The following is a 57671-nucleotide window of genomic DNA, read 5'->3' as shown; positions in this document are numbered from 1 at the left end:
GTAGGCGTGCCGCGGGAGGACGACGACGCCGCCCGCCGGGACGAACGAGAAGACCGCGGCGATCGCGGCCATGCCCGACGAGAAGGCGACCGCGGGACGGCCGGCACCCTCGAGCGCGGCGAGCGTCTCCTCGAACGGGTGCCAGGTCTCGGTGTCCATGCGCGCGTACAGCATCTCGCCCTGCTGCTGCACGCCCTGCGAGACGTAGGTCGACGAGAGCACGACGGGAGGGTTGACGGGTGCACCCTGCACCCTTTCCGGACGCCCCGCCGCGACGACCACGGTCGCGGGGGAGAGGCCCGTGTCGTGTGGGACGGGCGGGACGGCGTCGGGCTGGTCGTGCGAGGTCATGGCGGCAGGCTACGCCGCGTCCGGCACCGCGTGCCTCGGGCGACCGTTCGGTGAGCCATCGCTTCTCGGCCCCGTCGTCCCGGGCCGTCGACCACCTGGCCGCGTCAGCCGAGGGGTCCCAGCAGCGACTGGGCGACCGTCGAGTGGGCGGACTCGTCGTCGGACGGGTGGAACAGCCCGGCGAGCACGTCGCGGTAGAGGCGACCCAGCTCGTTGCCCGAGAAGTAGCTCGACCCGCCGGAGACCCGCACCGCCTGCTCGACCACCTGCTTCGCCGTCTCCGTCGCGCGCACCTTGAGGCCCGCCGTCGCGCGGAACCAGCCCGCGCCGCGGTCGACGAGGGCGTCGAGCTCGCCCGCGACCGTGTCGATCTGCGGCCACACGCCGTCGAGGGCGAGGGCCGCGTCGGCCAGGCGCCACCGGATGTCCGGGTCCTGCGCGAGCGGGGCGCCGTCGTTCTTCATCGACGTCCGGCGCCGGGACGCGGCGACGGCGAGCTCGAGCGCGCGGTCCGCGATCCCCGTGTAGACGGCGGCGAGCAGGGTCTCGAACGTCGTGAAGATCCCCACGACGAGCGGGTCGAGCGTCGGGCCGGGCGCGAGGCGCCGCACGACGCGCGCGGCGGGCGCGTGCGCGCCGTCGAGCACCGTCGAGCGCGACTGCGACGCGCGCATGCCCATCGTGTCCCAGTCGTCGAGGATCTCGAACCCGCCGGCGTCCCGGTCGAGGAACGCGTGCACGAGGTGCGGGCCGTCGTCGGACACCGAGTCGAGGCCCAGGACGCCGAGGCGTGTCCAGCCGGGGGAGTTGGACGTGAAGATCTTTCGCCCGTGGAACGTGTAGCCGCCCGCGCCGTCGGGCCGGGCCTCCGTGCGCGACCCGAGCAGGACGAGGTCGTTGCCCGCCTCGGAGTACCCGAAGCCGAACACCTCGCCGCGCCCGGCCTCCTCGAGCAGCCAGTCGAGCGACGCGTCCCCGCGGTCGTGGAGGTACCGGGCGACGCCCGTCCACACGTGGTGCATGTTCACCGCGAGGGCCGTCGCGGGAGCCGCGCCCGCGAGCCGCGCCTGCTCTCGCGCCGTCTCGCGCAGGCCGAGCCCCGCGCCGCCGAACGACTCGGGGACGAGGGCGCGCAGGTAGCCCGAGGAGACCAGGTCCACCATGTCGTCGGCGAAGTACGCGTTGTCGCGGTCGTACCCGGCGGCGCGGGAGCGGACCGCCTCGAGGAGGTCGTCGTCGAGCAGGCGGCGGGCGGGTGCGAACGGGACGGGGCTCGGCATCGTGGTCCTCGGGTCGGTAGGACGGCGGTGGGCGCGGCCGGGGATGACCCGGCCACGCCCACCGTACGTCGGCCCGCCGTCAGGCCGCCGTGCTCACCCGTTCGCCGACGCCGCGCGCTCGCCCGGACGTCCGCCGAGGTAGAGCTCGGAGAGCTGGGGATCGGCGAGGAGCTCGGGCGCCGGGCCCGTGATGTGGACGCGCCCCAGGTCGAGGACGCACCCGATGTCGGCGGTCTCGAGCGCCCGCCGCGCGTTCTGCTCCACGAGCAGCACGGCGACGCCGGCGTCGCGCATCCGCACTACCTGCTCGAACACCGTGGCCGTCGTCTTGGGGTCGAGGCCCATCGACGGCTCGTCGAGCAGCACGACCCGCGGGCTCACCATGAGCGAGCGCGCGAACTCGACCTGCTTCTGCTGGCCTCCGGAGAGCAGGCCGGCGAGCTGCTTCCACCGCTCGCCGACGATCGGGAAGAGGTTCTGCACGAACGCCACCCGCTCCGCGACCTGCTGCTTGTCGCGCAGCGTGTAGGCGCCGAGCAGCACGTTCTCCGCCACCGTCATCTCGCGGAACACGCTGTGCCCCTGGAGCACGTGCGCGAGCCCGGACGAGAGCATCTCCTGCGGCCCTTGTCCGGTGACGTCCTCCCCACCCACGAGGATGCGGCCCGACCGGGGCTTGAGCAGCCCGCTCGCGACCTTGAGCACGGTCGACTTCCCGGCCCCGTTCGGGCCGACCAGGCACACGACCGTCGACGCCGGGACCTTGATGGTCAGCCCGCGCAGGACCATCGCCGCGCGGCCGTAGCCGGCCTGGATGTCGTCCAGCTCGAGGAGGTACTCCTGCTGCGCCCCCGCTGCGGGGGTCGGCTCAGACACCAAGGTAGGCCTCCAGGACTCGCGGGTCGGACTGCACGACGGCGGGAGTGCCCTCGGCGATGGGCCGGCCCCGGTCGAACACGATGACGTGGTGGGACAGGCTCATGACCATGTCCATGTTGTGCTCGACGACGAGGAACGTCCTGCCCTCGGCGTTGAGCTCCTGCACGAGCGTCCCGATCCGCCCGATGAGCGCCGGGTTCACGCCGCCGGCGGGCTCGTCGAGCATGATCGTGTCGGGGTCGCCCATGAGGACGCCCGCGAGCTCGAGCAGCTTCTGCTGCCCGTAGGACAGGTTGCGCGCCTCGGCGTTCTCCAGGTGGTCGATGCCGACGCGCACGAGCAGCGCGCGCGCCTTGTCGATCTCCTCCGCGTTGCGCGCGCCCGCGAGGAGCTCGCGCACGCGCGTCCGGCGGACCGCGACGAGCATGTTCTCGAGCACCGTCATGCGCGGGAAGATCCGGCACAGCTGGAAGCTGCGCCCGATCCCCGCCCGCGCGATCTTGTGCGGTGCCTTGCGCGTGATGTCCTCACCGCGGAACGTGACCGTGCCGGAGTCCGGCTTGATCATGCCCGTCACGCAGTTGAAGAACGTCGTCTTCCCCGAGCCGTTCGGGCCGATCAGCGCGTTGATCTTCCCGTGCTGGAACGTCACCGTCGCGTCGCGCACGGCGTGGACTCCGCCGAACGACTTGGTGAGCCCGACGGTCTCCAGGTTCCGGACCTCGGGTGGCGCTGTCGTGGTGGTCATCGGTCGTCCTCCTCGTCACCTGTGGCGGGCGGGGTGGTCGCGTCCGGGCCCGTCCGAGGACGAGGGGCCGCGTCTACCATCCGCTCGCTCGTGCCTCGCTCGCTCCCGCCAGACCCACCACGACGCGGCCCCTCGTCCTCTCCCGGGCCCTCGGTGGGCGCGGCACCTTCCGCGTGCCGGGGCTGGTGCCCGACGGCGTCCGGTGCGTCTACGGCGTCCGGTGCGTCTACGGAAGCGGTCGCTGCGGCCGCGCGGTTGTGCTCGAGGAGGTCGGCCGCGGTCATCTCGCGGATCGAGGAGTCCTGGGGGCCGAGGCGCTTGAGGAGCGCCTGGGCCGCCGGGATGATCCCGTCCGGCATGAACAGGACGACGATGCCGAGGAGCAGGGCGGTGGCGACGAGGTGGAACTGGGTGTCGCCGAACTCGAGCTTGAAGTACTCGAGGCCGAACCCGACGACGACCGCGCCGAGCAGGGGGCCGTAGAGGTGCCGGACCCCGCCGAAGAGCGCCATGAGTACCATGTAGGACCCGAGCATGATGGAGAACTGGAAGATCGGGTCGAGGTCGCCGAACCACAGCGCGTACATGCCGCCGGCGAGGCCGGTGAAGGTGGCCGAGACGACGTATGCGACGAGCTTGTAGTTGCGCGTCGGGACGCCGAGGGCCTGCGCCTTGTCCTCGTCCTCGCGCACCGCCTTGAGGCCGGTGCCGAAGCGCGAGCGGTCGATCGCCCACCAGCAGACCAGCATGACCGCGAGGAGCCCGGCGAACAGGAAGAAGAACACGCGGTGGTGCTCGGGCCGGAGCAGGTCGGGGAAGGGGCGCGGGACGACGAGGCCGTCCGAGCCGCCCGTGAACGACCCCCAGGCCTGGAAGACGAGCAGCAGGATGAGCACGAACGAGATCGACACGATGACGAACGACGCGCCGCGCACCCGCAGGGCGGCGATGCCGAGCGGGATCGTGATGAGCAGGACGATCACGCCCGCGAGGAGCCAGGCCACGAAGCTCGGCAGCCCCAGGTCGCGGATCAGGATGCCCGTGCCGTACGCGCCGAGCCCGAAGAACGCGGCGTGGCCGAGCGAGACGTAGCCCGTGAAGCCGCCCATGAAGTTCCAGGCGGTCGCCGTGCAGGCGTAGCACGCCACGACGATGCCGGCCGAGAGGATGTACGCGTTGGGCGCCATCGTCGGGAAGGCGAGGACGAGCGCGACGCCCACGGCGAGGACGGCGAGGCGGACGACGCGACCCCACGGTCGCCGCGCCGTCGGCGGGGCGGCAGCGGTGGCCGGGCCGGCGCCGTCGGGCAGCGGGCCGCGCGCGCCGGGGGCGGACGGGCTCGCGGGACGGGTGTCAGAAGCGTTGCGCAAGGCGACCTCCGAAGAATCCCTGGGGCCGCAGCATCAGCGTCGCGAAGAGCGCGACGTAGAAGATGGTCTGCGCCCACGTCGTGCCGAGGGGCACCTGGAGCAGGCTCTGGCCGATGCCGAGGACCATCGCGGCGACGGCGGCCCCCGGGATCGAGCCCAGGCCGCCGACGACGATGATCGCCATGAGCGGTCCGATCCAGTGCCAGTGGAGCGACGGGTAGATGGTCGCGTCGAGCGACAGCGCGGTCCCGCCGATCGCCGCGGTGGCGAGGCCGAGACCGAAGCCGAAGCCCGCGACGCGGTCCGTCTTGATGCCGACGAGCTGCGCGGCCTCGCGGTGCTGGATCGTGGCGCGCAGCGCCTGGCCGAACCGGCTGTGCTTCATGAGGACGTACAGCAGGGCGAGCGAGAGGGCGGCCAGGGCGAAAGCGACGAGCTTCACGACGGCGATCCGCGCGCCGAAGAACTCGATGCTCGCCCCGGAGTAGGGGAGCTGGATGCGTCGCTGGGTGCCGCTCCAGACGAACCCGATCATGCCCTCGATGAACAGCGCGACGGCGAACGTCAGGAGGACCGACATCATCGTGAGCGTCGCGGGCCGCAGCCGGGTGATGAGCAGGCGCTGCATGCCCACGCCCATGAGGAAGAAGAGCGGGACCGTGACGACCAGGGACAGGAGGGGGTCCATCCCCGTCTGCTGGTTGAAGAACCAGGCGAGGTAGGCGGCGAGGATGAGGAACGCCGAGTGGGCGATCATCACGACGCGCATCACGCCGAAGTAGAGGGTCAGGCCCGCTGCCAGGAGGGCGTAGAGCCCTCCCAGCAGCACGCCGAGCACGAGGCTCTGGAAGAGGAGTGTGAGCGTCACGAGGGGATCACCAGGCCGGCTTCGGGTAGATGAAGTCGGCCTCCTTGGTGTCCTCGGGGAGGACGATCTGGATCTCGCCGTCGACGTACTGCTGGATGAGGTGGGCGCCCTGCGGCTTGCCGGTCTCGTCCCAGGTGAGCGGTCCGACGACGGTCTCGACCTCGTTGTCCCGCAGCCAGTCGATCAGCTCCTGCTGGCAGTCGCCCTGCTCGGCGCAGCCGACGGCCTCGACCGCCGCGGCGACGACCTGGCCGGTCGTGTAGGCGTTGGCCTCGTCCTCACCGGGCGGGTTGCCGTGCAGCTCCGTGTACCGCTCGACGAAGTCGACGTTGGAGGGCCAGCTCGCCGTCTCGGTGTACCCCGTGGGCGAGAGGATGCCCTCCGTCTTGGACCCGATGGCGGAGGCGAACTCGGGGTTCGTGGGGGCCGTCGAGAACGCCGCGAGGTCGGGCTGGTAGCCGAGCTGCTGCAGCGCCACGATGAGGTTGACCGCGTCCTGGTACTGCGTGCCGCCGATGACCATGTCCGCGTCGGAGTCGCTGATCTTCGCGGCGATGGAGGAGAAGTCGGTCGTGTTCGGCGGGTAGACCTCGTCGACCACGACGTCGAGGCCCGCGTCGGCGAGCTTGTCGCGCAGGCCGTACGCGGTGCCCTGGGCGAACGGGTCGTCCATGGCGGCGACGGCGACGGTCTGCGGGCGCTCGTCCTCGGGCATGGCGAGGATGTGGTCCGCGAGGTAGTTGTAGTGGTCGTCGGCGATGGCCGGGGCGGCGTAGAACAGGTTCTCGAAGCCCTGCTCGAACACCTCGTTGGCCGCGCCCGCCGGCTCGACGAAGAGCATCCCGTACTCCTCGGCGACGCGGGCGCTCGGCACCACGAGCCGCGTGGAGAACGGGCCGAAGACGAGGTCGACCTCGTCCTGGGCGATGAGCGCCTCGTAGTCCTGCACGACGCGGTCGGCGTTCGACTGGTCGTCGAGGATCTTCAGCTCGACCTGGCGACCGAGCAGCCCGCCGTCCTCGTTGACGAACTCGGCCCAGGCCTCGTACCCGCGCTGCACGCCCTTGCCCGGTTCGGAGAAGTCACCGGTGAGCGGGAGCGAGATGCCGACGACGATGGGGTCGTCCTCCGGCCCACCGCCTCCGTCTCCGCCGCCGCCGCCGGAGCAGGCGGTCAGGACCAGGGCCGTGGTGGACAGGCCGGCGGCGACGGCGATCGCGCGGCGGCGGGCGGTGCGTGAGGGCAACCGTGAAGACATGGACTGGATCTCCCTACCTCGTCGTAGTGAGGAACTCACCCGTACCTCTGTGTACGGAAGCGCTTTCGTAAGCGCTTTCGTCACAGTACGCTGTCGGCAGCGCTTGTGGCAAGCGTCACAACGAGGTGTCGGCCGCAGCGGGTCGGGCGGTCGGCCCACGAACGATCGGAGTGGCTGTGCGGGGAGAGGGTCGTCCGGTCCGGGACCGGAGCGCGCCGCGGCTCGTCGACGTGGCGCAGCGCGCCGGCGTCTCCCTGGCGACCGCGTCGCGCTCGCTCTCGGGCAGCGTGGGCGTGTCGGAGGAGGTCGCGGCGCACGTCCGCACCGTCGCGACGCAGCTCGGCTACGTCGCGAACCTCCACGCGCGCACGCTCGCCGGCGGCAGGACGTCGGTCGCGGGCCTCATCGTGTACGAGATCGGCGACCCGTACTTCGCCGAGATCGCCAGCGGCGTCGTGGGCGTCGCGGCCGAGCACGGGTGGAGCGTGCAGATCAGCCACACGGAGCGCGAGCCCGCCGCCGAGGTGGCGCAGATCCGCCTCCTGCGCGCGCACCGGGTCGGGGCCATCGTCCTCGCCGGGTCCGGCTACGTGGACCCGACGATGGAGGACGAGTCCGGCCGCGAGCTCGCCGCGTTCGAGGAGTCGGGCGGTCGCGTCGTGGTCGTCGGGCGGCACCGCCTGCGCTGCGACGCCGTGCTCCCCGACAACGAGGCCGCCGGGGAGAGCATCGCGGAGCACGTCCTCGGGCTCGGGCACCGCCGGCTCGCGGTCGCGGCCGGCCCGGCCCACCTCACCACGATGGCCGATCGGCTCGCGGGCATCCGGACGGCCGTCGCGCGCCGCGGTCTGGACCCCGACGCGCTCGCCGTCGCGCACGCCCCGTTCACCCGCGAGGGCGGCCGCGACGCGACGCGGCGGCTCCTCGACGAGCATCCCGGCACCACGGCGATCCTCGCGCTCAACGACGCGATGGCGACGGGGGTGCTCTCGGTCCTGCGCGAACGAGGGACCGCCGTGCCGCGCGAGATGTCCGTGACGGGCTTCGACGACATCCAGGTGGCCCAGGACCTCGCACCCGCGCTCACCACGGTGCGCCTGCCCATGAGCGAGATCGGCGCGGCCGCTCTCGAGCTGGCGCTGCGACCGCCGTCGGCCCGGCCCCGGCGCCGGTCGACCGGTCACGCGCTCGTCGTGCGCGACTCGACGGCGCCCCCGGCCGACCGCGGCTGACCGTCCCCGAATGGGTTGCCGGCATCGGCTTCGTGCCCGGCGACATGTTCGCTGACGGTCGGCCTGTTCGGCGGTGACCTCGCCTGGCCGGGTGCAGCCGTTTGTGAGTCCAGGCCGGGCTCGCCCTGATCGTCGTGGCGCTGGGCACCTTGGGGACGTGGCCCTCGCGCGCAAGAGCGCTCGCCGTACCCGCGTCGACCGCGCGGCCACCTACATGGGCCGTGGCCGCGATGTCGAAGGGCTCTCGCGCAAGCACGCGAGCCGTACGGCGCAGCGCCTCGGGGTGCAGGCCGCACCCGGTCTGCCGATCGGGGTGACCGTGTCCACGGGGCAGCGCCTGCTCAGCTCGTGGGAGGACATGCGGATGACGATCGCCGGTCCGCGCACCGGCAAGACGACGTCGATGGTCGTGCCGGAGATCCTGGACGCACCCGGCTCGGTCCAGTCGACGTCGAACAAGCGCGACGTCGTCGACCAGACGCGCGGTCCGCGCGCGGTCATCGGGCCGGTGTGGGTGTTCGACCCGCAGGGGATCGCCGGCGAGGAACCCACCTGGTGGTGGAACCCGCTGAGCTACGTCACCGACGAGGTGCGCGCCGCCAAGCTGGCCGAACACTTCGCGTCCGGCTCGCGCGACCCCGGCGCCCGCACGGACGCCTACTTCGACCCGGCCGGCCAGGACCTGCTCGGTGGTCTCCTGCTCGCCGCGGCGCTCGACGCCCGCCCGATCACCGACGTCTACAGCTGGCTCACGCGCCCCACGAACCAGACCCCGGTCACGATCCTCACCGAGCACGGCTACACGCTGACCGCCGACCAGGTCGCCGGCGTCATCGCCGCACCCGAGAAGCAGCGCGGCGGCGTGTACGGCACCGCGCAGCAGATGGCGTCCTGCCTCACCAACCGGCAGGTCGCGGCCTGGATCACCCCGCAGGGCCCCGCCGACACCCGGCCCCAGTTCAGCCCGGAGGAGTTCGTGCGCGCCGGGCTGCCGTCCGCGGCAGCGGGGCAGGCGCCGACCAAGCCCGGCACCCTGTACTCGCTGTCCAAGGAAGGACGCGGCACGGCCGGCCCGCTCGTCACCGCGCTCACCGTCGCCGTCGTCGAGGCGGCCGAGGAGCTGGCCGCACATTCCGCCGGCGGGCGCCTGGCGACCCCGCTCGTCGGCGTGCTCGACGAGGCCGCGAACGTGTGCCGCTGGCGCGAGCTGCCAAACCTCTACTCGCACTACGGCTCACGCGGGATCGTCCTGGACACCGTGCTGCAGAGCTGGTCCCAGGGCGAGGAGGTCTGGGGCGAGTCCGGCATGAAGAAGCTGTGGAGCGCGTCCAACGTCACGGTCTACGGCGGGGGAGTGAGCGAGGCGAACTTCCTCGAGGACCTCTCGCGCATGATCGGCGACTACGACCGGCTCTCCTCCTCGACATCGACCGGCCGCGGGCAGCGCACGGTCTCCCAGCAGACCCACCGCGAACGCATCCTCGACGTGGCCGACCTCGCGGCGCTGCCCAAGAGCCGCGCCGTCGTCCTGGCCTCCGGGGCCCGCCCGACCCTCATCCGCACCGTCCCGTGGATGGTCGGCCCCCACCGCGAAGCCGTCGAGGCGTCCATCGCCGCGAACGACCCGCAGGCAAAGCACACCCTGCGCGAATCCCGTGACGAGATGGCGACCGTCGCGGCCGCCGCACCGCTCGAGGAGGCACCGTGAGCGACTGGGGCACCGACGACTACGAGCCGGCGATCGAGGCCCAGCCCGTCGACGTCGACGACGCACCGGCCGTCACCGGCCCGGCGGACGCCGAGCCGCCCGAGGTCACCGAGGCACGGGCCACGCTCGAGGACGCGCTGGCAGCGCACGCACGCGCGACGAGCCAGCTCGACGACGCGCGCGACACCCTCGCGGACGCCAAGGGCCCCCTGCGCGTCGCCGAGGCCAAGGTCACCGACTACGAAGACGACGACACCAAGGCCACCTGGCAGCGCGTCGCCGCGGCCGAGGACGTCGAGAAGGCCCGCCGGGTCCTCGCCCGGCGCACCGCCGCGGTCAGCGCCCGGGAGCGCGCGCTCGAGGACGCGGCAGCCGTCGTCCACCAAGCCGACCAAGACCTCGCCGACGCCATCGACCAGGCGCAGCGCCTCGCCGTCGAGCAGGCGGCCGATGACAGCACGCCGGCGCTCTACTACGGGTCAGTCGACGAGTTCGTGCGCGAATACCTGCGCAACGTCTACCGGCGCCACATCGCCGGCCGCGGGGAACACCGAGTCTGGGCAGCCGAGTGGTGGAAGTACGACGAGGCCGTGATCCGCCTCGAAGCACTCTGGCGCGCATGGGAACACCTACGCCAAGACCCCGCCACCGGCATGAGCATCTGGTGGCGCGACCACGCCGACCACCACATGGCCGTCCTGCTCGACCCCCAAAACGGCCCCTTCGGGCCCGCCGACGGCGAACACGACCGCAACACCCCCGGCGCCCCCCTGCCGTACCTCGCGCCGCCGGAGGGCATGTTCCCCAACGTGAGGTAACCCGTTCCGTCGCAATCGTGGCCGATGACGCAACCTTGCAAAACCGCGCCGACATCGTTACCTTTCATCCACCACCGCTGGCTGCAGGTTCGCTGAATGCAGCGCTGGGGTCGAGCCCAAAGGGGGCGTTCGGCTTCGGATGTCGCACGACGCTGTAGTCGAGCGCCCTGGCTTGTAGGAGCGGTGGCCTGTGGCTGCTCGTCGTTTGCCTGCCCACATTGTTCGGCGCGTCGGAGCGGTGACATCCGTCGCCCTGATCGCGTCGACGACACTAGGCGGCATTGTCGCTGCCGCGGAAGAGCCCGTCGAAGTCCCGGCCTCGCTCTCGTGCGTTGGCGAAGCAGCGAGCGCGCAGGACGCGGCAACCATGGCGGTCTCCTGCGACCAGGATGTCGAGGTGGTCGCGGAGCGTACGGAGTGGGACACGGTGTACGCGACCCCTGCGGGGTTGACACGGGTGGATACTTCGGCGACCGCGGTGCGCACTGCTGTGAACGGGCTCTGGGAGCCGATCGACACGTCAGTGGTCGAGACCGATGGTGGGCTGTCGGTGGCCGCGCCAGCGATGAAAATGACGTTCGCCGGAGGGCCTGGTGATCAGCCGTTGGCACGGATCGTCAGGGACGGTCACGAGCTGACCTTCGACGTACCGTTCGAGCTCACCGAGCCTGTGGTCGAGGGCTCGCGCGTGACCTACCCACAGATCCTCGAGGGTGTGGACCTCGTGCTGTCAGTGCACGAGGACGGGACCGGGTTCTCCGAGGTCCTGCGAGTTGAGTCGCCGGAGGCTGCGGCGAATCCTGTGCTCGCCGAGCTGTCGTTTCCCGTGACGACCTCGGACGACCTGTCGGTGGTGGCTGACAAGGGTGGCTTTGGGGCCGTGGACGAGGCAGGGGAGCGGGTGTTCACGTCGCCGACCCCGCTGATGTGGGACTCGTCGGCACCAACGCTGGACGACCCTGTCCCCGCGCGTTCGTCTCGATCGGTCGCCTCTGGGCCGTCGGTGCCAGAGCACAAACTCGTCTCCGGTGGGGCTACGTCAGAGGACCGGGTGCAGGGCCCGCTCGGTGCGGATGCTGTCTCGATGATGCCTGCCACGGTCGACGAGGGATCGGTGACGATCGAGCCCGACCTTGCGATGTTGGAGAATCCCGAGACGCAGTGGCCGGTGTTCATTGATCCGAGCGTGAGCGGGAGCCGCAACGCGTGGACGCTCATCCGTTCCGCGGTCCCCGACACGGTCGCTGGATTCAACTTCGATGGCGACGCCGGCCTGGGCCTGTGCGACCCGGGAGCCACCTCCGCGTGCACCCGCTCGAACGACAAGCATCGCCTGATCTGGCACTTCACCGGGCTCAACGCGGTCGGATCGATGACGGGCGCAGACGTCGTCTCAGCAACCTTCGCTGCGGTCGGGACACACTCCTGGTCATGCACAGCGAGCGGCGTCGAGGCCTGGGCCGTCGCCGGAATCGGCGGTTGGACCACGTGGAACTCCAACGCCGGTTCATGGACCCTGCACCAGCAGTCGGTGTCAGTCGCGCACAAGGCCTCGTGTGGGAACGTGCGGTGGATCGAGTTCAACGTGACCGGCGGTGCGAAGCACATCGCAGACCACAACTCCTCGACGCTCACGATCGGGTTGAAGGCCTCGGACGAGGGCTCGATGGCGGGCGGATGGAAGAGGTATCGCAATGACGCGACCTTGTCGGTGACGTACAACCGGGCTCCGGCGGAACCGACGGGTCTGCGCACCGACCCCGCCACGACGTGTACCCAGGCGGCATATATTCGTGATGCGACGCCGACGTTGTACGCGACGTTCGCGGACCCCGATGGCGGCAACGTCTCGGCGAGCTTCGATGTCCACACCGCTGGTGCCCGCGTGTGGAACACCCCCTTCGACTCAGCGAGCATGTCGGGGTCGGAGCACTGGGCAACTACGCCGGCTCTGACCGACGGCAAGACCTACACGTGGTACACCCGCGGCAAGGATCCGCAGGGCAGACTCGGACCGGTCGCCGAAGCCTGCAGCTTCACGGTGGACATCACTCGCCCGAACAAGTTGCCGGGGGTCGCACCGGTCGCGGGGCATGATGGGGTTTACCCCGAGGACGCGGTTTCTGGTGGGGTGGGCAAGAACGGGGAGTTCCAGTTCTCCAACGGTGGCGTGAGCGACGTCGTGTCGTACAACTACTCGTTCAATGGTGACGGGCTTGGGTCGTCGAAGACGGTGGCCGCGGGTGGAAGGGTGCCGTTCACGGCGTCTGCGCCAGGTTCGCAGCGGTTGTACGTGCAGTCGGTGGATCGTGCGGGCAACACCTCGGACGTGCGGCTGTACCGGTTCAGCGTGGACTTCCCTGAGCTGGACGGGTTCTGGCGGATGGACGAGGGCGCCGGGACCTCGGCGGGAAGCGCGGCCGGGACCGCCGGTTCGCTTGCAGTGTCGGGCTCCGCGCAGTGGGTGGACGGTCCGTTGGCGGAGTTCGGTTCGGACCCCTCGGACCGCGCCCTGAGGTTTGACTCGAGTGCTGACGCTGCGCAGAGCGCCGGTCCGGTGTTGGACACCGCCGGGAGCTACACGGTCTCCGCCATGGTCAAGCTCGAGCGGGCGGACGAGCGGGTCGCAGCGGTTTCTCAGGACGGTCAGTTCGTCTCTGGGTTCAAGCTCGGTCATCGCGTCGACCCGGCGTGCCCGACGGGAACAGGCACGTGCTGGGCTCTCTGGGCGCCTCCCGTCGACACGGCGTCGCCGACCGCGACGTCGTCGCTGAGCCCGGTGCCGGTGAAGGTGAACGAGTGGGTGCACCTGACCGGGGTGCGTGACGCGAACGCAGGAACGTTGACGTTGTGGGTGTGCGAGTGGGGAAGCCCGGACAACCCGGGCTTGGCGGAGCCGGTTCGGGCGGCGCAGGTGCCGTTTGCTGCTGCCGGCGGCTGGTCTGCGGGGGGCCCACTGCAGGTGGGACGGGCGCAGACCAATGGAGCGCCTGCCGATCACTGGCCCGGGGCGATCGACGACGTGCGCGTCTACAACGGTGTCGCACTCGGAACAAACGAGATCCGAGACCTGTGCCTGAAGCAGGCCGCATGAACACCTACCCCACATCCCCACGATTCTCGCGACACTTGATGAAGGGCACATCGATGATGAGCGGTGGTCGTTCGGTCCGGTTCGGCATCTCCGGTGTGGTCGCGACGTCGTTGATTGCGACGCTGCTGGTCGCTCCGCCTGCGGCCGGTAGTGACGAGATATCTCTTGCAGAGCGCGCGGGGTGGACGGCGGAGGAACGTGCCGCGCACGGACAGTCCCTATGGCCCGAACGCGAGCCCGAGGACGTCATCGGTTCGACGCCTGCGCGGCCGGACGACCGGATCGCGCCGCCAGCTCCTGCCGCCTCTACCGACACGGACGCCACGCAGTGGCCCGCCGCGGAGGAAACGCTCCTGGAGGTCGATGCCACCGGCGAGGGCAGCGAAACGGTCGCCGGCTCGCTGCCGGTGACCCTGACACCGGTCCAGAGCGACCTCGACGTGGTGGCTCGGACCGCCGACGAATCCGACAGGTCCACATTCTCGGTAGAGGTGGGTGACGCGGGAGCCGCGCACGACGCGGGCGTGGACGGAGTCCTGCTGAGCGTGGAGCCGCACGACGGTGCCGAGCTGGGGATCGCGCCGGTCGAGATCACGGTGGACTATTCAGGGTTCGCGGACGCGCGGGGAGGGGACTGGGCGTCGCGTTTGCGCCTGGTCGCGCTCCCCGGGTGTGACGTGCAGGACCCGAGCGTGGGCTGCGCGGACCAGGCGCTCGAGCTCGACTCGGCGAACGATGCGCAGTCCTCGACGGTGCGCGCGGTGGTGGGCCCGGAGCAGCTCGGAACGTTGGCCCTGACGGCGCAGGCGGCGGGTTCGGCCGGTGACTGGTCCGCGACGTCGCTCGCGGCGTCGGCGGCATGGCAGGTGTCGGAGCAGACCGGTGACTTCGCCTGGTCCTACCCGATGCGGGTACCGCCTGCAGCGGGCGGGTTGGAGCCTGAGGTGGGGCTGAACTACTCCTCCGGTTCAGTCGACGGGCGTGTCGCCTCGACGAACAACCAGTCCTCTTGGGTGGGCGACGGGTGGGACCTGTCCTCGGGATACGTGGAGCGCAAGTACGTCGCGTGCGCCGATGACACCGAAGGGTCAGCGAACAACGCGACCCGCAAGACCGGTGACCTGTGCTGGAAGTCGGACAACGCGACTCTGGTGTTCAACGGGTCCGCGACCGAGCTCGTCAAAGACGCGACCACAGGCGCCTGGACGCCGAAGGCTGACGACGGCACCAAGGTCGAGAAGCTCACCGGTGCGTGGAACACGGGCCAGTCGGGGGAGCACTGGAAGGTCACCACGACCGATGGAACCCAGTACTTCTTCGGCCGGGACAAGCGCTCGGCAACAGACACGCTCGCGTTGAACTCGGCCTGGACGGTGCCCGTGTTCGGCAACCACCCGGGCGAGCCCTGCTACAACGCGGCGTTCGCGAGCGCGTCGTGCAACCAGGTCTGGCGGTGGAACCTCGACTACGTCATCGACCCGTCCGGCAACTCGCTGACCTACGTGTATGCGAAGGAGACCAACAACTACGGGCGCAACCTCGGCACCGCCGTGTCGTCCTATGTGCGCGGGGGGCACCTCGCGCGGATCGACTACGGTCAGCGTGCCGGCGCAGAGGCAGCCAACGCGCCCGCACGGGTGGAGTTCACCGTCGCCGAGCGGTGCCTGCCGTCCGGGGCAATCACATGCGCCCCCGCTCAGCTGACGTCGGCGAACGCTGCAAAGTGGCCCGACGTGCCGTTCGACTTGATCTGCGCCTCGTCGACGTCGTGCCCGAACCAGTTCTCCCCGGCGTTTTTCACCCGCAAGCGCCTCACCACGGTCACGACGAAGGTCCTGAGCGGCGCCGCGTACCGCAACGTGGACTCCTGGACCCTGGACCAGCAGTTCCCCGACCCCGGCGACGGGACCGATCCCGTGCTGTGGCTCGCATCGATCGAGCACAAGGGCCTGGCCGCCTCGACCGCGATCACTCTGCCCAAGACCACGTTCATCGGTACCCAGATGGCCAACCGAGTGGACACAATCGGTGACCTGGGGCCGGCGATGAACCGGTACCGCATCACCGGCATCAACACCGAGTCCGGTGGCAGCACCTCGGTCAACTACACACCCGTCGACTGCAGCACCTCGAGTCTTCCGGGCGCCCCGGAGTCGAACACGCGGCGCTGCTTCCCGGTGTACTGGGACCCAGAAGGGTCGATCGGGCTCACCCAGGAGTACTTCCACAAGTACCTGGTGGCTAAGGTCGTCGACTCCGGTCGCGACAGCAAGTCCAAGCCGGTAGCGACGAACTACTTCTACGCGGGTGACGCTGCATGGCACTACGACGACAACGAGCTCGTCGCGCCCAAGTACCGCACCTGGGGGCAGTTCCGTGGTTACGCCACCGTCGACGTGATCACAGGTCAGAGCGGTCAACCCGACCAGCCGCAGCTCAAGACCCGGTACCGGTTCTTCCGCGGCATGCACGGCGACCGCGCCACCCCGGCCGGTGGCACCAAGACCGTCAGCGTGGACGGGATCAGCGACCACGACTACTTCAACGGGTTCACCCGCGAGGAGATCACCTACAACGGTGCTGCCGAGGTCGCGGGCACACTGACCACCCCGTGGGCATCGAGCCCGACCGCTACCGCAGCGAACGGGACCACGGCCCGTCACACCGGCGTCGGCGCCACCGAATCCCGCACCACCGCTCCAGCACTGCCGGGCGGCAAGCGCACTACCCGCACCATTACCACGTACAGCGACTACGGGATGCCGACCCAAGTCGAGGACCTTGGTGACGTGGCCACTGCCGCCGACGACCGGTGCACCCGCATCCAGTACGCGCGCAACACCACCAAGCACATCCTGGGCACCGTGTCACGCACGGAGACCGTCTCGAAGGCCTGCGCCACCACGCCTTCACGGCCAGCCGACGTGATCAGCGACGAGCGGCTGGCCTATGACGGCGCAGCAGTTGGTGGGGCACCGACCCGGGGCCTGGTCACCCAGACCCAGGAGCTGAAGTCCTATTCCGGACCGACGGCGCAGTACGTGACCACCGCCACCAACACCTACGACGCGCTCGGTCGCATCACCACCGTCACGGACGTGCTCGGGCGGACGACCAGCACTGCCTACACCCCGGCGGGAGCCGGGCCGGTCACCAAGACGGTGCTCACCGGGCCAGACCCCGACGGGACGGGCCCGCTGACCGCGCACGTCACCACCACCGACCTCGACCCCGCCTGGCAAGCTCCGACCAAGACCACGGATCCGAACGGGAAGGTCACCAGCGGCTCCTATGACGCCCTCGGGCGCATGACAGCCGTGTGGAAGCCGGGACGGGTGCAAGGCACCGACACCGCCCATACCACGTACGCATACACCATCTCCGAGACCGGGCAGAACGCCGTCACCACCAAGAGCCTCATCCACGACGGCACCTACAAGACCACGACGACCCTGTACGACGGGCTGTTGCGTCAACGCCAAACCCAGGCACCCACCGGCGACCGCAACACCGCCGGGCGGATCGTGACCGACCAGATCTACGACTCACGCGGGCTGCTCACTGAAACCAACCAGCCCTGGTACACCACCGGCAATCCCGCCACCACACCTGTCGTGCCGACCACAGCCGTCCCCGCGAGCACTCTGACGTCCTACGACGGGGCTGGACGCGCGGTCGCAGAGATACTCCTGGTCGCAGACACCGAGCGTTGGCGAACCACCACCACCTACGGCGGCGACCGGGTCAGCGTCGATCCGCCCACCGGTGGCACCCCGACCACGACCATCACCGACGCGCGCGGGCAGACCACCCAGCTGCGGCAATACACCGGTCCCGCACCCACCGGCGCCCACCAGACCAGCACCTACATCTGGGACAAGGCCGGACGTCTCGCGTCCATGACCGATCCTGCCGGGAACCAGTGGTCCTACACCTACGACCAGCGCGGCCGTCAGATCGCAGCCACGGACCCCGACAAGGGTGCCAGCACCTCGAGCTACGACGACGCCGGCCAGCTCCTCACGACTACAGACGCGCGCGGCCTCACCCTTGCCACTGTCTATGACGGGCTCGGCCGCAAGATCCAGCTCCGAGAGAACAGCCCGACGGGAACACTGCGTGCCTCGTGGAACTACGACACGCTCGCAAAGGGCCAGCTCACGTCGTCAACCCGCCACGACGCTGGCGCCGCCTACGTCACCGCCATCACCGGATACGACGACGGCTACCGGCCCCTAGGGACGGCTGTGACGCTGCCCTCAGCGGCTGGCACTCTTGCGGGCACATACACCACGGGCTACACATACACCCTCGACGGACAGCTCCGGCAGACGAAGTATCCCGCAGGTGGCGGCATGGGGGCCGAGACCGTCACCACCTTCTACGACAACCGTTCCATCCCCGAGTGGATGAACGGGGGACCCACCTGGGGCTCCTACGTCTCCGGTACCGAGTACTCCGTGTACGGCCAACCCCTCGTTCTCGATCTGGGCTCGGGTTACTCCCAGATGCTCAACCACTCCTACGAGCACGGCACCCGCCGCCCCGACAAGACCTGGCTGCAGCGTGAAGGACAAACCTCCTACGACCTCGACGTCCAATACACCTACGACGACGCCGGGAACATCACCTCCATCGCAGATACCCCCGGCACTCGCGACGCCGACATCCAGTGCTTCACCTACGACGGTCTACGCCGTCTGACCGAAGCCTGGACCCCAGCGAGCACCGACTGCGCCACCACAGGGCGCACCACCACAGGGCTCGACGGCGCCGCCCCGTATTGGACCAGCTACACCTTCGACACCGTCGGCAACCGCACCAGCACCACCCAGCACGCCACCAGCGGGAACACGACTAGCACGTACACCTACCCCGGTGCAGGAACAGCACGCCCCCACGCTGTCACCCAGATCGTCTCCACCGGCGCCACCGCCGGCACTAACACCTACACCTACGACGCCGCAGGGAACACCACCGAACGCAATATCACCGGTGGGCCCACACAGATTCTGACGTGGGACGCCGAAGGCAAGCTCGACGCCCTCTCCGAGGCCGACACCCTCACCGGCGACTACGTTTACAGCGCCGACGGCGACCGGCTGCTCCGTAAAGAAGGCAGCACCACCACCGCCTACCTCCCGGGCTTCGAGCTCACCACCAACGGCACAATCACCACCGCGACCCGGTACTACGCCTTCGGTGGCAAGACCATCGCCACCCGCACTAACACCGGCGCCTCCGGAGTCAACACCCTGATTAGCGACCACCACGGCACAGCCGAAATCGCCATCAACAACGGCGCCAACCAAGCGATCCGCCGCTATCACGACCCCTACGGCACCCCCCGCGGAACAGGCGCCCCCTGGATCGATGACAAGGGCTTCCTTGGTAAACCCACCGACACGACCGGGCTTACCCATATCGGGGCCCGCTACTACGATCCCCAGATCGGCCGATTTATCACCGTCGACCCCATCATGGACCTTGCCGATCCCCAACAGTGGGACGGGTACAGCTATGCAAAGAACACCCCCGTCACGTTGTCGGATCCCACAGGGCTGATCCCCTACATGCGCGACGGAAGACCCGGCAAGAGCGCGCCCCCAGTTCGGCCACCTGCGCGCAGCGCCTCCACTAGTGGGTATGCGGGCGGATTCGGAGCGTCCAGTTCGAGCGCTGGAAGCCAGCGAGGCTACGGTGGCGCGTCGAGCAGCTCGACCGTACGAAACCCGAAAACGAACGCAGGGGGATACCCCGCTTGCTCGCAGTGCGGCCCGCCGCCGACCGCGTATCAGAGGACCGTCTCGATGGTGTCAAGCGCTGTCCTGATCGCCGCAATGGCCGCTATTGTCAGCTACGCCCTCCTGCCAACTTTTGGCGCGGGTGCAACTGGCGCTAGTGCCGGTGGCGCGGCCGCCGGTGCTGGGCGCGCGGGACTTGGTGCTGGTGTAGTTTCAGGTGCGGGGACAGCTGCGGGAGTTAGATCGCAGGCGTCGAGTGGCACGGCCACACCGCAAGCGTCAAGTTTTATCGGTATTGATCGCGCCATGATCAATGCAAGGATCAGCTTCCAGCGTCAGGGCCGACACGTTATAGACGCCCCACAGTACGAGGGAGCCAGCTATTTTCGCACACATCGCGACGCACAAAGGGTACTTGATGACTTCCATAGTGGCTCTGCGGAGGTGCTCGGCATGAAGGGGAAAGATATCGTTATCCGCGACCCAAACGTCATAGGCTTTAACCATAACCCTGGAGCAGGTTTTCCCCATCAACCAACCAACGTGTTCTTCATCAAAGGCAGTGCAAAACCTAGCATCGTTCCATATAACCCGAGTTGGACCCCGTGAACTGGCCTAGCCCGACCGACCCTAAGAAGGCCCCGGTCTGGGACAACTACATTGTTGCGCAACTAGCACAGGCCTGCCTAGGGTTGCTGCCCGAGCATGCAGTGGCCGTTGGCGTGGTGGTGCATGGGCCCGGAGTAATGGTCATTTTCCAGATGACGGAAATCGAGGCGAATGACCAGGAGGACATCCAAGACATCATCGAAGCGCTTGAAACGCTTGTCGGTCCTGACGTCAAGATCACAACTAAGTGTGAGGTGCTGGCCCTGCCGGACCTCTCGCGATATCGCGATGCGCGATGGACCTACAAGCGCCGAGGGTAAATCTATCGGGACCCTACGCGCGCTCGATGAAGCAAATACCCTGCATCACACCGACGGTGCGACAAAGACATACTGCTAGCAGTCCTTACCCGCGAAGAATGTTGAGCGTCCAGCAAAGCCATCAGAGACTACAAGGGAGGGAAGGACTAGCATCGTGGTGTCGGCCCTGGCTGGCCGCATGTAGCCAAGTCATCGATCGAAGCCCGTCCGTTGTACTTCGGCTGGGCGACCGCGGCTTTTGCGGACCTTAGTGGTCCGGCCAACGCCCTTCGCGGCGACAGCCTCCGTGGGGGGCCGGGCCTGGCTGACGTCGGCGCGCATCCGGGTGTCGACGACGTCGCGGTCGATGCCCTTGGCGCGTAGCTCGCTGGCGGTGGCGTCGCGGCGTTCGGCGCTGTCGTAGGTGGCACGACCGTCCTCGCGGGCCTGGACTCCGAGGGCGTCACGCTGGGCTGCCACGGCGGCCGCCCGCGCGCGCTCGTCGGGGTCCGGTTCGTGCTCGGCCGCGCTGCGCGCCTCGTCCGCCAACCTGTCCTCGCGGTCAGCCTGCTGCATGAGTCGCTGCGCCTCGGCGTACTCCGCGGCGGCGCGGTGACGCTCCTTCTCGGCGGCCGCGACGGCCACGAGCTCGGCCTGGCTCATCAGGTGCGGGAACTTCGACGCGATCGCGAGGTCGACGTCGACGTCCTTGCCCTTCCAGGCCTGCACGTCGCGCAGCCCGCCGCGCCCGATCGGTCCCAGCTCGGCGTCCGCCGGCAGGCGGTCGATCATCGCGAGTGCGTCGTCCTTCGTGAGCGTCCGGACCGGCTGTGAGCCGTCGAGCTCGTCGCGGGCCTCGAACCGTGGGCCAGGAGTGCGCGCGTCACGCTCGTCCTGCGCGCGGGCGGCGAGCCCGTCGGGGTCCAGTCCGTACCGGGTGCGCATCTCGGTGCGCATGTGCTCCTCGGCGCGCACCGCGTCGGGGTCCTCACGTGTCCACGTGCGAGCGACCTGGTACGTCTGGGCGACCTGCTCCGCAGGCGCCCGGTCCCACCAGTCCGAGCGGTACACGTTGCCGAGCTCGACGCGGGCGGCGCGCCGATCGGCCTCGAACCGGGATTGCATCTCGCGGGCCTGCTGCTCGCTGCGTGCCTGCGCGCGTCGCAGCGCCTGCTCGCGCATCCGTGCGAGACGTTCGCCGACCTGCCCGGCGGCGGTGACCATCACGCGTAGCTGGCCCTCGAACGCTTCCTCGATGCCGTCGCTCTCCTCAGCCATGACCTGCCCCCTCCTATCGCTCCGGGCCGCGCTGCGCGCCCGGCTGGACCGTGTGCCGCCTGCGTGCCGCCTCGAGGTCTGCCGGCAGCGGTGACGCCGTCGTGCTCGCGTCCGTGTGTCCGGCGCCCAGCCGGTCGAGCACGGCCTGCGCCTGCGGGTCGAGCACCGTCGTCGTCGGCGCCGGCGCGGTGACCGTCGCCGTGCTGCCGCCGCTCGGCGCCAGGCTCGGCAGGGCCTCGCGCACGCGCACGAGCCGTGCCCGGGTGTCCTCGGCGAGCAGGCGCGCATGACGCTCCTGCTTCGCCGCGATCGCCGCGCCGTGTACGGCCTGGGTGAGCCGGAGCAGCTGACGGATCATCGCGGCCTGCGCGACGGTCCCGCGCCCGCCGCGGGCCGCGCTCGCCAGGAGCATCGCCGCCCCCGAGATGGCGATCGTCCCGGCCTTGTCCGGGCGCACGGTGCGTCGGTGCGTCTGGGCCGATCGGGAGAGCGCGTCGGCGGCCGCGGCGAGGTCGCCGGGAGTCTCCTCGGTCGCATTCGACCATGCGGCGAACGCGCCCGCGGTCTGCCGTGCGACGGTCGCCCACGTGTCCCGGTCCTCGACCGGGACCGACCGCAACCGGTCCACCAGTGCGCGCAGCTCGTCGTGCTGCGTGGCCCACATCTCGGGGTCCGGCTCGGTCGTCTCGCGTCCCGCGGACACGACGCGCCTGCCGCGCTTGGCGGCGTTCCACTCGGCCGCCGCGTCGCTGGCGCCGGTGGGCGTGTCGGGCCACCCGTCGCGCAGGCGGGGCAGGGACAGGTCGCGGGCGAGGTGGCCGCCGCCGTACCAGATCGGTCGCTCGCCGGCCTGTGGCCGCTCGGCCACCGAGTAGCCCGTGACGACGTCCGTGCGCCCGTCCGCGAACCGGGCACGGACCAGCAGTCCGGCCCGGCGCATGCGCCGCACGAACTCGGCCTCGTCCTCGCTCGCGCTCGCGCACCCGCGCACCTTGAGCGCGAGCAGGTACCGGGGCTGGTCGGTGCGCAGCTCGGCCGCGACGCGCGCCTGTCGGTCCGACCCCGGCAGCGCCGCCCAGGCCGGTACGCGCCCGCCCTCAAGGCGACTCGCGCGCTCGTACTTAGCCTGCGCCCGTGCACGCGCCTGAACCTCGCGCTCGGCGGGGTCGTAGCCACGCGTCGAGCGCTCCGCCCGCACCGCTCCAGCTGCTCCAGGCCGTGCTTCACCTCGAGCGCGCGCACCGCGGTCTGGGCGCGCCGGAAGTCGTTGTGCACCGACGCCTTCGTGCCGTCCTCGCGCACCAGGTTCACGGCAAGGTGGATGTGGTCGTTGCCGTTCGTCGAGACACCGTGACGCACCGCGACCCACCGGCACGGCGCCTTCGTGCCCTCGTTGTCGTCGAACCCCATCGCGCGCACGAAATCGTTCGCGATCGCGTTCCACTGCTCGTCGGTCAGCGTGCCCTCATCGGCACGCAGCGACAGAGAGCAGTGCCACACGTGACCGCCGCTCACCTGCACGTAGGCCGTCCGCGGCTGGTCCAGATGGTGCGCGATCCGCAGAGCCGCGCCGCGCCCGAGCTCGTCGTCGTTATGCCACGCCATCAGCGCCGCGTCGCCCGCGACCAGGTGCGGCTCGGTGTGCTCGTTGGAGCGGCCCGGTCCGACAAGGTAGCTCATCAGTCCGGCCATGCGATCGCCCCGGACGACGTTGGGCATCACGGCCGACTCAGCCCGTCGATCGTCGCGTCGATCCGCTCGGCGAGACGGCGCACCGCCCGCAGCGTCTCGACCATCTCGTCCTGCACCTCGCCGGTCGCGTTGGTCGCCTTCGCCATCTGATTGACGTTGTTCGACACCGCGGCCAACAGGCGGTGCAGACCGAAGAGCTGAGCCATCGCGTTGCGCCGCTCGGTCGGGGTCTCCGACGTGCCAGACGCCAGCGCCGATTCCACGAGAAGACGCGGCACGGTCACGCGCCGCTCGTGCGCCAGCCGAAGCAGCATGCCCTCGTCCTCGGGCGTGACCTTCACCTCGTCGCGGTGCTGTCGGTCGGCCGGTGCGGTCCGAAGACAGAGGGGTGTGCGCGAGCGCACGCGCACACCCCCCACACGTCAGGCCACGGCGATCACCCGCAGGTGTGCGCGCCGTGCTCCACGACCACCTCCGACGACACCTCCTCGCCGTCGACGGTCGCCTCGGCCGAGACCGTGACGGACCCGGCCGCGAGGGACTGCGCGCGCACCGCGAAGGCCTGGTACGCCGATGCACCCGGTGCGACGTCCGCGACCGTCCGGCTGCCGAACGCCGTCGAGAGCGTCACGTCCGCCGGCACGTCGCTCGCGTTCGTCGCGGCGACCGCGAGGTACACCCGTCCGGCGAGGCAGCGCGGCGAGACCTCGATGTCCAGCTCGACCTCGGCCGGGTCCTCCGCCGCGGTGACCGTGAGGTCGCGCAGCCGGCCGGTATTGTCGAACGAGCCGAACCCGACCCGGCCCTCGGTGAACGTCGTGTCGTTCGCGGTGAGGAGCGGCGTGTCGAGCCCGTCGACGTAGACGGCGATGTCTCCGCTGTCCGCGCAGCGCACGACGCGCACGTCGTGCCACTCCTCGTCGGTGACCGCCGGCGGCGCGCCGACCGCCCCGTCCCACTGGTCGTCGATCCGCTCCCGGTCCTTGCCGTCGACCTTGAAGATGCCGTTGTGGGCGTAGATCGTGTTGTCCTGCGAGAGGTGGGCGTAGTAGTACTCGGTGTCCGACTGCCACCCGAACACGACGATGACGTCCCGGTTGTTGACCGACGCCGGCGCGTCGAGCCGGACCTCGGCGTCGAGCGCGAACGAGCCCAGCTCGGGCCCCTCGGTGAGCACCGCGTACTCGAACGGCCGGCGGATGCCGTCGTTCGGGTTGTCCCCGACCTCGGCGAGCACGATCTCCTCGCCCGGGAACTGCCACTTGGCCGGCGTCCGGGGAGCCCAGCTCTCGGCCCCCATGACGTCGGTGACCTGCTCGCCCGCCGGCGCGCACGACGGCGGTGCGGGCGGTTCCACGGGCACGGCGCCGAACAGCGCGTACTGCGCGGCGACCTGCTCGGGCGTCGGGACGGTGTCGAGGAACATGAGGTCGTCCATCCGCCCGTGGAACGGGTTGGCCTCCCGCGTGTCCTGCGGGAAGCTGCCCCCGATCTTGAGGCCCGCCGGGTCGGTCGGGGACGTGGCCCCCGCCCCCCAGGGGTTGGCGGCCGTGTAGCGGCCGGCGAGCTCCTCGCCGTTCATGTACAGCTTCATCTCGCCGCCCGCGAAGTCGAACGTCGCCGCGAGGTGGACCCAGGTGTTCCGCTCGAGGATCTGGTCCCACGGCAGGTCGGCCGCGAAGGTCCAGGACCCCGCACCGTCGACGCGCCGCCCGAGGGCGACCAGCTTGAGCTCGCCGTCGACGGTGATGACCTCGAGGAGCGCGCGCACCGCGTGGCCGTCGGAGGTCCCCGTCAGCACACCGGCCAGGCCGATGGCGTTGTACCGGTCGTCGGGGTTCGCCGTGCCGGAGTTCAGCGCAGGGTGCTCGCCGGTGGGCTTGAACCAGCCCATGACCGAGATCTCCTCGGTGCCGGCGAAGGCCCCGAGCGAGTCGACGCCCGCGGCGTCGTAGACCCCGGCCTTCCAGTCGTCGTTCGAGGACGTGAGCGGGCTCATCTGCTGGGTCTGCAGCGCCTCGCCCGCGCCCGGGTAGGCGCGGTCCGCGACGCGCATCTCGACGCCGCCGTTGACGAGCTCGATGTCGGTGCCCGACCACCCCTGGTCGGCCTCCCACGTCGGGGCGCCCTCGGCCGGGTGGTCGAAGTCGTAGTGCGCGACGAGGTTCGGCGCGAGCTCCGGCAGCGCGACCGGCGACGACGCGCCGGCGTGCCGGGCACCGGTGACCTTCCAGATCTTCCCGTTCGCCTTGGAGATCAGGTACAGCTCGCCGTCGGCGTCGGACCCGAACCGCAGGTCGACGCGCTGGTCGCCGACGAGCTCCTGGAAGGTCGTCTCCTCGCCGTCCTGGAACACCCGCAGGTGTTCGATCTCCGCGAGGTCCTCGAGGTCGCCGTCGTTGCGCACCATCTCGTCGGCCTCGGTCGCGAGCACCCAGCCGCGGACGAGGTCCGTGAACAGGTACCGGCCCTGCAGCTCGGGGATGTCGCCGCGGTAGACGAAACCGCCGTTGAGCGCGACGCCCGCGTCACCGGTCTGACCGGGGTCGCGGTTGTGGTCGTAGGCCGCGACCGGATAGGTGAAGTCGAACCGCTCGGCGTCGTCCGCCGGCAGCGGGTAGATCTGCCGGTTGTCCGCGACGAAGGACCCTTCGCGCACGGACCAGCCGAAGTTGTCCCCGGGCTCGACCGCGTAGACGGACTCGACCTGCCACTCGCCGATGTGGCCCAGGTACATCGTGTGGTCGCCCTCGGGGTCCCAGCTGATGCGGTGCGGGTCGCGCAGGCCCACGGCGTAGATCTCGGGCAGCGCGCCCGGCTCGTCGAGGAACGGGTTGTCGTCGGGGATGCCGTACCGCCCGTTGGTGCTGTCGTCACCCAGCGGGTCGATGCGGAAGACCTTGCCCTGGGGGGTCGCGAGGTTCTGGGGATTGCCGTTGCCCACGCCGTTGCCGCCGTCGCCGACGAGGACGTAGAGGTTGCCGTAGTCGGCGTCGCCCGGCTCGACGGTCGGGTTGAACGCGATCTGCTGCACGGTGTGCACCCGCCCGGCGAACGGCACGCGCAGGACCTCGCGGCTCGTGCCCTCGAAGACCTCGGCGGACGGGTCCGTCGCGGTCCACTCGGTGACGACGCTGTGGAACGCCGTGTTGCCGTAGCCCGGGAAGTCCGGGGTGTCCTGCGTCAGCGCGGTGCCCGCCTCGGTGTGGACCGTGTAGAACTTCCCGTTCTCGGCGAACTCCGGGTGGAACTCGGCCGAGCCGAGGCCCGTGCCGAGGCCGGCGCTGTTGTGGAAGTTGTCGAGGAACGCCTGCCGGACGTCCAGGTACGGCACGTGCTCGCCCGAGTCCTTGTCGACCGTGTAGAGGACGGCGTTGTTGTCGGGCAGCATCAGCCGCCCGGACCCGTCGGGGATCTCGTCGAGGTGCGTGATGCGGTTGTGCCGCACCAGGCGCTGGTCCTGGGTCGCGGGCGTCGTCGTCGACTCCGGCAGCTGGGCGAGCTCGGTGACCTCGATGCCCAGCGCCGAGGGTGCGGGGTCGGGCAGAGGGTTGAGCAGCGGCTCGCTCGGCGTGGTGCCGCCCGCGGCGCAGTCGGCGGGGTTCCCCGTCGGGATCGCCAGGTTCTCGCCCGCGGTGTCGACGGCGACGTCGTCGAGCATGAGCCGTCCCGCGCTGCTGGCCCCGTTGATCCAGAAGAACCGGTCGAGGGCCCCGGTGACGGCCTGGCGGAACCCGAACTGCTGCTCGGTGCCCTCGGGGAGCCGCGTGATCTCGTCGTACGGCCCGCCCTGGCTGTAGACGGCGACCTTGTCCGTCGCGTTGTCGGCGACGATCCACACGCACTGCCACGTGTCGCGCGACCACACGCCGGCGGGCTTGAAGCCCCCACCGTCGCGGACGAGCATGACGTCGTTGTTCTGGTTGTTGACGTAGGCGCGGCTGTTCACGTAGTCGGACGGCGCGTCGACGTCGGTGATGCCGAACGACGTGTCGACGCTCCCGGTCCGCATGAAGCGGAAGAACACGGTGCCGGTGTCGCCCTCGGCGATCCCCGGGACGGCGCGATGGGCCCGCTGGCCCCCGCCGACCATCTCGAGGACCTGGTTGTTCGCGTTGAGCGGGTCGGCGACGACCTGGGCCGCCGTGGAGGCCGACCACCCGTCCTGGCCCGTCAGCGCCCTGCGCTCGTAGGTCTCGAAGCTGAGGATCTCCGTGAACTCCTCGTCGGCCACCACCGCGGCTGCCGGTGGCACGAGGAGGGTCGCTCCCAGGACCGTCGCGAGGGAGAGCGAGAGGACCGCTCTTCCTCGGCGACTCGACTGCGTAGACGTCATCGTCTGCTCCACTTCGTCGGAGGGTGCGCACCGCCGCGCCACGGTCGTCCGGGTCGCGTGCGCGTCGCCACGTCCGCCACGGGGTCGCCGAGGTTCGCTTCTCCTGTCGGGTCGTGCACGTCGGTGTGCACGACTCCTCGCAGGCTAAGGAAAGGGTTTTCCCTCGTCAAGAGGAACGGTGCGTGCCGGGAGCACGACGAAGGGCCCCGGCGGTCCGACCGCCGAGGCCCCTCGTCACACCCTCCGTGGCGTCAGGAGAGCACCGCGACCGGCTCCTCGGGGTGCGGGAGGATCCGGCGCAGCACGTCGGCGAGGGTCACGACCCCGACGAACCGGTCGCCGTCCATGACCATCGCGAGCTGCTCGCTCGACTCGCGCATGCGCGCGAGCGCGGCGTACACCGTCGTGCCGGACTCGAGCACGAAGCCCGGCCGGGTGAGCTCGCGCGCGGGACGGTCGTCCGGCTCGACCAGCGTGTCGCGCACGTGCACGACGCGCGGGACCGCGCTGCCGTTCTGCAGGAGGATCCGCAGGTGGCCGGAGCGGGCCGACGCGGCGCGCACGTCGGACGCCGTGGCGTCCGACGGGACGGACGTCGGTCCGGCGCCCTCCGGGACGAGCGCGTCCACCGTGAGCGTCTCGAGCTCGAGCGCACCGGAGATCTGCACCCGGTACGACGCCTCGAGCGCGCCCACGTTCGCCGAGTGCTCCACCAGGTGGCGCAGCGTGGCCGGATCCTGGCCGCCGCCCTCGACGTTCTCCACCGGCTCGACGCCGACGGCACGGACGCACCGGTTCGCGAGCGCGTTGAGCCAGCGCAGCAGCGGGCGGAACGCCCACATGAACCCGCGCATCGGGAGCGCGAGCAGCGTCGCCGACCGCTCCGGGTGGGCGATCGCCCAGGACTTCGGTGCCATCTCGCCGATCACGAGGTGCAGGAACGTCACGATGATCAGCGCGAGCACGAAGCCCGCGACGTCGGCGACCCACAGCGGGGCGCCCCACGTCTCGAACACGGGGGTGAGCCAGTGGTGGACGGCGGGCTTGGTGATCGCGCCGAGCGCGAGCGTGCACGCCGTGATGCCGAGCTGCGCGCCCGCCATGAGGAGCGTCAGCTCGTTCGAGCTGCGCAGCGCCGCCCGGGCCGCGCGGCTGGTCGCCGCGGCGTCCTCGAGACGGTGCCGCTTGGCGCCGAGGAGCGCGAACTCCACGGCGACGAAGAACGCGCTGAGCGCGATGATCGCGACGGTCGCCGCGACGACGACCCCGGGGTTGCTCATCGGGTCTCCTCCTCGGCGATCGCCCGCGGGTCCGCGGCGGTCGTGGGTCTCTCGTCGGGCTCGTCGCCGCGGTGCTCCTCGAGCCGCACCCGCACGAGGTGCGGGACGTGGCGCTCGACCGACAGGACGTCGACGACGAGCGTGCGCGTGACCGGCTCGTCGTGGACGAGGTCGGCCGGGTCGAGGGGGAGCGGTACCTCGATGGTCTCGCCGGCCCGCGGCAGCGCACCGTGCTGCGCGATGAGGAGCCCGGAGACGGTCTCGTGGTCGCCGCGCGGCAGGTCGTGCCCGATGGCGCGCTCCGCCTCGTCGAGGTGGACGTCGCCGCCCATGATCCACACGTCGTCGTCCTCGGCGGTCACCGTGACGGGCTGCTCGGGGTCGTGCTCGTCGGTGATCTCCCCGACGACCTCCTCGGCCAGGTCCTCGAGCGTCAGGACGCCCGTGAACCCGCCGTACTCGTCGATGACGCACGCGAGCTGGTTGCGCGTGCTCGTGAGCTGCGCGAGCGCGTCGGGCAGCATCATCACGGTGGGCAGGACCACGGCGGGACGCATCAGGTCGGTGACCGGGGCGTCGTCGGGCAGCGACGTGGCGAGCAGGTCGGCGAGCTGGACGACGCCCAGCGGCTGGTCCGTCTCGTCGACCACGGGGTAGCGCGTGTGCGCGTGCGCCATGAGCTCGCGCACCTCGGCCACCGTGGCCTCCGGCCGGACCGTCCCGACGCGCGAGCGGGGGATCATGGCGTGCTCGACGTCCTGGTGGGGGAAGTCGAGGATCCGGTCGAGGAGCACGGACAGCTCGTCGGGCAGGTCGCCGCTCTCGCGCGACTCCGCGACGATGTGCTCGAGGTCGCGCGCCGTGGCGGTGCTGTCGACGTCGTGCACGGGCTCGATCTTCAGCAGGCGCAGGAGCGCGTTGGACGCCTTGTCGAACACGGCGATGAGCCAGCCGAACACCGTGAGGTAGGCGGTCGTCGAGCGGGCGAGCCCGCGCGCGAGCGGCTCGGGCCGTGCGATGGCCAGGTTCTTCGGGAACAGCTCGCCGAAGAGCATCTGGATGATGGTCGACAGCACGAGGGCGAGCACGGTGCCCACGGCGACGCCGACCCCGCTCGGGACACCGACGCCGCCGAGCATGGTGCCGAGGGACTCGCCGATCAGGGGCTCGGCGACGTAGCCGACGAGCAGCCCGGTCACCGTGATGCCGAGCTGCGCGCCGGACAGGACGAAGGAGGTGCGCCGGGTCACGGCGAGCGCGCGTCGCGCGGACTCGTCGCCCGCGGCGGCCTTCGCGCCGAGCCGTGACCGGTCGACGGTCATGTAGGCGAACTCCTGGGCGACGAAGTACGCCGTCGCGGCGGTGATCGCGAGGACCACGAGGAGTCCGAGGAGGAGGGACAGGAAGGTCATCACCGGGCCCGCACCGTCCTTCGGTCGTCGAGGACGCGGTGTCGCGTCCGGTCGCCCGGGCCGGTGCGGTCGGGACTATGGTCGGGGTCGTCGGCCGCCGGGGCCTCGAGAGTCATCTCTTCCACGAACGACCCCAACGCGGCAGCCTCTCGATTCGTTCCCGCTCCCGACGGGCGACCTCGTCGGGGAGGGCGCGGGGGCCGGAGGACGCGGGTCCGGTAGGGTCGTCCGCGATGTCCAGCCAGCAGCCCACCCAGCACAGCGCCGAGCCCGAGCGGGCTCCGGCCGCGGCCACCTCCACGCCCCGCAAGGTGCGCGTCCTGCTCCTCTTCGGCGGCCGCTCCGGCGAGCACGCCATCTCCGCAGCGACCGCCGCGGGGGTGCTCCGCGCGATCGACCGCTCGCGGTACGACGTCGTCCCGGTCGGCATCACGCCCGACGGCGGGTGGGTCTTGGCCGCGGACGAGCCCGAGCGCTGGGAGATCGCGGACGGCCGCCTGCCGCGGGTCGAGGCGACGGGCGAGGACGTCGTGCTCCCGCTCGCGACCGATCGCCGCGGCGTGCGCGTGCTCGCGCCGGGCGAGATCCCGCGCGAGCTCGGCGAGGTGGACGTCGTCTTCCCGCTGCTCCACGGGCCGTACGGCGAGGACGGGACCGTGCAGGGCCTCCTCGAGCTCGCCGACGTGCGCTACGTCGGCGCCGGTGTCCTCGCGTCCGCCGTCGGCATGGACAAGCACTTCATGAAGCTCGTCCTCGCCGGCCAGGGCCTGCCCGTCGCCCCGTACACGGTGATCCGGCCGGGCGAGTTCGAGCGCAACCCCGACGCGTGGACGCAGACCGTCGCCGGACTCGGGCTGCCCGTCTTCGTCAAGCCTGCCCGCGCCGGGTCGAGCCTCGGCATCTCCAAGGTGGACGACCTCGCCGACCTGCCGGCCGCGATCGCCGAGGCGCAGCGGCACGACCCGAAGGTGCTCGTCGAGGCCGGCGTCGTCGGGCGGGAGATCGAGTGCGCCGTGCTCGGCGGACGGGACGGCGGTCGCCCGCGCGCGTCGCTCCCCGGCGAGATCGTCGTCACAGGCGCGGAGCACGCGTTCTACGACTTCGAGGCCAAGTACCTCGACGAGGCAGGCGTCGAGCTCTCCTGCCCGGCCGACCTGCCCCCGCACGTCGTCGCCGAGGTCCAGGACGTCGCCGTGCGCACGTTCGAGGCCGTCGGGGCCGAGGGGCTCTCGCGCGTCGACGTCTTCGTGACCGCCGACGAGCAGGTCGTCGTCAACGAGATCAACACGATGCCGGGCTTCACGCCGTTCTCGATGTACCCGCGCATGTGGGAGAGGTCGGGCCTGTCCTACCCCGACCTCATCGACGAGCTCATCGCGCTCGCCCTCGAACGGCCCACGGGCCTGCGCTGATCCTGCCGCCGACCCTCGGAGGAGGGACGGCGCCGCCCCGCCCCGCGGCACTCCGACGGAGCGTCAGCCGGCGTCGGCGGCGCCGACGCACGCGCGCGTCTGCGGCACCTCGAGGACGGCGGGCGTGAGGTCGGCGACGAACGACGTCGAGTGGTTCGCGGCGACGGCCGGCGGCACGACGACCTGGACCGCCGGGTCGCGACCGTAGGTGGTGAAGGTCCACGTGCCCTCGCCGTCCTCGACCACGAGCCAGTCGACGGTCCCCGAGGTCGACTCGACGCTCTGGCACGCGGTCGTCGTCGGGCCGGGGACCTCGACGCCGCAGCGCAGCGTCACCGCCGCGCCCGGCTCGCCCCAGGCCGCGGTCGCCTGGCTCGTCGTGCCGACCTTCGGCAGGTCCTCGGCGAGCGCCTCCGGCACGGCGAGGACGACGTCCGCGCACAGGGGGTTCGCGGCGTCGTCGGCCACGGGGACCCCGATGCGGGGCGCGCACGCGCTCGCGGTGAGCACGACGGCCGCGACCACCGGGAGCAGGACGGCACGGCGCGGACGGCGGCGGTGCCCGGCGCGTGGGCGCGGGGCAGGTCGGGCGGGGGTGGTTCCGAGCACGCGACCACGGTAGTCGCCCGGGCGAGGTCCGCGTGAACGGCCGGCGCCGGGGACCGGTGGTCCGGGCGGAGCCGGCCGTGCGGCCGGTGGGCGGTCGACAGCTAGGGTGGCCGCGTGAGCGAGACGCCCCTGCTGGTCCGCGACGTGGCCGAGGAGGCCCTCCTCGCCCGGATCTTCCCCCTCCTGCCCGCCGCGCCGACGACGATCGTCGGTCCGGGTGACGACTGCGCCGTCGTCGCCGCTCCCGACGGCCGCTACGTCGTGTCGACCGACGTGCTCGTCGAGGACCGGCACTTCCGCCGCCGGTGGTCGAGCGGGTACGACGTCGGGTGGCGCGCCGCGGTGCAGAACCTCGCCGACATCGCGTCCATGGGCGCACGGCCCGCGGCGCTCGTCGTCTCGCTCGTCATGCCGGGCGACCTCCCCGTCGAGTGGGTGACGGGGCTGGCGCGCGGCCTCGCCGCGGCGTGCACACCCGTCGGTGCGGCCGTCGTCGGCGGGGACCTGTCGGGTGGTGACCAGGTCGTGGTGGCGGTGACGGTGCACGGCGACCTCGAGGGACGGGCGCCGGTGCTGCGCTCCGGCGCCCGACCGGGCGACGTCGTCGCCCTCGCGGGCACGCTGGGGCGCGCGGCTGCGGGCCTGGACCTGCTGGAGATCGGTCGGCCGGAGACCCCGCTCACGGACGCCTACCTCCGGCCCGACCCGCCGCTGGCGGCCGGGCCGCGCGCCGCAGACGCCGGTGCGACCGCGATGATGGACGTGTCCGACGGCCTGCTGCGCGACGCCGGACGCATCGCCCGTGCGAGCGGCGTGCGGATCGATCTCACGGGGGCGGCGCTCGACCCGCACCGCGCCGAGCTGCGCCTGCCCGCGCTGGTCGCCGCCGCAGAGGGCCTCAGCCAGCAGGCGGTCGCGGCGGGCGTGGACGGGTGGCGCGTCGTCGTCGAGGACTGGGTGCTCGCAGGGGGCGAGGACCACGCGCTGCTCGCGACGTTCCCGGCGGGCACGGCGCTGCCGGAGCCGTTCCGGGCCATCGGGACCGTGCAGGGAGCGGACGACGAGGGGCCGCGCGTCACGATCGACGGCGCAGGGGCGGACCGCGCGACGGGGTGGGACCACTTCGGCGCGTGAACGCGTGGCGTCGTCCGCCGACGACGCGGCCTGCGGCGAGCCGCGACGGGACGCAGGGGTGCGTCAGCTCCGGCGGTAGCGCACCGCGGTGAGGTCCTTGCCGCCGATGTCGTCGCGGCGCTCGACGCCGTCGGGCGTGAAGCCGTGGCGGCGGTAGAAGCGGCGGGCGCGCTCTGCGTCCTCGAGGACCCAGAGCGTCACCACGACGCCCGGGGGCACGTCGGCGAGCAGCGTGCGCATGAGGTCGCGCGCGACCCCGCGACCCCAGGACTCGGGGTCGAGGTAGATGGCGTAGATCTCGAGGTCGCCGACGTCGGCGTCCTCGTCGCGGCTCGGCCCGAGCGTCGCGAAGCCGATGGTCCGGCCGTCGGCGTCCGCGAGCCACGTCCGCGCGCCCGGCGTGGAGAGGCTCTCGACCCAGTGCTTCTCGCGCTGGTCGACGTCGAGCGAGGCCAGGTACTCGTCGGGCACGATCCCGGCGTACGCGCCGCGCCACGACGCGATGTGCACCGCGGCGATCGCGCTCGCGTCCCCGGGGCCGGCGGGGCGGATGGTTACCTCGCTCAGTTCCGTCACCATGGACAAAGCCTGCCATCGGGCAGCGGTTCCGCCAAACCGGTTTGTCCCGACCTTCAGGAGATCTCCGCAACCGGCGGCCCTGGGCGGGCGCGGGATCCGGGGCCGGGGACGACGAAGCGCCCGCCGGCGGGGCCGACGGGCGCTTCGTGGAGGCGTTCTCGCGATCAGGCGGGACGCGTGACCTTGCCGGCCTTGAGGCACGAGGTGCACACGTTGAGGCGCTTGGGCGTACCCGACACCACGGCGCGGACGCGCTGGATGTTCGGGTTCCAGCGGCGCTTCGTGCGGATGTGGGAGTGCGAGATGCTGTGCCCGAAGCCCGGGCCCTTGCCGCAGACGTCGCAGTTGGCAGCCACGGTTTCTCCTGATCGTCGTGCACGTCGCGCGCAGGCAGCCGCGACGTAGTGAATGGTCTGTGGGTTCTGCCCGGTCGTTCGCACGGCGTGAGGCGCGTACGGCGGATCGTCGTACGGCTTGTGGCGCGCGAAGCACCCGGGCAACCTCCTCAGGGTAGCCGATCGGGTGGCGTCTGCTCAAATGAGCGCCCGCGGCCAGGCCCCTGCGGCCGGGTTCGGGAGCAGAGACTACGGTGTTGCCGAGCATCGACCGACCAGCGAGGAGCCCGACCGACGTGAGCCGCCGTACCGACGTGATGGACGCCGCCGACGTCCTCGCGTGGGCCCGGGACGGCGTGGAGGCGCTCGGCGCGGCGCGTTCCGCGCTCGACCGTGTCAACGTCGTCCCCGTCGCCGACGCCGACACGGGGACGAACCTGTACCTCACCTTCCTCGACGCGACGCGTTCCCTCGGCACCTCCGTGGCGTCCGCGCCCTCGGGGGAGGCGCACGGGGGCAACCTGGCGGAGGCGCACGCGGGCGACCTGCTGGTCCGGCTCGCGCGGGGGGCGCTCGTGGGCGCGCGCGGCAACTCCGGCGTCATCCTCAGCGAGTACCTGCGCGGGCTCGCGGTCGCGCTCGCCCCGCACCGGACGGTGACGGGGACGGCGCTCGCCGCGGCCCTCGCCGCCGCCGCGCGCACGGCGCGGGGAGCGGTCGCCGAGCCGCTGCCGGGCACGATCCTCACGGCGGCTGACGACGCTGCCCGGGCCGCCGCGCACGCCGCGACTCCGTGGGCCGCGCACGCCGCGGACGCGCGGGCGGGTTCCGTACGGGTCGCAGGTCCTGCCGTCGTCGCGGGCGCCGCGCACGACGGTGCCCGGGCGGCCGCGCTGCGCTCGAGCACCGAGCTGGACGTCCTCGCGCGGGCGCGCGTGCTCGACGCGGGCGCGCTCGGGCTGACCCTGCTGCTCGGCGCGCTGCGGGTCGTGCTCGGCCGGGCTGCCTCCCCGCCGCCGAAAGACGCCCGTGCGCGCAGCGACCGCGGCCCGCGCACCGTCGAGGGCCCCGTACGGGACGTCGTGTCGGAGGTGCTCGACATGATGTCCGGCACGGCGCCGGTCCGAGGCGCCGACGACGGGCTCGGCGCGGAGGGTGCCGCGTCGAGCGAGGGAGGCGAGCTCGAGGTGATGTTCGTCGTCGAGGCGACCCGCCCGGTGCTGTCGTCCCCGGACGCCCGGACGGGCCCTGTCGACGTCGCGGGTCGCCTGCGTGCCGCGCTCGGAGGCATCGGCGACTCGGTCGTCGTGGTCGGAGGGCGGACCGTCGGCGGTCCAGGTCAAGGTCCAGATCTCGGTCCCGACGGCGTGGGACGGCCCGGAGGTCTGTGGCAGGCGCACGTCCACACCGACGACCCCGTCGCGGCGGTGACTGCCGGGCGCGCGGCGCTGCTGGCCTTCCCGCCCGGCGGCGCGTCCCTGCGGCAGGTGCGGGTGCGGCACCTGGTCGGCACGGGGCACGAGGCCGCGTCCCGCTCCGCGCTCGACCCTGCGAGTGGAGAGGGCGCCCTCGCGAGAGGAGAGTCCGTCCCGGACGACGGCGCCCCGGGAGACGCCGGCACGGCGCGGGGCGGCAGGGTCGGGCTCGTCGCCGTGACGACGGCACCGGGGCTCGTCGCCGACCTCGCGCGGGCGGGCGCCGTCGTGCTCCTGCGTGACCCGGGCTCGGAGATTGACGCCGCCGCGCTGCACCGCGTCGTCGTCGACACGGGTGCGTCGCACGTCGCCGTCCTGCCCGGCACCGACCTCGGGGGCGACCTCGTCGCCGCGACGCGCGCGGCGGTGCGGGCCGACGGCGTCGAGCGGCTCGAGGTGCTCGACGCCCCGTCGGACCTCCACGTCGTCGTCGCGCTCGCCGCGGCGCAGCTCGTGGACCACGGCGCGACGGGGGACGGGGACGGGACCGGCCTCGACGCGGCGCGCCGCGCGACCGTCTCGGTGCGCGTCGCCGTCGTCGAGACCTCCGGCGGGACGTCGGAGGACGACCTGCCTGCGGCTCTGGACGACGGGCTCGGCGAGGTCCTCGCCGGCCCCACCGAGATCCTCACGGTCCTCGCCGACGACGACGTCGCGCAGGCGGTGCTCGACGCGCTGGTCGGACGGGCGTCCGCCGGGGGAGCGGAGACCGTCGTCCTGCGGTCGGGGCGCGCGGGCGGGACGGTGACGCTCGGGGCGGAGCCGCCGGGCGGCGTCGGGCACGACGAGGGAGGTGTGACCGGATGACGGACCGCATGACCGAGCCGCTCGCCAAGGCGCTCGGGACGCGCAGCGCCGGGCCGCTCGCGAAGCTCGGGGTGCACACCGTCGGCGACCTCCTGGGCCACTACCCCCGCCGCTACGGCGACCCGGGCAAGCTCACCGACCTCGGCGGGCTCGCGCTCGGAGAGCACGTGACGATCGTCGCGCAGGTGCGCTCGGCGACCGTGCGGCGCATGCGCAACCGCGCCGGGGCGATCCTCGAGGCCGTCGTCACGGACGGCCCGCAGCAGCTCTCCCTGACGTTCTTCGCCAAGGGACCGGGGGCCCTGCGGTACCACGAGCAGCGCCTGGCCCCGGGGAGGCTCGGTCTCTTCACGGGCGTGGTCGGTGTCTACCGGGGCGCGCGTCAGCTCGCGCACCCCGACTACCGCATCATCGGCATGGACGACGACGCCGAGGACACCGAGAGCGCCGTCCTCGAGGCCAGCCGCCCCATCCCGATCTACCCCGCGAGCGGGAGCATCCCGAGCTGGAAGATCCAGCCCGCGGTGCGCACCGTCCTGGACCCGCTGCGCGAGGAGGACGTGCCCGACCCGCTGCCGGACGCGGTGCGCGAACGGCACGGCCTGGGCACGCGGCTCGAGGCGCTGCGCGACGTGCACGAGCCGTACGACGTGAAGCAGTGGCAGCGCGGGCGCGACCGCCTGCGCTACGAGGAGGCGTTCGTCCTCCAGGCGGCGCTCGCGGAGCGGCGTGCGCGGGCCGAGGCGGAGCCCGCGACGGCGCGGCCGCTGCGCGCGCCGGGGGAGCCCGGCATCCTCGCCGACCTCGACGCCGCCCTGCCCTTCGAGCTCACGCGCGGCCAGCGCGAGATCGGCGAGCAGGTCGCGCAGGACCTCGCCCGCTCGCGCCCGATGCAGAGGCTCCTGCAGGGCGAGGTGGGCTCCGGCAAGACGGTCGTGGCGCTGCGCGCGATGCTCCAGGTGGTCGACGCCGGCGGCCAGGCGGCGCTCCTCGCGCCGACCGAGGTGCTCGCGGCGCAGCACGCGCGCACGCTGCGCACCCTCCTCGGGCCGCTCGCGGAGGGCGGCTTCCTCGGCGGCGCGGAGCACGGGACGCGCGTCGCGCTCCTCACCGGGTCGCTCGGCGCGGCGGCGCGCAAGGAGGCGCTGCTCGACGCCGCGAGCGGGGCCGCCGGGATCGTCGTCGGCACGCACGCGCTGCTGTCCGAGAACGTGCAGTTCGCGGACCTCGGCCTCGTGGTCGTCGACGAGCAGCACCGGTTCGGGGTCGAGCAGCGCGACGCGCTGCGCGCCAAGGCCCGTACGAGCCCGCACCTGCTCGTCATGACCGCGACGCCCATCCCGCGCACCGTCGCGATGACGGTGTTCGGCGACCTGGAGACGTCCGCGCTGACGGAGATCCCCGCGGGCCGCGCCGGCATCACGACGCACGTCGTCCCGGCCGACAACCCGGCCTGGATGGACCGCACGTGGGCGCGTGTGCGCGAGGAGGTCGACGCCGGGCACCGCGCGTACGTGGTGTGCGCGCGCATCCACCCCGACGAGCCCGGAGACGACGCGCCGCGTGCCGGTGCGGAGGGGGACGACTACGACGAGCTGCCGGACTTCCTGCTCGAGGACGGCACGGCGGACGAGCGGGCCCCGCTGCGCGCGGTGCTCGAGGTCGCCGACGAGCTGCGGGCGCACCCGCGCCTCGCTGGCGTCGCGGTCGGGATCCTGCACGGCCAGATGCCGCCGGCGGAGAAGGACGCCGCGATGGCGGCGTTCGCGAGCGGCGAGGTCCAGGTGCTCGTGTCGACGACGGTCGTCGAGGTCGGCGTGGACGTCCGCGAGGCCACCGTCATGGTCGTGCACGACGCGGACCGGTTCGGCATCTCGCAGCTCCACCAGCTCCGGGGCCGCGTCGGCCGCGGGTCGGCGCCCGGGCTGTGCCTCCTCGTCTCGACCGCGCAGCCCGGGACGCCCGCGGCGACGCGCGTCGAGACCCTCGCGCGCACGAACGACGGCTTCGAGCTCGCGACGGTCGACCTCGAGCTGCGCAGCGAGGGCGACGTGCTCGGGGCCGCGCAGTCGGGGCGCGCGAGCTCGCTGCGGCTCCTGCGCGTCGTGAAGGACGCCGACGTCATCGCGACGGCGCGCGAGGACGCCGCGGCGGTCGTCGCCGAGGACCCGGGGCTCGAGCGCCATCCCGCGCTGCGCGCCGCGATCGCGGACCAGCTCGACCCCGAGCGCGAGGAGTTCCTCGAGCGCGCGTGACCGCCGCCCGCGCGGACCGCCACGCGGGCTCCTGGCTAGGCTGTGCGCGTGACGAGGATCGTGGCGGGGACCGTGGGCGGACGCACCATCCAGGTCCCGCCGCGAGGGACCCGCCCCACGAGCGACCGGGTCCGGGAGGCGATCTTCTCGCGCCTCGACCACTACGGCGTGGTCGACGACGCCCGCGTCCTCGACCTCTACGCGGGCTCGGGCGCCCTCGGGATCGAGGCGGCGAGCCGCGGGGCGCGCGAGGTCACGCTCGTCGACTCGGCGCGCGTCGCGGTCGACGTCGCCCGGCGCAACGTCGCGGCCCTGGGCCTGAGCGAGGTCCGGGTCGTCGCCCAGTCCGCCGAGACGTTCGCCGCGACGGCGGCCGCAGGCCCGGGCGCCACCGGGGCACCCTTCCACCTGGTGTTCCTCGACCCGCCGTACGACCTCGCGTCGGACGCGCTGGCCCGCGTGCTCGACCACCTGGCGGCGCCCGGGGTGCTCGACCCGGCGGCCGTCGTCGTCGTGGAGCGCTCGACCCGCACCGCCGAGCCGGCCTGGCCCACCGGGTGGGAGCTCCTCGCGCGCAAGGACTACGGCGAGACGGCCGTCTTCTTCACCGGACCGGTCGTCCCGGACGGCGAGGAGACGGCGACCCCGGGCTGAGGCGCCCCGTCCCGGACCGTCGAGCGAGACCGTGCGGCTCGGCGCCGTGCCTCAGGCTCCGGGCGCGTGGCGCTCGTCGTCGGACAGGAGACCCACGGCGACCCCGGCGAGCGCGTCGGCGTCGGTGGGGTCGACCAGCGCGACGCTCCCGTCCGCGGCATCGAGCAGCGCACGGGTCGCGCCGTCGTCGGCGACCCGGCCCTCGCTCTCCCTCAGGTTCTCTGCGAGGAACGCGCGCAGCGGACCGGCCGGGACCTCGTCGGGCAGGTCCGCGGCGTCCCGTGCGACGCCGTGGGGGAGCGCGACGAGCAGCAGGGCCGGCACGCGCTCCGCGCCCGGCCCGTCGCCCGGCTGGAAGTAGGGCACGTCCAGCACCCGGGCGCCGAGCCGCGCGTAGAAGCGGAGCCGTGCGGTGGGATCGCCGTGCGCGGCGCTCGCCGCGTGGTGGTCGGGGTGCTCGACCTCGGCGAGGACGAGCACCGGGTCGAGCGCGCGCGACCACGCGTCGAGCGCCGCGGCGAGCAGACGGCCACCGATGCCGCCGCCCCGGCGCCCAGGCGCGATCGCGAGGTACTGGACGAGGAGGACCCGGGTGGCGGGTGACCACGCGCCGACCACGCCCGCGACGACGCGGGCGTCCTCGACCACGCCGAGGCTCCGCAGCCGCCCCGACGCGTGCTCGGCGAGAAACGCGTCGACGCCGACCAGCTCCGCCGGAGGGAACGAGGGTTCGAGGACGTCGCGGTGGAGGGACGCCACGAGAGCGGGCGAGGCGAGCGGGACGACGTCCGGACCGGCGCCGGCAGCTCTCGACGTCTCGGGGATCGCACTCTCGGGGGTCGTGCTGTCCGGGCTCATGCGGACATCGTCCTGCGCCGGGTGCGGACGTGCAGCCCAGGTCGCCGCGAGCACGCCGGGCGGGCAGCCCCGCCGGCACGGTGCGTCGGTCCGGGCATCCGGGAGCCCGTGTACTACCGTGACGAGGTGACCGCAGCCGTCTGTCCCGGGTCGTTCGACCCGATCACCCTGGGCCACCTCGACATCGTGCGTCGCGCCCGCGCCCTCTTCGACGAGGTCGTCGTCGGCGTCGCGCGCAACGCGTCGAAGAACGCGCTCCTGAGCGCCGACGAGCGCGTCGCGCTCGCGCGGCGTGCCGTCGAGCAGGCGGGTCTGGACGGGGTGCGCGTCGAGGTCGTCCCGGGGCTTCTCGTCGACTTCTGCCGAGAGATCGGTGCGTCGGCCGTCGTGAAGGGCCTCCGCGGGGGCGCGGACTTCGACGCCGAGCTCCCCATGGCGCTCATGAACCGGCACCTGGCCGGCGTCGAGACGGTGTTCGTCGCCGGCGAGGCGTCGCTCATGCACGTCGCGTCGTCGCTCGTGAAGGACGTGGCCCGGCACGGCGGTCCGGTGGACGACCTCGTGCCCCCGGGTGTCGGGGACGCGGTACGGCAGGCGCTGGCGCGGGAGCGGGCGAGCAGGTGAGCACGACGGAGAGGACCGGACGGATGAGCGAGCACGACGTGGCGCGGACGCAGGACGGATCGACGGGTGTGCCGACCGGCGACGAGGCGCAGGCCGGCCTGCACACGATCCTCGACGACCTCGGTCACCTCGTCGAGAACGCGCGGACGATGCCGATGTCGGCGTCGGTCCTCGTGCACAAGGCGGACGCGCTCGCGCTCGTCGACGAGCTCCGTGCGGCGCTGCCCGAGCAGCTCGCCCACGCCGACGAGGTGCTCGCCGAGGCGGACGCCGTCCTCGAGGACGCTCACCGCCAGGCGGAGGAGATCCTCACGACGGCGCGTGCGCGGGCGATCGAGCTCGTCCAGGCGGAGCAGGTCGTCGTCCAGGCGCAGTCGCGGGCGCACGAGATCGTGGCCGAGGCGGAGAGCGCGGCCGAAGGGCTCCGCCGCGACGCCGACGACTACTGCGACCAGCGCCTCGCGGACTTCGAGGTCGACCTCGGCAAGGTGCTCGCGCAGGTCCAGGCGGGTCGCGCGAAGCTCGCGGGGCGCCTGGACGGTGCCGGCCGGGTCCCGGAACCGTCGCCCTTCCCGAGCACGATGGCTCCGCGGCCGACCGAACGGCCCGCCGCGCGGCCGGCGGGATAGCCGCCCCCGGATCTCGTTGGCCTCACCTCTCGCGGTGCCGTAAGATCGTCCTTTGGTTCGGTGAACTCGTCCTGCCGACCGTCGTGAGGCCCCCGCCGTGCTCCCGCACGGCACCGTCCCGCGTCGGTGACGGCACGACGTCGGCCCGACCGTCCCCGACACCGTCCGTTGCCTCCTCCTGCCCGGCAGGAGACCGATCCTGGAGCGCGCCATCGCCGCCGAGAAGACGTCGCCGCTCGTGCTCGACACGCACGAGCTCGGTCGGCGACCCGGAAGCATGCTCGACGTCCGGCGCACGGTCTCGGCGCCCGCGGACCTCGGCACGGCGGTCATCGGGATCCCCGAGGGCAGCGAGCTCGAGCTCGACCTGAGCCTCTCCGCCGTGATGGAGGGCGTGCTGGTCTCCGGAACCGTCTCCGGGCGGGCCGTGGGCGAGTGCGTCCGGTGCCTCGACGAGGTGACCGAGCCCGTGAGGGTCCAACTCACCGAGCTGTTCGCCTACCCCGAGCGGGCGCAGGCCGGGCGAGAAGGCGGAGACGGCCACGGTGAGTCCGAGGACGCCGAGGACGTCTACGAGCTCGACGGCGATCTCGCCGACATCGAGCCCGCGCTACGGGATTCCGTGGTGACTGCACTACCATTCAGTCCGGTGTGCCGTCCGGACTGCCCGGGCCTGTGCTCCGAGTGCGGAGCACGCCTCGCCGAGGACCCGGGGCACACGCACGAACTTGTCGACCCTCGGTGGTCGGCGCTGGAGAGCATGTTCGACACCTCGAACGTGTCCGACGAGACGAAAGAGAGCTAGCCGTGGCTGTTCCGAAGCGCAAGATGTCGCGCAGCAACACCCGTGCGCGTCGTTCGCAGTGGAAGACGACCGCCGCGAACCTCACGACCTGCCCGCAGTGCAAGGGCGACAAGCTGTCGCACGCAGCCTGCCCGACGTGCGGCACCTACAAGGCCCGCCAGTACGCCGAGGCGCTGCGCACCGAGCACGCAGGCTGAGGCGCGTGGCACCGGCTGCACCGGCAACCGGTCTGCTCGAGAAGCTCGGGGTCCAGCTGGACCCCGAGCTTCTCGTCCTTGCGCTCACGCACCGGTCGTTCGCGCACGAGAACGGCGGCATCCCGACGAACGAGCGCCTCGAGTTCCTCGGGGACACCGTGCTCGGGCTCGTCGTCACCGAGACGCTCTACCGCCGCCACCCCGATCTCTCGGAGGGTGAGCTCGCCAAGATGCGGGCCGCGACGGTGTCGCAGAAGTCCCTCGCGATCATCGCGCGCGCCCTCGACCTCGGGCGCTACGTCCTGCTCGGCAAGGGCGAGATCCGCACGCGCGGCAACGACAAGGACTCGATCCTGTCGGACACGGTCGAGGCCCTCATCGGTGCCGTCTACCTGAGCCACGGCCTCGAGCCCGCGCGCGGTCTCGTGCTGCGGCTCGTCGAGCCGCGACTCGCTGCCGCGGCCGACCTCGGCGCCGGGCTCGACTGGAAGACGTCGCTGCAGGAGGCGGCCGCGGAGGCGGGGATGAGCCCGCCCGCCTACTCGAGCGACGCCGTCGGGCCGGACCACGCCCGCGTCTTCACCTCGTACGTGCACCTGGACGGCCGGCTGTACGGGACGGGCAGCGGCACGGCGAAGAAGTACGCCGAGCAGGAGGCCGCGGAGCGCGCCTACCGGACGATCGCCGTCGAGCGCGCACAGGCCCTGGCCGGGCGGGCGGAGACGGACGGCGAGACGGCTACCGAGGGCGCGGGTGCCTGAGCTCCCCGAGGTCGAGACCGTCCGCGACGGTCTCGCACGGCACGTGCTCGGCAGCGTCGTGACCGACGTCGAGGTGCTGCGCGACTACAGCGTGCGCCGGCACGACGGCGGCCCGGCGGGCTTCCGCGACCAGCTCCTCGGGCTGCGCCTCGACGCCGCCGTGCGGCGCGGCAAGTTCCTCTGGCTCCCGCTGGGGTCACCGGCGTCGGCCCCGTCCGGCGGCGGCCGGACCTCTGCCGGCACCCGGCCCGCGGCCGCGCTGCTCGCGCACCTCGGCATGTCCGGCCAGCTCCTCGTGCGGTCGGACGAGGGGCTGGACGTGCGGTCACCGCACCTGCGGGTCAGGGTGCTGCTCGAGCCCGAGGGCGGCGGGGACGCGCAGGCGCTCGACTTCGTCGACCAGCGCACGTTCGGCCACCTGTCGGTCCAGGACCTCGTCCCCACGCCCGACGGCGCCCCGGGCGGCCTCGGCTCGGACCTCCCCGCCGTCCCGGGTCCGGTCGAGCACATCGCGCGCGACCTCCTCGACCCCGCCCTGCGGCGCGAGGTCGTGGTCGACGCGATCCGCCGTCGTCGGACCGGCGTGAAGCGCGCGCTCCTCGACCAGACGGTCGTGTCCGGGGTGGGGAACATCTACGCCGACGAGGCCCTGTGGCGCGCCCGCCTGCACTTCGCGCGCGCCACGGACACGCTGCGCCGCGCCGAGGCCCACCGCCTGCTCGACGCGGCCGCCGAGGTCATGTCCGAGGCCCTCGCGCAGGGCGGGACGAGCTTCGACGCGCTCTACGTGAACGTCAACGGGCAGTCCGGGTACTTCTCGCGCTCGCTCGCGGTGTACGGGCAGGAAGGTGAGCCGTGCCCTCGGTGCGGGACGGCGGTGCGCCGCGACGAGTTCATGAACCGCTCGTCGTACACGTGCCCGCGCTGCCAGCCCAGACCGCGCAACGGCCGCTGGTAAGGCGGTCTCCCGCCCGCCCTCCGCGGCGTCAGCGGGGGACGACGTTGCGCAGCTCCTCGCCGGCGCGCAGGGCGTCGAGGTTGGCGTTGAGGAGGTCGGACGCGCGCTGCGGACGGTTGCCCGCGACGTGCGGCGTGAGGATCAGGCGCGGCGCGTCCCACAGCGGTGAACCCACCGGCAGCGGCTCGGTCTCGGTGACGTCGAGGGCAGCACCCCCGAGCGTGCCGGCGCGCAGGGCGGCGACGAGCGCGCCCTCGTCCACCGTCGCGCCGCGGCCGACGTTGACGACGACCGCGTGGTCGGGAAGCTGGTCGATCCGCTCCGCGTCGAGCGCGTGCCGCGTCGTGGGCAGCGCGGGCAGGAGCGAGACGAGGACGTCGGCGGTCGGCAGGAGGGTGGCGAGCTCGTCGTCGGCGACGACCGGGAACCCGTGCCGCTCCCCGCTGCGGCTCGCGACGCCCGTGACGCGCGCGCCGAGCGCGGCGAGCAGGGGCGCGAGCCGCGCGGCGATCGAGCCGAAGCCCCAGATCACGACGTGCGCGCCGTCGAGCGTGTACCGACCGGCGGTCGCCGGGGCGGCCTGCGCGGCGTTGACCGCGCGGTCCCACCGGTGCTCCCTCTGCGCGGCGCCGAGCTCGTCGAGGCGTCGCACGGCGGCGAGGACGAGGGCCAGCGCGTGCTCCGCGACGGGGCCGTCGTGGAGCGACCGCCCGGACGTGACCGTCACGTCGGGCCCGAAGCCCGCGGCGAGCACGGCGTCGGGACCGGCGGCGAGCGTCTGGACCCAGCGGAGCCCGGTGAGGTGGCGCGCGGCGTCGGCGAGGTTGTCGGGCGAGTTCGCCCACGCGACGAGCACCTGCGCGTCACGGTCCTCGACCGGGAGCGGGGCGGCCGCGTCGTAGACCACGACCTCGTCGCCGGGGGCGGCGCGCACGTCCAGGGGGATCGTGTCGGGCACGAGGATCTTCACCGTCGTCTCCAGGGCGTCGGGGGCTTGCGGCGCACGGCCCGGCCGACGTGCAGCACGCCCCGACCGAGCCTCCGCGACCGTAGCAGCCCGCGAGCGACCCGCACTGCCGCGGCCCTGGTCACGGGCCCTTCCGCGGGCGGTTCCCGTGGCGCGGCGCTATGTTCGCCAGGACGCCGTCACGACGACGGCGCGCCGTCCTGGCCGGTCCTTCGTGGACCTCGGAGCACGGGGGTGGAGCGGTGAGCGAGTCGTCAGCAGTGCCGTCCGACGGGGCGCGAGCGGGGGGCGGGTCGCCGACCGGGCCCCCCGGCGCCACGGCAGGGAGCCCGACGCGCGAGCAGGTGCGGGCCGCGATCACCGCCCGCACGCCGCGCAACTACATCACGTGGATCACGCTCGCGTTCATGATCACGTCGTCGGTCGCGAGCCTGCGCGCAGCCCCGACGATGGCGGTCTACGGGCTCGCGGCGGTGTTCCTCTACGTGGTCCCGGCGATCGTCTTCCTGCTGCCGACGTCGCTCGTGTCCGCCGAGCTCGCGTCCGGCTGGTCGGGCGGCGTGTACCGCTGGGTCGCCGACGGCGTGTCGAAGCCGCTCGGGTTCCTGGCGGTCTGGTGCCAGTTCGCGATGACGATCTTCTACTACCCGAGCCTGCTCGGGTACGTGGCGAGCACGCTCGCGTACGTCATCAACCCGGCGCTCGCGAGCAACGGCCTGTACGTGGCGATCGTCATCGTCGTGCTGTTCTGGTCGGGCGTGTGGTTGTCCTCCCAGGGCACCAAGACCGTCGCGGGGCTGTCGAGCATGGGCCTGATCATCGGCACGCTCATCCCCGCGGCGATCCTCGTGGGGCTGGGGATCGTGTTCCTCGCGCAGGGCAACCCGTCGGCGGCGCCCATGGACGCGCAGCACCTCCTGCCCGCGTGGACGGGCCTCGCGTCCCTCGTGCTCATCGTCAACAACTTCCTGTCCTACGCGGGCATGGAGATGAACGCGGTGCACGTCACGAGCCTGCGGCGACCGGGCCTCGAGTTCCCGCGGTCGATGTTCCTCGCGATCGGGCTCGTGCTCCTCATCTTCATCCTCCCCGCCGTCGCGATCAGCTGGGTCATCCCCGCGGACCAGCTCAGCCTCACCGCCGGCGTGATGCAGGCGTTCGACGCGTTCTTCGCGAACTTCGGGGTGAGCTGGCTGACGCCGATCCTCGGGCTCATGCTCATCGCCGCGTCGCTCGGCGGGATGCTCACCTGGCTCGCCGGCCCGTCGAAGGGACTGCTCACCGTCGCGCGCGAGGAGGGCTACCTGCCGCCCTTCCTGCAGCGCCTCAACAAGCACGGGGTGCAGCAGAACATCCTCGTCGCGCAGGGTGTCGTGACCACGTTCATCGCGCTGCTCTACGCGTTCATCCCCGACGTGTCGAGCGCGTACTGGATCCTGTCCGTCATCACCACGCAGGTCTACCTCGTGATGTACCTCCTGCTGTTCGTCGCGGCCGTGCGCCTGCGGCGGATCAAGCCCGACCACCCGCGCGGGTACCGGGCGCCCGCTCTCACGCTCCTGTGCGTGGTCGGCTTCATCGCGTCGGTCGCCGCGATGGTGATCGGCTTCGTCCCGCCCGCGCAGTTCTCGAGCGGGAGCGTCGGGGTGTACGTGCTCATCGTCGGCGGCGGGCTCGGGATCATCGGTCTTCTCGTGCCCGCGCTCTTCTACCTGCTGCGCAAGCCGTCCTGGAAGAACCCGGTCACCGCCGCCGAGGCCGCGGAGCAGGACGGCGACCTGGACACCGCGACGACCGAGGGGACGGAGGCCTGAGATGTCGTCCACCACAGGGACCGCCACGCACGCGCCCCGGCACGAGCCCGAGGAACCGCGACCGCGTCGCTGGGTCGTCTACACGGCCGTCGCTCTCGTGCTGGTCGCACTCGGCGTCGTGATGATCGTGCAGTTCTCGAATGTGCGCGCGAACCGCGACGCGCGCGAGGCCGAGCAGAAGGCCGCCGAGCTCCACGAGCAGCTCGTCGCCGTCGGCATCGTCGGTATCGACCAGGAGACCATCGAGCAGGTCCTCGGGAGCGACGGCGGCGCGTTCTGCACCGACCCCACCGCGCTCGTCGACGCGACCGCGAACCTCGGCGCGGCCAACGGTGCCGCGGGCCCCGGCCTGCGGCCCTCGGTCGTGGAGGAGCGGCGCCTCGCCGGCGACCGCCTCGTCATCGAGGTCTACTGCCCCGAGCAGCTCGACGCGTTCGACGAGTACGTCGACTCGCTCAACCTCACGACGGGCACGACCACGTCCGACGACACGTCCGACGACACATCACAGGAGGACTCGTGAGCGACGCCACGCCGACGGTCGACCCGGCACCTGCAGACAGCGGTCACGTCGAGGAGGTCCGAGGGGCCGTGGGGCGGCTGATGCCCCGCGCCCTGGAGGACCTGCGCACGCTCGTCGCGATCCCGTCCGTGGCGGACGACCGTCTGTTCCCCCGCGCCGAGTGCGAGCGGGCCGCCCGCTGGGTCGCGGACGCGTTCGCCGCCGAAGGGATCGACACGCGGCTCGAGACGACGCCCGACGGCTCGCAGGTCGTGCTCGGGCACCGTCCCGGGCCCGACGGCGCACCGACGGTCCTGCTCTACGCGCACTACGACGTGCAGCCCCCGCTGGACGACGCCGCGTGGACCAGCCCGCCGTTCGAGCTCACCGAGCGCGACGGCCGCCTGCACGGCCGCGGGGCGGCGGACTGCAAGGGCAACATCGTCACGCACCTCACCGCCCTGCGGGCGCTGCGCGCGCTCGGCGGCGACGACCTCCCGGTGGGCATCCGGCTCGTCGTCGAGGGGTCGGAGGAGCAGGGGACCGGTGGCCTCGAGCGCTGGGTCGAGGCGAACCCGGGGGCGCTCGCCGCCGACGCGATGCTCGTGCAGGACACGGGGAACGCCGAGCTCGGGCTGCCGACCCTCACCGTGACGCTGCGCGGCGCGGCGAACGTCGTCGTCCACGTCGAGGCGCTCGCGGGCGAGATCCACTCGGGCATGTTCGGCGGCGCGGCACCGGACGCGCTCGCGGCGCTCGTCGCGATCCTCGCGAGCCTGCGCGACGGACGTGGCGACACGACCATCGACGGGCTCCCCGACACCGTGGCGCGCGGCACGTGGCCCGGCGTCGCGTACGACGCCGACCAGTTCCGGCGCGACGCGGGCGTCCTCGACGGCGTCGGGCTCGTCGGGAGCGGCGAGGTCGCGGACGGGCTGTGGGCCCGTCCGGTCGTGACGATCCTGGGCATCGACGCACCGAGCGTCGTCGGGTCCGCGGCCGCGATCCAGCCGCGCGCGTCCGCGCGCCTCAACCTGCGCGTACCGCCCGGCGCCGACGCGGTCGAGCTCCAGGACCTGCTCGTCGCGCACCTCGAGGCGCATGCGCCGTGGGGGGTGCGCGTGACCGTCGAGCGCGACGCCGCGGGCCAGCCGTTCCAGGCGCGCACGAGCGGCCACGTGTTCGACACGCTGTCCGGTGCGCTCGCCGACGCCTACGGACGCGAGACCGTCACGGCGGGCCAGGGCGGCTCGATCCCGCTGTGCAACGTGCTGGCCGGGCAGTACCCGGACGCCGAGATCGTGCTGCTGGGCGTCGAGGAGCCGGCGTGCCTCATCCACGCGCCGAACGAGTCCGTCGCACCGAGCGAGATCGAGCACCTCGCGGTCGGCGAGGCGCTGTTCCTCGCGCGCCTCGGCTCGCGCTGATCCGGCTCTCGGCGCGTCAGGCGGTCGCGGCGGCCTCCTGGTCGAGCGCCCAGCGGTAGTCCGGCCGCGCGAGGAGCTCGGCGTGCGTCCCGCGCGCCACGACGCGCGCCGGGCCGTCCGGGTCGTCGTCGGGGCGCGCGAGGAGCAGCACCTCGTCCACCGCCTCGAGCGCGCCGAGCCGGTGCGTCGCGACGACGAGGCCGCGGGGGACGACGTCGGACCCGCTGCCCGCCCGTTCGACCGACCGCGTCGTCGCCACCAGGCGTCGCACCAGCGCGTCCGCGGTACCGGGGTCGAGGTGCTCGGCCGGCTCGTCCACGAGCAGGAGCGGTGCGGGGGCGAGCAGTGCCCGCGCGACGAGGAGACGACGTCGTTCACCGCCCGAGACGTCCGTCGCGTCCGGACCGAGCGTCGTGGCGACGCCCTCCGGCAGGCCGGAGAGCCACGCGCCGAGCCCGACGTCGTGCAGCACGGCCTCGGCCTCGGCGGCGCTGACGTCCCCGCGCGCGACGCGCAGGTTCTCGAGCACCGTCGTGTCGAAGACGTGACCGTCCTCGGCGACGAGCACGACCCGGCGCGCTGCCTCGTCGCGAGGGAGCGTGGCGACGTCGACGCCGTCGAGCGTCGCGCGCCCCGCGGTCGGGGCGAGCAGTCCCGCAGCGGTCGCGAGCAGCGTCGTCTTCCCGATGCCGGACGGCCCGACGAGCGCGACCGCGCGCCCCGGGTGCAGCGTGAGACCGACGCCCTCGACGACGGTCCGCGCCCGGGGTCCGTCGGCCAGCCACGCGCACGAGACGCCGTCGAGCACGAGCGTGGTGTCAGGGCCGGGGACCACTCCGGTGACCTGTCGCCCTGACACGGCGGCGGGGTCCGTCGGCTGGTCAGGGTAGGAGGTCAGCGGAGTGACCGGTGGCCCTGACACGTCGAGCAGGCCCATGACGCGGCGCGCGGCCTGGCGCGAGCGGTGCAGCTGGACCGCGGCGGCGGGCAGCGCGTTCGCCGCCTCGAACACCGCGAGCGGCGTGAGCACGACGACGGACAGCTCCTCGGGCGTGAGGGTCCCCGACACGACGGCGGGCAGGCCCAGCACGACCGCCGCGAGCACCGCCGCCCCGACGGCCGCCGCGGCGAGAGCGGCGGAGACCCCTGCGGTGCGGGCGCCGTCGTTGGTCGCTCGGGCGAGGTCCCGGTCCGCTGCGCGCAGGTCGGCGAGGCGACCGGGAAGGCGGCCGGACACCGCGAGCGGTCCCGACTCCTCGAGGATCTCGAGCGCCGAGGCCGTCATCGCGGCGCGCGCGGTGGCGCCGCGGACCTCGACGTCGCGCGCCGAGCGTGCCGAGAGCCACGGCGCGACGACTGCGGCGAGCACGAGGCACAGCGCGAGGGCCATCCCTGCTGCCGGGAGGAACGCCGCGACCAGCGCCACGGAGCCGACCGACACGGCGAGCGCGACGCCCGCGGGGATCAGCGCGCGGACGACCACGTCGCCGACGTCGTCGACGTCGGCCCCGACCCGCGCGAGCAGGTCGCCGCGGCGCAGCCGCACGAGGGCCGCAGGCGAGCCGACGGCCAGAGCCGTGTACAGGTTGGCGCGCAGCGCGGCCATGCCGCGCAGCGCGACGTCGTGCGACGCGAGCCGTTCGAGGTAGCGGAACACGCCGCGGGAGATCCCGAACGCGCGCACGGCGACGACGGCGACCGACAGCGTGAGCACGGGCGGCATCTGCGACGCCCGCGCGATGAGCCACGCCGCGACCGCCGCGAGGGCGACGGAGCTGCCCAGCGCGAGCGTGCCGAGCATGATCGCCCACGCGACGCGGCGCCAGCGCACGTCGAGCAGGTGCAGGGCCTGCCACAGCGGGTCGGCGGCGAGGCGCGCACGGAGCGGTCCGCGCGTCGGCGCGGTGTCGCGGGTCATGCGCCCACCTCCGCCAGGGGCGTCGTGACCGGTGCCGCCGTCACCTCGACGACCTCGTCCGCGGCGCGCACGAGCGACGCGCGGTGGGCGACGACGAGCACCGTCCGGCCCTGGTCGCGCCACGCCCGCACGGCGTCGAGCACCACCTGCTCACCGCGTGCGTCCAGGTGCGCGGTGGGTTCGTCGAGCACGACGAGCGGTGTGCGCGCGGGATCGCCGAGCAGCGCCGCCGTGAGCGCGGCACGCTGTCGCTGCCCGACGCTCAGCCCGGTGCCGCCGCGCCCGACGGGCGTGTCCCAGCCGTCGGGCAGTCCCGCGACGACGTCGTCGAGCCCGGCGGTCCGGGCCGCGCGCGCGAGCGAGTCGTCGTCGACGTCGAGCCCGTCGGTGACGGCGTCGCGCAGCGTCCCGGGGGCGAGCGCCGGGCGCTGGGGGAGCCACGCGACCTGCGGCCAGTAGGTCGGGAGGTCGATCTCCGCGAGCGGGACGCTGTCGCCGTCGGCCGTCGTCCAGGTGACGCTCCCCGCGTCGGGCCGGACGAGACCGAGGAGCACCTGCACCGCCGTCGTCTTCCCGGCACCGCTCGCTCCGACGAGCGCGACCACGCGGCCCTGACCGGGGGACGCGGCGACGGGCAGCAGGAGATCGAGGCCGGCCGGGGCGAGGACGTCGCGGTCGCCCGCGCGCACCCCCACGCCGTGCAGGGTGAGGGTCGAGCCGGCGAGGCGGGGTGCGGGGCGTCGCCCGGGCTCCGGGGCGGGCTCGTCGAGGATCGCGAACGCCTGCTGCGCGGCGGCGATGCCGTCGGTCGACGCGTGGAAGTGCAGGCCGACCTGGCGCAGCGGGAGGTAGACCTCGGGCGCGAGCACGAGCACGGCGATCGCCGGCTCGAGCTCCATACCGCCGTGCACGAGCCGCAGGCCGACCCCCACGGCCACGACGGCGACCGAGAGGGTCGTGAGCAGCTCGAGGACCATGCCCGACAGGAACGCGACGCGCAGCGTGCCCATCGTCGCGCGACGGTTGGCGTCGCCGAGCGCCCGCACGCGCCGTTCCGGTCCGCGAGCGCGCCCGAACGCGAGGAGCGTGGGCAGGCCCGCGAGCAGGTCGAGCACCTGCGCACCCAGGCGCTGCATGACGACGAGCCGACGCTCCGACGTCCCGGCGGTGAGCTGGCCGACGAGGACCATGAAGAGCGGGACGAGGGGGATCGTCACGGCGATCACCAGTGCGGACACCCAGTCCAGGCCGAGGACGACGGCGAGCGCGGCGGGCGTGACCGTCGCGGCGAGCAGGAGCTGCGGGAGATAGCGCACGAGGTAGGGCTCGAGCGCGTCGAGACCGCGCGTCGCGAGCGTCGCCACGGCCGGTCCGCGGCCGCTCGCGAGCCACCGCGGGCCGAGCGCCGCCGCGTGCGCGACGACCTGCTCGCGCAGCTCGGAGACCGTGCGGGTCGCGGCGCGCAGCGCGAACCGCTCCTGCGCCCACGACGTGCCCGCCCGGGCCGCGACCACGGCCGCCAGGAGGCCGACCCGGCCCGCGACGTCGGGCAGGTCGGCCGTGCCCAGGGTCGCCGGGGCGAGGGTCGCGCCGAGCAGGAGGGCCTGCGCGACGACGAGCGCGGCCGTGACGAAGCCGAGCACCGCGGTGAGGACGACGTAGCCCCGCGCGGCGCGTGCCTGTCGCAGGAGCCGCGGGTCGAGCGGCTTCACGCGCCGGCGTCCCCGCGGCCGGAGCCGCGTGGTCGGTCTCCGGCGCCGAGCTCACGCCCTGCCGCGCCGCCGGACGACGCCCCGCCGAAGGCCGCCTCACGCACCTTCTTCAGCGAGAGCCCCGCCGGCGCCGGGATGTCCCGCGTCGACAGACGGCGACGGAACACCCAGTAGGTCCAGGCCTGGTAGCCGATGACGAGGGGCGTGAGCACCAGCGCGACCCACGTCATGACCGTGAGCGTGTAGGCGGTCGACGACGCGTTGTGGACCGTCAGCGAGTTCGCCGGGTCGGTCCCGGGCATCACGTCGGGGTACATCGAGCCGAAGATCAGCACGACCGCGGCGACGATCGTCAGGGCGGAGAAGGCGAACGCGCGCCCTTCCCGACCGCGGGCGTTGGCGACGAGCGTCCCCACGAGGCCGCCCGCGGCGGCCGCGACGGCGAGCCACGTCCACGGCACGGAGTAGGCGACCTGGGCCCACACGGCCCAGCCGCCCGCGAGCACGAGGGCCGCGACACCGAGGACGCCCGCGTGCTGCCGCGCGCGGTGCCGGATCTCACCGTCGGTCTTCAGCGCGACGAACACGGCGCCGTGCAGGAGGAACAGGCTCAGGGTGACGAGCCCGCCGAGCAGCGCGAACGGGGAGAGCAGGGAGAAGAACCCGCCGACGAACTGGTGGTCGGCGTCGAGCTGGACGCCGCGCACGAGGTTCGCGAACGCGACGCCCCACAGCACCGCGGGCACCCACGAGCCCACCTGGATCGCGACGTCGCACCGCCGGGCCCACTGCGGGTCGGCGATCTTGCCGCGGTACTCGAACGCGACTCCTCGCACGATCAGGGCGACGAGGATGAGCAGGAGCGGCAGGTAGAAGCCCGAGAAGAGGGTCGCGTACCACTCGGGGAAGGCGGCGAACGTCGCGCCGCCGGCGGTGAGGAGCCACACCTCGTTCCCGTCCCAGACGGGGCCGATGGTGTTGATGAGCACGCGACGTTCCTTCTCGCGGTGCTCCTTGTCGCCCCGGGGCAGGATCGACACGAGCATGCCCACCCCGAAGTCGAAGCCCTCGAGGACGAGGTAGCCCGTCCACAGGACGGCGATGAGCACGAACCAGACGACGGCGAGATCCACGGTGGTGTCTCCAGAGCTCTCTGTGCGGGTGCCGGGCGCGGCGCGTCAGTAGGCGAAGGACAGGGGAGCGTGGGCGTCGTCGTCGGCGTCGCCGGACCCGTCTCCCGGCGGTTCCTGCGCCTCGGGCGACTCGTCGCGCACGCTCAGCGGCACACCCTCGATCGCGTAGCGACGCATGAGCGTGAACCAGACGCCCGCGAGCGCTCCGTAGACGAGCGTGAAGACGATCATCGACGTGAGGACCATGCCAGGGCTGACGACCGTCGAGACGCCGCGCTCGGTGAGCAGGCGGATCTGGTCGATGCCCGTCGGGTTGGGCGCGACGACCCAGGGCTGGCGGCCGACCTCCGTGAAGATCCAGCCGAACGAGTTCGCGAGGAAGGGCATGGGGATCGCGATCAGCCCGACGCGTGCGAGCCACACGTTGTCGGTGACCCGTCCCCTGCGGGTGAGCCACAGCGCCATGAGCGCGAGCAGGACGGACCCGGCAGCCATGCCGATCATGAGGCGGAACGCCCAGTAGGTGATCGCGAGGTTCGGCGTGTACGTGACGGGGTCACCGGCCGCGGTGGTGTCGCCGAAGCGCTCGGTCATCTCCTCCTGGACGTCCTCGACGCCGGGCAGGTAGCTCTCCGGGCCGGAGAAGTGGCCGGTGCCCAGGTACGAGGCGAGGCCGGGGATCTCGATGAGGTGCCGCACGTTCTCGCACGAGTTCGACAGGTCGCCGATCGTGAGGATCGAGAACGCCGCGCCCTCCTCGCCCTCGCACAGCGCCTCGGCCGACGACATCTTGCCGGGCTGCTGCTCGTACATGATCTTTCCCTGGACGTCGCCGGAGACCGCGACGCCGATCCCGCCCACGAGCATCGCGATGACGCCGAGCGTCACGGCCGGACGGTAGACGTCGCGCGCGAGCTCGACGTTCTCGGCCTTCCTCGTGCGCACGAGGCGCACCATCCACCAGGCGGCGATCCCCGTGACGAAGGTGCCCGCCGTGAGCATCGTGGCGGTGATCTGGTGCGGGAACGCGGCGAGGAGGGTGTTGTTCGTGAGGACCGCCCAGATGTCGTTCATCTCGGCGCGCCCGGTCTCCGGGTTGTAGACCGCCCCGACGGGGTGCTGCATCCACGAGTTGGCCGCGAGGATGAAGAACGCCGAGAGGTTGGTGGCGAGCGCCACCGCCCAGATGCACGCGAGGTGGACCTTCTTGCTGAGCCGGTCCCAGCCGAAGATCCACAGGCCGAGGAACGTGGACTCGACGAAGAACGCGGCGAGCGCCTCCATCGCGAGCGGGGCGCCGAAGACGTCGCCGACGAAGCGCGAGTACTCGCTCCAGTTCATGCCGAACTGGAACTCCTGCACGATGCCCGTCACGACGCCGAGGGCGAAGTTGATGAGCAGGAGCTTGCCGAAGAACTTCGTCAGACGCAGCCACCGCTCGTTCCCCGTGCGGACCCAGGCCGTCTGCATGATCGCGACGAGGGGTGAGAGGCCGATCGTCAGCGGCACGAAGATGAAGTGGTAGACGGTGGTGATGGCGAACTGCCACCGGGCGAGATCTAGAGCATCCACGTGCGCTCCTCGGGAGGCAGACGGGGTCGGACGGACGACACCGGACTCGGGCGACGCGCAGCGCGCCCTCGTTCGACGGTAGGCCCAATCTGCACCATCGGCGCGGCCCGAGATGACGAGAAGTGCTGAAAACCCGGCGCTTGTGACTATGTTCACAAGGTTGCAGGACCGTGGTCCCGCGACGCGCGGACGACCGTCCCGAGCGGACGCGCGCGCCTCTCGCCGACCAGGTGCGTGTCGTCAGGGGCGGATGGTCGCCCTGTGCGATACTGGGCGTGCCAGGCGGGCACCGCATCGTCCCTTGGCGCACACGTGCTTGCAGCAGTCCGCGACAGCGGCCCGCGGAGCGCCGCCACGGGGCGAAGGGCCCGGTACGGCAGGCGCCCGCGCCGTCCACCGCGTGCCGCAGCCGTGACCGACGACTTCCGTCGCGGGGGAGACGCGCTCCGGTGCGCTCTCCCCGGGCGACGACCGACCGCCCGAGGGGCCGCACGGTGCGGGGCGGGGCCTCGAGCAAGCTGGAGCACGACGCGTGACGCTCGACAACACCTCCGACAGCACCGCTGACGCCCCCGCCACGGGCGGCGTCGAGCAGGACCCCACCGCGCAGGCTGCTCCCGCGCGCAAGACCGGTCGCCGTCGCGCGACCAGGAACGTCGCCCCGCCCGCGGGCGAGCCGGTTGCCACCGCCCCGGACCGCGGCGCGGGCACGGACGCCGCGGAAGCGAGCGCCCCCGCGACGTCGAGCACGCCCGCCGCCGCGCCGCGCGCGGCGTCCGCGGAGGAGGCGCCCCGGGCCGACGCCACCCAGGAGCCGGTCGCGGGCGCCCGTGCCGCCCGTCGGCCGCGCCGCGCGACCCGCTCGACGACGACCGCCCCCGACGGCACCTCCGGCGACGAGAGCACCGGGACGACTCCCGCGCCGGCGAGCGCAGGACCGACGACTACCGCCCCGACGAGCGGTGAGCCGTCGACGACCGTCGCAGCGCCGGACGCCGTCGACGCAGCCGTCGAGACGGCGGCCGAGACCGCGCCCGCCCCGCGTCGGGCGAAGAGCGGTGCGAAGCGCAAGAAGGCGGCGCCGACCGGCTCGCCCGCGGTGACCGCCGAGCCGCCGGCGCTCGACGTCCTCTCCGAGTTCGGCCTGCGTGCTGCACCGGCCGAGACGGCCGTGGACGCGCCGGCCGCCGAGCCGGACGCCGACGCGCTGCTCGACGCCGACGTGCTCCTGGGCACGAGCGCGGAGCCGCGTCGCGCCAAGCGGGCCGGCCGTCGGTCGACGTCCGGGACGAAGGCGGCTGCTGCGGTGGCCGCTCCCGCCGAGACGGCTGCACCCGGTGGTGCGGCTGCCCTCCTGGCGGAGGACGCCGGGGCGACCGATCTCCCGGCCGCGGGCGACGCGCCGGCGGCTGAGCCCGACGTCGCGAAGAAGCCGGCCCGCCGCTCGCGCCGCGCGAAGTCCGTGGTCGACGAGACCACCTCCGGCACGGCGACGGCCGCGAGCGCCGTACCCGAGACGACGCCTGAGAGCGCGACGTCGGACGCCGGCGCGGCCCAGGCCGCCTCGGCACCGGACGCCGCGGACGCGGCCGCCACGTCGCCGAGCGCGGCGCCCGCCTCGGGTCAGCGCGCGCGGCGGTCCCGGCGGGCGACCGCCGCGGCCGGTGCGCCGTCGACCGACGCGCAGCGCGAGACCGCGACGAGCCGTGGGGCGACCACGCCCGACACCTCGAGCCCAGCGCCCACGAGCCCGGAGACCGCGACGACCGCGCAGCCCACGTCCCCGGTCTCGACCACGGGCTCGGGGACGCCGCGCCTCGCGACGACCGCACTCCTCTTCCAGGCGCCCGACCCGGCCGCAGCCCCCCGTCGACCGCGCCGCGCCCAGAGCCCTGCCGGGCCGCCTGCGCACCACGAGACGGTGGTGGAGCCCGCGTCCGTCGAGCCCGCTCCCGCGGTGGCCGGGAAGCGTGCGTCCGGGACGACGGCGCCGGAGCCGCCCGTGACCGAGCGGTCCGAGCCGGAGCAGCCCGTGACCGAGCGGCCCGAGCCGGAGCAGCCGGTGGCGTCGCGGGAGCGGTCGGGCGGCCGTGCGACCCGCTCGTCGCGTCGCTCCGCGGGCCGGTCCGCAGGGCCGGCGCGTGCTGCTGCGCCGGTGCCGGACGTCGCGTCGCAGGCACCGGTGACCGAGGCCGCGGACGTGACGGCCGAGCTCGTGCTGAGCGGTGAGGACCGCGCCGCCGTCGAGGAGGTCGAGGCCATCGAGTCGGAGCTCGTC

The 57671-nt window shown here is 72.7% G+C and carries 43 protein-coding genes and 1 pseudogene (2 of these 44 cut by a window edge); 21 read left to right on the top strand and 23 right to left on the bottom strand.

The genetic code is table 11. The annotated features are described in order from the left end of the window. The 7 genes from NFS20_RS10525 to NFS20_RS10495 form a co-directional block, all read right to left on the bottom strand. Positions 1–351 carry the 5' portion of a trans-sulfuration enzyme family protein gene (locus NFS20_RS10525; RefSeq protein WP_251151715.1) on the bottom strand. The gene continues 828 nt to the left of window position 1, outside the view, so only the first 351 of its 1179 coding nucleotides appear in the window; the start codon lies at positions 349–351; the stop codon falls past the left edge of the window. Between the two features lie 104 nt (positions 352–455). Next, the gene (locus NFS20_RS10520) at positions 456–1631 is read right to left on the bottom strand and encodes an acyl-CoA dehydrogenase family protein (RefSeq protein WP_251151714.1); all 1176 of its coding nucleotides are present in this window, start codon (positions 1629–1631) and stop codon (positions 456–458) included. A gap of 93 nt (positions 1632–1724) precedes the next feature. After that, entirely contained in the window at positions 1725–2507 is a 783-nt protein-coding gene (locus NFS20_RS10515) for an ABC transporter ATP-binding protein (protein ID WP_251151713.1), read from the bottom strand. Continuing rightward, complete coding sequence (locus tag NFS20_RS10510) at positions 2500–3258, bottom strand: ABC transporter ATP-binding protein (RefSeq protein ID WP_251151712.1); 759 nt, start codon at positions 3256–3258, stop codon at positions 2500–2502. The genes NFS20_RS10515 and NFS20_RS10510 overlap by 8 nt, the downstream gene beginning before the upstream one ends. Continuing rightward, positions 3255–4628, bottom strand: coding sequence for a branched-chain amino acid ABC transporter permease (locus tag NFS20_RS10505; RefSeq protein ID WP_251151711.1), 1374 nt, complete (start codon positions 4626–4628; stop codon positions 3255–3257). Before NFS20_RS10505 ends, NFS20_RS10510 begins: the two co-directional genes overlap by 4 nt. Next, a complete protein-coding gene (locus NFS20_RS10500) occupies positions 4612–5496 on the bottom strand; it encodes a branched-chain amino acid ABC transporter permease (RefSeq protein WP_251151710.1) in 885 nt (294 codons plus the stop codon). The genes NFS20_RS10505 and NFS20_RS10500 overlap by 17 nt, the downstream gene beginning before the upstream one ends. A 7-nt stretch (positions 5497–5503) precedes the next feature. Next, the gene (locus NFS20_RS10495) at positions 5504–6754 is read right to left on the bottom strand and encodes an amino acid ABC transporter substrate-binding protein (RefSeq protein WP_251151709.1); all 1251 of its coding nucleotides are present in this window, start codon (positions 6752–6754) and stop codon (positions 5504–5506) included. A gap of 170 nt (positions 6755–6924) precedes the next feature. Here NFS20_RS10495 and NFS20_RS10490 point away from each other — a divergent pair, with 170 nt between their 5' ends. The 6 genes from NFS20_RS10490 (at position 6925) to NFS20_RS10465 (ending at position 20279) form a co-directional block, all read left to right on the top strand. Then, a complete protein-coding gene (locus NFS20_RS10490) occupies positions 6925–7986 on the top strand; it encodes a LacI family DNA-binding transcriptional regulator (protein WP_251151708.1) in 1062 nt (353 codons plus the stop codon). 157 nt (positions 7987–8143) lie between these two features. Beyond that, positions 8144–9694 carry a type IV secretory system conjugative DNA transfer family protein gene (locus NFS20_RS10485; RefSeq protein ID WP_251151707.1) on the top strand — a complete coding sequence of 517 codons (1551 nt, stop codon included), beginning with the start codon at positions 8144–8146 and terminating at the stop codon, positions 9692–9694. Further along, a complete protein-coding gene (locus NFS20_RS10480; RefSeq protein ID WP_251151706.1) occupies positions 9691–10512 on the top strand; it encodes a DUF4913 domain-containing protein in 822 nt (273 codons plus the stop codon). The genes NFS20_RS10485 and NFS20_RS10480 overlap by 4 nt, the downstream gene beginning before the upstream one ends. Before the next feature lie 238 nt (positions 10513–10750). Further along, positions 10751–13606 (top strand): LamG-like jellyroll fold domain-containing protein, encoded by a 2856-nt coding sequence (locus NFS20_RS10475; protein ID WP_251151705.1) that lies wholly within the window; start codon positions 10751–10753, stop codon positions 13604–13606. Further along, complete coding sequence (locus tag NFS20_RS10470; RefSeq protein ID WP_251151704.1) at positions 13603–19959, top strand: RHS repeat domain-containing protein; 6357 nt, start codon at positions 13603–13605, stop codon at positions 19957–19959. The genes NFS20_RS10475 and NFS20_RS10470 overlap by 4 nt, the downstream gene beginning before the upstream one ends. Beyond that, a complete protein-coding gene (locus NFS20_RS10465) occupies positions 19956–20279 on the top strand; it encodes a hypothetical protein (protein WP_251151703.1) in 324 nt (107 codons plus the stop codon). The genes NFS20_RS10470 and NFS20_RS10465 overlap by 4 nt, the downstream gene beginning before the upstream one ends. Before the next feature lie 189 nt (positions 20280–20468). On the opposite strand, the gene NFS20_RS10460 is transcribed toward NFS20_RS10465, so the two are convergent. The 7 genes and pseudogenes from NFS20_RS10460 to NFS20_RS10435 all read right to left on the bottom strand — a co-directional run bounded on the left by NFS20_RS10460 (position 20469) and on the right by NFS20_RS10435 (position 30256). Continuing rightward, on the bottom strand, positions 20469–21536 hold the full coding sequence (locus tag NFS20_RS10460; protein WP_251151702.1) for a hypothetical protein: 1068 nt from the start codon (positions 21534–21536) through the stop codon (positions 20469–20471). 13 nt (positions 21537–21549) lie between these two features. Continuing rightward, positions 21550–22734 carry a hypothetical protein gene (locus NFS20_RS10455; protein ID WP_502800805.1) on the bottom strand — a complete coding sequence of 395 codons (1185 nt, stop codon included), beginning with the start codon at positions 22732–22734 and terminating at the stop codon, positions 21550–21552. Between the two features lie 74 nt (positions 22735–22808). Then, positions 22809–23141: pseudogene (locus tag NFS20_RS22370) on the bottom strand (relaxase/mobilization nuclease domain-containing protein); the annotation flags it as partial. Between the two features lie 113 nt (positions 23142–23254). After that, on the bottom strand, positions 23255–23569 hold the full coding sequence (locus NFS20_RS10450; protein WP_251151701.1) for a MobC family plasmid mobilization relaxosome protein: 315 nt from the start codon (positions 23567–23569) through the stop codon (positions 23255–23257). Positions 23570–23664: 95 nt separating this feature from the next. Next, the gene (locus NFS20_RS10445; protein WP_251151700.1) at positions 23665–27564 is read right to left on the bottom strand and encodes a PQQ-dependent sugar dehydrogenase; all 3900 of its coding nucleotides are present in this window, start codon (positions 27562–27564) and stop codon (positions 23665–23667) included. A gap of 251 nt (positions 27565–27815) precedes the next feature. Next, the gene (locus tag NFS20_RS10440; RefSeq protein WP_251151699.1) at positions 27816–28844 is read right to left on the bottom strand and encodes a CNNM domain-containing protein; all 1029 of its coding nucleotides are present in this window, start codon (positions 28842–28844) and stop codon (positions 27816–27818) included. Next, positions 28841–30256, bottom strand: a complete 1416-nt coding sequence (locus NFS20_RS10435) for a hemolysin family protein (protein WP_251151698.1) — start codon at positions 30254–30256, stop codon at positions 28841–28843. Before NFS20_RS10435 ends, NFS20_RS10440 begins: the two co-directional genes overlap by 4 nt. Before the next feature lie 233 nt (positions 30257–30489). On the opposite strand from NFS20_RS10435, the gene NFS20_RS10430 reads away from it, so the two are divergent. Further along, the gene (locus NFS20_RS10430) at positions 30490–31668 is read left to right on the top strand and encodes a D-alanine--D-alanine ligase family protein (RefSeq protein ID WP_251151697.1); all 1179 of its coding nucleotides are present in this window, start codon (positions 30490–30492) and stop codon (positions 31666–31668) included. A gap of 63 nt (positions 31669–31731) precedes the next feature. Here the strand turns inward: NFS20_RS10430 and NFS20_RS10425 are convergent, their stop codons facing one another. Further along, the gene (locus NFS20_RS10425; RefSeq protein WP_353050445.1) at positions 31732–32277 is read right to left on the bottom strand and encodes a DUF3515 family protein; all 546 of its coding nucleotides are present in this window, start codon (positions 32275–32277) and stop codon (positions 31732–31734) included. A 114-nt stretch (positions 32278–32391) separates the two neighbouring features. Here NFS20_RS10425 and NFS20_RS10420 point away from each other — a divergent pair, with 114 nt between their 5' ends. After that, positions 32392–33411: a thiamine-phosphate kinase gene (locus tag NFS20_RS10420; RefSeq protein WP_251151696.1), complete on the top strand. Its 1020-nt coding sequence runs from the start codon at positions 32392–32394 to the stop codon at positions 33409–33411. A gap of 63 nt (positions 33412–33474) precedes the next feature. On the opposite strand, the gene NFS20_RS10415 is transcribed toward NFS20_RS10420, so the two are convergent. After that, complete coding sequence (locus tag NFS20_RS10415; RefSeq protein ID WP_251151695.1) at positions 33475–33990, bottom strand: GNAT family N-acetyltransferase; 516 nt, start codon at positions 33988–33990, stop codon at positions 33475–33477. A 164-nt stretch (positions 33991–34154) separates the two neighbouring features. Continuing rightward, positions 34155–34346, bottom strand: coding sequence for a 50S ribosomal protein L28 (gene rpmB, locus NFS20_RS10410; RefSeq protein ID WP_251151694.1), 192 nt, complete (start codon positions 34344–34346; stop codon positions 34155–34157). A gap of 275 nt (positions 34347–34621) precedes the next feature. Here rpmB and NFS20_RS10405 point away from each other — a divergent pair, with 275 nt between their 5' ends. From NFS20_RS10405 to rsmD, 3 genes are read left to right on the top strand one after another with little or no spacing between them, the layout of a single operon-like run. Next, on the top strand, positions 34622–36607 hold the full coding sequence (locus NFS20_RS10405; protein WP_251151693.1) for a DAK2 domain-containing protein: 1986 nt from the start codon (positions 34622–34624) through the stop codon (positions 36605–36607). Continuing rightward, positions 36604–38862 carry an ATP-dependent DNA helicase RecG gene (locus tag NFS20_RS10400; protein ID WP_251151692.1) on the top strand — a complete coding sequence of 753 codons (2259 nt, stop codon included), beginning with the start codon at positions 36604–36606 and terminating at the stop codon, positions 38860–38862. The genes NFS20_RS10405 and NFS20_RS10400 overlap by 4 nt, the downstream gene beginning before the upstream one ends. A gap of 48 nt (positions 38863–38910) precedes the next feature. Beyond that, the gene (gene rsmD / locus NFS20_RS10395) at positions 38911–39516 is read left to right on the top strand and encodes a 16S rRNA (guanine(966)-N(2))-methyltransferase RsmD (RefSeq protein ID WP_251151691.1); all 606 of its coding nucleotides are present in this window, start codon (positions 38911–38913) and stop codon (positions 39514–39516) included. 51 nt (positions 39517–39567) lie between these two features. On the opposite strand, the gene NFS20_RS10390 is transcribed toward rsmD, so the two are convergent. Then, positions 39568–40374, bottom strand: a complete 807-nt coding sequence (locus NFS20_RS10390; RefSeq protein WP_251151690.1) for a GNAT family N-acetyltransferase — start codon at positions 40372–40374, stop codon at positions 39568–39570. Between the two features lie 126 nt (positions 40375–40500). Between NFS20_RS10390 and coaD the strand changes: the two genes are divergently transcribed. The 6 genes from coaD (at position 40501) to mutM (ending at position 44348) form a co-directional block, all read left to right on the top strand. Further along, positions 40501–40998, top strand: coding sequence for a pantetheine-phosphate adenylyltransferase (gene coaD / locus NFS20_RS10385; protein WP_251151689.1), 498 nt, complete (start codon positions 40501–40503; stop codon positions 40996–40998). A 23-nt stretch (positions 40999–41021) separates the two neighbouring features. Further along, the gene (locus NFS20_RS10380) at positions 41022–41627 is read left to right on the top strand and encodes a hypothetical protein (protein WP_251151688.1); all 606 of its coding nucleotides are present in this window, start codon (positions 41022–41024) and stop codon (positions 41625–41627) included. Between the two features lie 238 nt (positions 41628–41865). Continuing rightward, positions 41866–42432, top strand: coding sequence for a YceD family protein (locus NFS20_RS10375; protein WP_251151687.1), 567 nt, complete (start codon positions 41866–41868; stop codon positions 42430–42432). 2 nt (positions 42433–42434) lie between these two features. Beyond that, positions 42435–42629, top strand: a complete 195-nt coding sequence (gene rpmF, locus NFS20_RS10370) for a 50S ribosomal protein L32 (RefSeq protein ID WP_251151686.1) — start codon at positions 42435–42437, stop codon at positions 42627–42629. A 5-nt stretch (positions 42630–42634) separates the two neighbouring features. Next, positions 42635–43390: a ribonuclease III gene (gene rnc, locus NFS20_RS10365; RefSeq protein WP_251151685.1), complete on the top strand. Its 756-nt coding sequence runs from the start codon at positions 42635–42637 to the stop codon at positions 43388–43390. Next, positions 43383–44348 (top strand): bifunctional DNA-formamidopyrimidine glycosylase/DNA-(apurinic or apyrimidinic site) lyase, encoded by a 966-nt coding sequence (mutM, locus tag NFS20_RS10360; RefSeq protein WP_251151684.1) that lies wholly within the window; start codon positions 43383–43385, stop codon positions 44346–44348. Before rnc ends, mutM begins: the two co-directional genes overlap by 8 nt. 28 nt (positions 44349–44376) lie before the next feature. On the opposite strand, the gene NFS20_RS10355 is transcribed toward mutM, so the two are convergent. Then, on the bottom strand, positions 44377–45318 hold the full coding sequence (locus NFS20_RS10355) for an NAD(P)-dependent oxidoreductase (RefSeq protein WP_251151683.1): 942 nt from the start codon (positions 45316–45318) through the stop codon (positions 44377–44379). A gap of 239 nt (positions 45319–45557) precedes the next feature. Here NFS20_RS10355 and gadC point away from each other — a divergent pair, with 239 nt between their 5' ends. The 3 genes from gadC to NFS20_RS10340 are packed head-to-tail and all read left to right on the top strand — an operon-like array spanning position 45558 to position 49058. Further along, positions 45558–47129 (top strand): glutamate/gamma-aminobutyrate antiporter GadC, encoded by a 1572-nt coding sequence (gene gadC / locus NFS20_RS10350; protein WP_251151682.1) that lies wholly within the window; start codon positions 45558–45560, stop codon positions 47127–47129. A 1-nt stretch (position 47130) separates the two neighbouring features. Next, positions 47131–47652, top strand: coding sequence for a hypothetical protein (locus tag NFS20_RS10345; protein ID WP_251151681.1), 522 nt, complete (start codon positions 47131–47133; stop codon positions 47650–47652). Further along, positions 47649–49058, top strand: coding sequence for a dipeptidase (locus NFS20_RS10340; RefSeq protein ID WP_251151680.1), 1410 nt, complete (start codon positions 47649–47651; stop codon positions 49056–49058). The genes NFS20_RS10345 and NFS20_RS10340 overlap by 4 nt, the downstream gene beginning before the upstream one ends. 16 nt (positions 49059–49074) lie before the next feature. Here the strand turns inward: NFS20_RS10340 and cydC are convergent, their stop codons facing one another. From cydC to NFS20_RS10320, 4 genes are read right to left on the bottom strand one after another with little or no spacing between them, the layout of a single operon-like run. Then, complete coding sequence (gene cydC, locus NFS20_RS10335) at positions 49075–50976, bottom strand: thiol reductant ABC exporter subunit CydC (protein WP_251151679.1); 1902 nt, start codon at positions 50974–50976, stop codon at positions 49075–49077. After that, positions 50973–52688, bottom strand: a complete 1716-nt coding sequence (cydD, locus tag NFS20_RS10330) for a thiol reductant ABC exporter subunit CydD (RefSeq protein WP_251151678.1) — start codon at positions 52686–52688, stop codon at positions 50973–50975. Before cydD ends, cydC begins: the two co-directional genes overlap by 4 nt. After that, entirely contained in the window at positions 52685–53821 is a 1137-nt protein-coding gene (gene cydB, locus NFS20_RS10325) for a cytochrome d ubiquinol oxidase subunit II (RefSeq protein WP_251151677.1), read from the bottom strand. Before cydB ends, cydD begins: the two co-directional genes overlap by 4 nt. A 45-nt stretch (positions 53822–53866) precedes the next feature. Next, positions 53867–55393: a cytochrome ubiquinol oxidase subunit I gene (locus NFS20_RS10320; RefSeq protein WP_251151676.1), complete on the bottom strand. Its 1527-nt coding sequence runs from the start codon at positions 55391–55393 to the stop codon at positions 53867–53869. A 1921-nt stretch (positions 55394–57314) separates the two neighbouring features. Between NFS20_RS10320 and NFS20_RS10315 the strand changes: the two genes are divergently transcribed. After that, a protein-coding gene (locus tag NFS20_RS10315) for an Rne/Rng family ribonuclease (RefSeq protein ID WP_502800809.1) crosses the window boundary here: on the top strand, positions 57315–57671 show its 5' portion. Its footprint extends 2247 nt past the window's final position; the window shows 357 of its 2604 coding nt (coding positions 1–357); the start codon lies at positions 57315–57317; the stop codon falls past the right edge of the window.

It is taken from the genome of Cellulosimicrobium sp. Marseille-Q4280 (genome assembly GCF_943181405.1).
Classification (GTDB): domain Bacteria; phylum Actinomycetota; class Actinomycetes; order Actinomycetales; family Cellulomonadaceae; genus Cellulosimicrobium.
This window is presented reverse-complemented; position numbering and strand designations above follow the sequence as displayed.

What these genes read in the sequence shown, in the direction of transcription:
- NFS20_RS10495 (WP_251151709.1), bottom strand. Translation starts at nt 6,754, where the DNA reads ATGTCTTCACGGTTGCCCTCACGCACCGCCCGCCGCCGCGCGATCGCC.
- NFS20_RS10400 (WP_251151692.1), top strand. Translation starts at nt 36,604, where the DNA reads ATGACGGACCGCATGACCGAGCCGCTCGCCAAGGCGCTCGGGACGCGC.
- NFS20_RS10440 (WP_251151699.1), bottom strand. Translation starts at nt 28,844, where the DNA reads ATGAGCAACCCCGGGGTCGTCGTCGCGGCGACCGTCGCGATCATCGCG.
- NFS20_RS10445 (WP_251151700.1), bottom strand. Translation starts at nt 27,564, where the DNA reads ATGACGTCTACGCAGTCGAGTCGCCGAGGAAGAGCGGTCCTCTCGCTC.
- NFS20_RS10460 (WP_251151702.1), bottom strand. Translation starts at nt 21,536, where the DNA reads ATGGCTGAGGAGAGCGACGGCATCGAGGAAGCGTTCGAGGGCCAGCTA.
- NFS20_RS10345 (WP_251151681.1), top strand. Translation starts at nt 47,131, where the DNA reads ATGTCGTCCACCACAGGGACCGCCACGCACGCGCCCCGGCACGAGCCC.
- NFS20_RS10380 (WP_251151688.1), top strand. Translation starts at nt 41,022, where the DNA reads ATGAGCGAGCACGACGTGGCGCGGACGCAGGACGGATCGACGGGTGTG.
- NFS20_RS10470 (WP_251151704.1), top strand. Translation starts at nt 13,603, where the DNA reads ATGAACACCTACCCCACATCCCCACGATTCTCGCGACACTTGATGAAG.
- NFS20_RS10390 (WP_251151690.1), bottom strand. Translation starts at nt 40,374, where the DNA reads ATGAGCCCGGACAGCACGACCCCCGAGAGTGCGATCCCCGAGACGTCG.
- NFS20_RS10435 (WP_251151698.1), bottom strand. Translation starts at nt 30,256, where the DNA reads ATGACCTTCCTGTCCCTCCTCCTCGGACTCCTCGTGGTCCTCGCGATC.
- NFS20_RS10510 (WP_251151712.1), bottom strand. Translation starts at nt 3,258, where the DNA reads ATGACCACCACGACAGCGCCACCCGAGGTCCGGAACCTGGAGACCGTC.
- NFS20_RS10415 (WP_251151695.1), bottom strand. Translation starts at nt 33,990, where the DNA reads ATGGTGACGGAACTGAGCGAGGTAACCATCCGCCCCGCCGGCCCCGGG.
- NFS20_RS10430 (WP_251151697.1), top strand. Translation starts at nt 30,490, where the DNA reads ATGTCCAGCCAGCAGCCCACCCAGCACAGCGCCGAGCCCGAGCGGGCT.
- NFS20_RS10520 (WP_251151714.1), bottom strand. Translation starts at nt 1,631, where the DNA reads ATGCCGAGCCCCGTCCCGTTCGCACCCGCCCGCCGCCTGCTCGACGAC.
- cydC (WP_251151679.1), bottom strand. Translation starts at nt 50,976, where the DNA reads ATGACCCGCGACACCGCGCCGACGCGCGGACCGCTCCGTGCGCGCCTC.